The 57,671-nt window shown below is 53.3% G+C and carries 52 protein-coding genes (2 of these 52 cut by a window edge); 20 read left to right on the top strand and 32 right to left on the bottom strand.

Features of this window, described 5'->3' with window-relative positions:
* The 6 genes from Pr1d_RS23495 to Pr1d_RS23470 form a co-directional block, all read right to left on the bottom strand.
* On the bottom strand, window positions 1–714 hold the 5' portion of the coding sequence (locus tag Pr1d_RS23495) for a sigma-70 family RNA polymerase sigma factor (RefSeq protein WP_148075806.1). Its footprint begins 240 nt before the window's first position; only the first 714 of its 954 coding nucleotides appear in the window; its start codon is at window positions 712–714; its stop codon lies off the left edge, out of view.
* 596 nt (window positions 715–1,310) lie between these two features.
* Window positions 1,311–2,102: an Fpg/Nei family DNA glycosylase gene (locus Pr1d_RS23490; protein WP_148075805.1), complete on the bottom strand. Its 792-nt coding sequence runs from the start codon at window positions 2,100–2,102 to the stop codon at window positions 1,311–1,313.
* A 15-nt stretch (window positions 2,103–2,117) separates the two neighbouring features.
* Complete coding sequence (locus Pr1d_RS23485) at window positions 2,118–2,981, bottom strand: PP2C family protein-serine/threonine phosphatase (protein WP_148075804.1); 864 nt, start codon at window positions 2,979–2,981, stop codon at window positions 2,118–2,120.
* 39 nt (window positions 2,982–3,020) lie between these two features.
* Window positions 3,021–3,500 (bottom strand): 6-pyruvoyl trahydropterin synthase family protein, encoded by a 480-nt coding sequence (locus tag Pr1d_RS23480; RefSeq protein WP_148075803.1) that lies wholly within the window; start codon window positions 3,498–3,500, stop codon window positions 3,021–3,023.
* A gap of 26 nt (window positions 3,501–3,526) precedes the next feature.
* A complete protein-coding gene (gene folE / locus Pr1d_RS23475) occupies window positions 3,527–4,219 on the bottom strand; it encodes a GTP cyclohydrolase I FolE (protein WP_148075802.1) in 693 nt (230 codons plus the stop codon).
* Between the two features lie 193 nt (window positions 4,220–4,412).
* Window positions 4,413–4,607, bottom strand: coding sequence for a hypothetical protein (locus Pr1d_RS23470; RefSeq protein ID WP_168205452.1), 195 nt, complete (start codon window positions 4,605–4,607; stop codon window positions 4,413–4,415).
* Window positions 4,608–4,677: 70 nt separating this feature from the next.
* On the opposite strand from Pr1d_RS23470, the gene Pr1d_RS23465 reads away from it, so the two are divergent.
* Window positions 4,678–5,142: a DUF1499 domain-containing protein gene (locus Pr1d_RS23465; RefSeq protein WP_210417815.1), complete on the top strand. Its 465-nt coding sequence runs from the start codon at window positions 4,678–4,680 to the stop codon at window positions 5,140–5,142.
* A 137-nt stretch (window positions 5,143–5,279) separates the two neighbouring features.
* On the opposite strand, the gene Pr1d_RS23460 is transcribed toward Pr1d_RS23465, so the two are convergent.
* Together Pr1d_RS23460 and Pr1d_RS23455 are read right to left on the bottom strand one after the other, a co-directional pair.
* Entirely contained in the window at window positions 5,280–6,128 is an 849-nt protein-coding gene (locus tag Pr1d_RS23460) for a PP2C family protein-serine/threonine phosphatase (protein WP_168205451.1), read from the bottom strand.
* Window positions 6,129–6,927: 799 nt separating this feature from the next.
* The gene (locus tag Pr1d_RS23455; RefSeq protein WP_148075799.1) at window positions 6,928–7,149 is read right to left on the bottom strand and encodes a carbon storage regulator; all 222 of its coding nucleotides are present in this window, start codon (window positions 7,147–7,149) and stop codon (window positions 6,928–6,930) included.
* Window positions 7,150–7,601: 452 nt separating this feature from the next.
* Here Pr1d_RS23455 and Pr1d_RS23450 point away from each other — a divergent pair, with 452 nt between their 5' ends.
* Together Pr1d_RS23450 and Pr1d_RS23445 are read left to right on the top strand one after the other, a co-directional pair.
* On the top strand, window positions 7,602–8,021 hold the full coding sequence (locus Pr1d_RS23450; RefSeq protein WP_148075798.1) for a ferritin-like domain-containing protein: 420 nt from the start codon (window positions 7,602–7,604) through the stop codon (window positions 8,019–8,021).
* Between the two features lie 9 nt (window positions 8,022–8,030).
* Window positions 8,031–9,047, top strand: coding sequence for an NAD(P)/FAD-dependent oxidoreductase (locus Pr1d_RS23445; RefSeq protein ID WP_148075797.1), 1,017 nt, complete (start codon window positions 8,031–8,033; stop codon window positions 9,045–9,047).
* Window positions 9,048–9,366: 319 nt separating this feature from the next.
* Here the strand turns inward: Pr1d_RS23445 and Pr1d_RS26800 are convergent, their stop codons facing one another.
* From Pr1d_RS26800 to Pr1d_RS23420, 5 genes are all read right to left on the bottom strand, one after another.
* The gene (locus Pr1d_RS26800; RefSeq protein ID WP_210417813.1) at window positions 9,367–9,549 is read right to left on the bottom strand and encodes a Lacal_2735 family protein; all 183 of its coding nucleotides are present in this window, start codon (window positions 9,547–9,549) and stop codon (window positions 9,367–9,369) included.
* 42 nt (window positions 9,550–9,591) lie between these two features.
* Complete coding sequence (locus Pr1d_RS23435; protein WP_148075796.1) at window positions 9,592–9,963, bottom strand: hypothetical protein; 372 nt, start codon at window positions 9,961–9,963, stop codon at window positions 9,592–9,594.
* A 257-nt stretch (window positions 9,964–10,220) separates the two neighbouring features.
* Window positions 10,221–10,577: a hypothetical protein gene (locus tag Pr1d_RS23430; protein ID WP_148075795.1), complete on the bottom strand. Its 357-nt coding sequence runs from the start codon at window positions 10,575–10,577 to the stop codon at window positions 10,221–10,223.
* A 75-nt stretch (window positions 10,578–10,652) separates the two neighbouring features.
* Window positions 10,653–11,417 carry an SDR family NAD(P)-dependent oxidoreductase gene (locus Pr1d_RS23425; RefSeq protein WP_148075794.1) on the bottom strand — a complete coding sequence of 255 codons (765 nt, stop codon included), beginning with the start codon at window positions 11,415–11,417 and terminating at the stop codon, window positions 10,653–10,655.
* Window positions 11,418–11,487: 70 nt separating this feature from the next.
* A complete protein-coding gene (locus Pr1d_RS23420; RefSeq protein ID WP_148075793.1) occupies window positions 11,488–11,958 on the bottom strand; it encodes a Dps family protein in 471 nt (156 codons plus the stop codon).
* A gap of 377 nt (window positions 11,959–12,335) precedes the next feature.
* Between Pr1d_RS23420 and Pr1d_RS23415 the strand changes: the two genes are divergently transcribed.
* From Pr1d_RS23415 to Pr1d_RS26425, 3 genes are all read left to right on the top strand, one after another.
* Complete coding sequence (locus tag Pr1d_RS23415) at window positions 12,336–12,611, top strand: hypothetical protein (protein ID WP_148075792.1); 276 nt, start codon at window positions 12,336–12,338, stop codon at window positions 12,609–12,611.
* A gap of 901 nt (window positions 12,612–13,512) precedes the next feature.
* A complete protein-coding gene (locus Pr1d_RS23410) occupies window positions 13,513–14,109 on the top strand; it encodes a CIA30 family protein (protein WP_238476579.1) in 597 nt (198 codons plus the stop codon).
* 111 nt (window positions 14,110–14,220) lie between these two features.
* Window positions 14,221–15,159 (top strand): SRPBCC family protein, encoded by a 939-nt coding sequence (locus tag Pr1d_RS26425; protein ID WP_210417812.1) that lies wholly within the window; start codon window positions 14,221–14,223, stop codon window positions 15,157–15,159.
* Here the strand turns inward: Pr1d_RS26425 and Pr1d_RS26150 are convergent.
* Complete coding sequence (locus Pr1d_RS26150; protein ID WP_315853092.1) at window positions 15,069–15,260, bottom strand: hypothetical protein; 192 nt, start codon at window positions 15,258–15,260, stop codon at window positions 15,069–15,071. The genes Pr1d_RS26425 and Pr1d_RS26150 overlap by 91 nt on opposite strands.
* A gap of 1,315 nt (window positions 15,261–16,575) precedes the next feature.
* On the opposite strand from Pr1d_RS26150, the gene nrfH reads away from it, so the two are divergent.
* Window positions 16,576–17,100: a cytochrome c nitrite reductase small subunit gene (gene nrfH / locus Pr1d_RS23390; RefSeq protein ID WP_148075791.1), complete on the top strand. Its 525-nt coding sequence runs from the start codon at window positions 16,576–16,578 to the stop codon at window positions 17,098–17,100.
* A 57-nt stretch (window positions 17,101–17,157) separates the two neighbouring features.
* Window positions 17,158–18,765: an ammonia-forming cytochrome c nitrite reductase subunit c552 gene (locus Pr1d_RS23385; protein WP_148075790.1), complete on the top strand. Its 1,608-nt coding sequence runs from the start codon at window positions 17,158–17,160 to the stop codon at window positions 18,763–18,765.
* 36 nt (window positions 18,766–18,801) lie between these two features.
* Here the strand turns inward: Pr1d_RS23385 and Pr1d_RS23380 are convergent, their stop codons facing one another.
* Window positions 18,802–19,182: a CoA-binding protein gene (locus Pr1d_RS23380; protein WP_148075789.1), complete on the bottom strand. Its 381-nt coding sequence runs from the start codon at window positions 19,180–19,182 to the stop codon at window positions 18,802–18,804.
* A 261-nt stretch (window positions 19,183–19,443) separates the two neighbouring features.
* Here Pr1d_RS23380 and Pr1d_RS23375 point away from each other — a divergent pair, with 261 nt between their 5' ends.
* The 5 genes from Pr1d_RS23375 to Pr1d_RS23355 all read left to right on the top strand — a co-directional run bounded on the left by Pr1d_RS23375 (window position 19,444) and on the right by Pr1d_RS23355 (window position 23,946).
* Window positions 19,444–20,436, top strand: a complete 993-nt coding sequence (locus Pr1d_RS23375) for a hypothetical protein (protein WP_148075788.1) — start codon at window positions 19,444–19,446, stop codon at window positions 20,434–20,436.
* Between the two features lie 90 nt (window positions 20,437–20,526).
* On the top strand, window positions 20,527–20,775 hold the full coding sequence (gene rpmA / locus Pr1d_RS23370; protein ID WP_148075787.1) for a 50S ribosomal protein L27: 249 nt from the start codon (window positions 20,527–20,529) through the stop codon (window positions 20,773–20,775).
* Window positions 20,776–20,843: 68 nt separating this feature from the next.
* On the top strand, window positions 20,844–21,893 hold the full coding sequence (gene obgE / locus Pr1d_RS23365; RefSeq protein ID WP_238476578.1) for a GTPase ObgE: 1,050 nt from the start codon (window positions 20,844–20,846) through the stop codon (window positions 21,891–21,893).
* Window positions 21,890–22,738 carry a type III pantothenate kinase gene (locus tag Pr1d_RS23360; RefSeq protein ID WP_148075786.1) on the top strand — a complete coding sequence of 283 codons (849 nt, stop codon included), beginning with the start codon at window positions 21,890–21,892 and terminating at the stop codon, window positions 22,736–22,738. Before obgE ends, Pr1d_RS23360 begins: the two co-directional genes overlap by 4 nt.
* Window positions 22,735–23,946, top strand: coding sequence for a GTPase (locus Pr1d_RS23355; protein WP_148075785.1), 1,212 nt, complete (start codon window positions 22,735–22,737; stop codon window positions 23,944–23,946). Before Pr1d_RS23360 ends, Pr1d_RS23355 begins: the two co-directional genes overlap by 4 nt.
* Here the strand turns inward: Pr1d_RS23355 and Pr1d_RS23350 are convergent.
* The 9 genes from Pr1d_RS23350 to Pr1d_RS23310 all read right to left on the bottom strand — a co-directional run bounded on the left by Pr1d_RS23350 (window position 23,943) and on the right by Pr1d_RS23310 (window position 36,831).
* Window positions 23,943–24,644, bottom strand: coding sequence for a PEP-CTERM sorting domain-containing protein (locus Pr1d_RS23350; protein ID WP_168205449.1), 702 nt, complete (start codon window positions 24,642–24,644; stop codon window positions 23,943–23,945). The genes Pr1d_RS23355 and Pr1d_RS23350 overlap by 4 nt on opposite strands.
* Before the next feature lie 242 nt (window positions 24,645–24,886).
* Window positions 24,887–25,486, bottom strand: a complete 600-nt coding sequence (locus tag Pr1d_RS23345; RefSeq protein ID WP_148075783.1) for a hypothetical protein — start codon at window positions 25,484–25,486, stop codon at window positions 24,887–24,889.
* Window positions 25,487–25,638: 152 nt separating this feature from the next.
* Window positions 25,639–26,712 carry a flotillin-like protein FloA gene (gene floA / locus Pr1d_RS23340; protein ID WP_148075782.1) on the bottom strand — a complete coding sequence of 358 codons (1,074 nt, stop codon included), beginning with the start codon at window positions 26,710–26,712 and terminating at the stop codon, window positions 25,639–25,641.
* A 140-nt stretch (window positions 26,713–26,852) separates the two neighbouring features.
* Window positions 26,853–27,434: an NfeD family protein gene (locus tag Pr1d_RS23335; RefSeq protein ID WP_148075781.1), complete on the bottom strand. Its 582-nt coding sequence runs from the start codon at window positions 27,432–27,434 to the stop codon at window positions 26,853–26,855.
* Window positions 27,435–27,606: 172 nt separating this feature from the next.
* Window positions 27,607–29,868 carry an NfeD family protein gene (locus tag Pr1d_RS23330; RefSeq protein WP_148075780.1) on the bottom strand — a complete coding sequence of 754 codons (2,262 nt, stop codon included), beginning with the start codon at window positions 29,866–29,868 and terminating at the stop codon, window positions 27,607–27,609.
* Between the two features lie 113 nt (window positions 29,869–29,981).
* On the bottom strand, window positions 29,982–31,289 hold the full coding sequence (locus Pr1d_RS23325) for a UDP-glucose dehydrogenase family protein (RefSeq protein ID WP_148075779.1): 1,308 nt from the start codon (window positions 31,287–31,289) through the stop codon (window positions 29,982–29,984).
* 140 nt (window positions 31,290–31,429) lie between these two features.
* On the bottom strand, window positions 31,430–32,302 hold the full coding sequence (locus tag Pr1d_RS23320) for a radical SAM protein (RefSeq protein WP_148075778.1): 873 nt from the start codon (window positions 32,300–32,302) through the stop codon (window positions 31,430–31,432).
* A gap of 104 nt (window positions 32,303–32,406) precedes the next feature.
* Window positions 32,407–35,577 carry an efflux RND transporter permease subunit gene (locus tag Pr1d_RS23315; protein WP_148075777.1) on the bottom strand — a complete coding sequence of 1,057 codons (3,171 nt, stop codon included), beginning with the start codon at window positions 35,575–35,577 and terminating at the stop codon, window positions 32,407–32,409.
* Between the two features lie 9 nt (window positions 35,578–35,586).
* Complete coding sequence (locus tag Pr1d_RS23310) at window positions 35,587–36,831, bottom strand: efflux RND transporter periplasmic adaptor subunit (RefSeq protein WP_238476577.1); 1,245 nt, start codon at window positions 36,829–36,831, stop codon at window positions 35,587–35,589.
* 452 nt (window positions 36,832–37,283) lie between these two features.
* Here Pr1d_RS23310 and Pr1d_RS23305 point away from each other — a divergent pair, with 452 nt between their 5' ends.
* The 4 genes from Pr1d_RS23305 (at window position 37,284) to Pr1d_RS23290 (ending at window position 43,854) form a co-directional block, all read left to right on the top strand.
* Window positions 37,284–38,891, top strand: coding sequence for an efflux transporter outer membrane subunit (locus Pr1d_RS23305; RefSeq protein ID WP_148075776.1), 1,608 nt, complete (start codon window positions 37,284–37,286; stop codon window positions 38,889–38,891).
* Between the two features lie 160 nt (window positions 38,892–39,051).
* Entirely contained in the window at window positions 39,052–39,546 is a 495-nt protein-coding gene (locus tag Pr1d_RS23300) for a VOC family protein (protein ID WP_148075775.1), read from the top strand.
* Between the two features lie 339 nt (window positions 39,547–39,885).
* Window positions 39,886–42,003, top strand: coding sequence for a GH25 family lysozyme (locus Pr1d_RS23295; protein WP_210417811.1), 2,118 nt, complete (start codon window positions 39,886–39,888; stop codon window positions 42,001–42,003).
* 60 nt (window positions 42,004–42,063) lie between these two features.
* The gene (locus Pr1d_RS23290; RefSeq protein ID WP_148076504.1) at window positions 42,064–43,854 is read left to right on the top strand and encodes a family 10 glycosylhydrolase; all 1,791 of its coding nucleotides are present in this window, start codon (window positions 42,064–42,066) and stop codon (window positions 43,852–43,854) included.
* 143 nt (window positions 43,855–43,997) lie between these two features.
* Here the strand turns inward: Pr1d_RS23290 and Pr1d_RS23285 are convergent, their stop codons facing one another.
* Entirely contained in the window at window positions 43,998–44,198 is a 201-nt protein-coding gene (locus Pr1d_RS23285) for a hypothetical protein (protein ID WP_148075773.1), read from the bottom strand.
* Between the two features lie 158 nt (window positions 44,199–44,356).
* Here Pr1d_RS23285 and tnpA point away from each other — a divergent pair, with 158 nt between their 5' ends.
* Window positions 44,357–44,809 carry an IS200/IS605 family transposase gene (gene tnpA / locus Pr1d_RS23280; RefSeq protein WP_148075772.1) on the top strand — a complete coding sequence of 151 codons (453 nt, stop codon included), beginning with the start codon at window positions 44,357–44,359 and terminating at the stop codon, window positions 44,807–44,809.
* 360 nt (window positions 44,810–45,169) lie between these two features.
* On the opposite strand, the gene Pr1d_RS23275 is transcribed toward tnpA, so the two are convergent.
* The 6 genes from Pr1d_RS23275 to Pr1d_RS23250 all read right to left on the bottom strand — a co-directional run bounded on the left by Pr1d_RS23275 (window position 45,170) and on the right by Pr1d_RS23250 (window position 53,097).
* A complete protein-coding gene (locus Pr1d_RS23275; protein WP_148075771.1) occupies window positions 45,170–46,030 on the bottom strand; it encodes a PEP-CTERM sorting domain-containing protein in 861 nt (286 codons plus the stop codon).
* A gap of 205 nt (window positions 46,031–46,235) precedes the next feature.
* Window positions 46,236–47,348, bottom strand: coding sequence for a DUF1559 domain-containing protein (locus tag Pr1d_RS23270; protein ID WP_148075770.1), 1,113 nt, complete (start codon window positions 47,346–47,348; stop codon window positions 46,236–46,238).
* A gap of 36 nt (window positions 47,349–47,384) precedes the next feature.
* Complete coding sequence (locus Pr1d_RS23265) at window positions 47,385–47,780, bottom strand: hypothetical protein (protein WP_168205447.1); 396 nt, start codon at window positions 47,778–47,780, stop codon at window positions 47,385–47,387.
* A gap of 31 nt (window positions 47,781–47,811) precedes the next feature.
* The gene (locus tag Pr1d_RS23260) at window positions 47,812–48,879 is read right to left on the bottom strand and encodes a DUF1559 domain-containing protein (RefSeq protein WP_148076503.1); all 1,068 of its coding nucleotides are present in this window, start codon (window positions 48,877–48,879) and stop codon (window positions 47,812–47,814) included.
* 319 nt (window positions 48,880–49,198) lie between these two features.
* Window positions 49,199–50,410: a PEP-CTERM sorting domain-containing protein gene (locus tag Pr1d_RS23255; protein WP_148075768.1), complete on the bottom strand. Its 1,212-nt coding sequence runs from the start codon at window positions 50,408–50,410 to the stop codon at window positions 49,199–49,201.
* A gap of 698 nt (window positions 50,411–51,108) precedes the next feature.
* On the bottom strand, window positions 51,109–53,097 hold the full coding sequence (locus Pr1d_RS23250) for an ABC transporter ATP-binding protein (protein WP_148075767.1): 1,989 nt from the start codon (window positions 53,095–53,097) through the stop codon (window positions 51,109–51,111).
* A 171-nt stretch (window positions 53,098–53,268) separates the two neighbouring features.
* Between Pr1d_RS23250 and Pr1d_RS23245 the strand changes: the two genes are divergently transcribed.
* Entirely contained in the window at window positions 53,269–54,012 is a 744-nt protein-coding gene (locus tag Pr1d_RS23245) for a hypothetical protein (protein ID WP_148075766.1), read from the top strand.
* A 188-nt stretch (window positions 54,013–54,200) separates the two neighbouring features.
* Here the strand turns inward: Pr1d_RS23245 and Pr1d_RS23240 are convergent, their stop codons facing one another.
* Window positions 54,201–56,777, bottom strand: coding sequence for a glycoside hydrolase family 9 protein (locus Pr1d_RS23240; protein WP_168205446.1), 2,577 nt, complete (start codon window positions 56,775–56,777; stop codon window positions 54,201–54,203).
* Window positions 56,778–57,070: 293 nt separating this feature from the next.
* Between Pr1d_RS23240 and Pr1d_RS23235 the strand changes: the two genes are divergently transcribed.
* Window positions 57,071–57,671, top strand: the 5' portion of a protein-coding gene (locus tag Pr1d_RS23235) for a lipoprotein N-acyltransferase Lnb domain-containing protein (protein WP_148075765.1). Its footprint extends 443 nt past the window's final position; only the first 601 of its 1,044 coding nucleotides appear in the window; its start codon is at window positions 57,071–57,073; the stop codon falls past the right edge of the window.

Raw genomic sequence — 57,671 nt, 5'->3', positions numbered from 1 at the left:
GCTCCAGACTTGCTCACTCATAGAAGAGCCTGATTGTGTCTTGCCAGCTTCGAAAGCCCACTCTTCAGCACCCCTCGTGAAGGTAGCTTCTTCCACTTGTGCGAGACTCACTGTGCGATAGACGTGTCGCATGATGGATCGATACGCGTAGGTACTGAAGCGAAATCCACGGTCGAAGTCAAACTTCTCCACGGCCTTCATCAGTGTGAGAACACCCTCGCTCAGCAAATCGTCGAATGAATGTTGTGGGGTCACGAATTTCTTCACAATTGACATCACCAGACGCATGTTTGCCTTGATGAGGTGATCGCGAATCTGCTGAGACTGAGCTAAGAGCGACTCGAGCGTATCCAGAACGGTCGCTTCGATTTGGTCCAGATCGATGCGGGTGCGCATCAAGTTGGCCCGATATTTCAAGAGATTCATCTCACGAAACAGGGCTCGCTCTTGATCAGGAGTGAGCAAATCGCAGTTACACATTCGCTTCAGGTGGGCTGGTAAGTCGACACCTACTTGACTGGGGCCACTATCAGTATCCAGCGTAGATGTCACTAGTTCATCACAAAACGTATCCTCAGCACGAAATTCACGGTTGGGAATAAAATCGATTTCTAACCGCAAAAGATTCATCGCGCGAAGCCGATCAGATTCGCGATGGTCCTGCTGCCTAGGAATGGGTGACTTATGGTTGGTGATGACGGTCAGAGCGGCCATGAATCAACTCCTAAAATAAATTCGTTCAAAACGTTCTCTCAAGTTATATCGATTCCCTTCTGCGGAGGCAATGTATAAATTGTTCGCAAACTGGATATTCGTCGCAAACTCTTTTAGAACAGTAAGTTACGCAATATACCTGTTCAAAGTGGACGTATTTAACAGATTTATTTTACTAAAGATCAAAGCCACCTCTAGATAAACAATTCATCCTTAACGTTCATTTTGCCCAGTTAATGGGAGAACCACTTACACCAAAAAAGGATGAAAACGCCTGCCGGTTCACCCCGGTTTACTGGGATTTTTTGTCGCGGCACAAGAAACGACTGCAAGGCAACAACCGCATGTCGATGCAACTCAAGAATCTTGAGCGAAAGCCAAGGGCTGAGCTAAAAGTGATCCGTAAAAGGGCTCAGTCGCTTCGGAACACTTTCGGCGCAGATCTCAAGTGAGATTTCAAAACCACTGATCGGAGAAACAATCGGTAATTCTCTTCAAGCAGTGCTGTGCGCAATCCAAGCCGCTGCTTTTTAGCTGAACAGAGTCGACGGTTCCGCAGGTTAAATCGTTGATCCAACCTGCACCCTCAATTCCGTCTAGCGCAGTTGGCATTTGGGACAAGAAAACACTTTTCGGGCACCCAGCAACCAGCTCTCGATTTCGGCATCACAGCGACTGCAAGCTGCTCGTTTGTAAACCAGTAGTCTTTCCTGGCGATTCATCCGGCTGCGCGGTTTGCCGATATCTTTCGGCTCGGCGATGATGATGCGATTGTACTTTACGCCGATTCTCAGTAGTGTTGTCAGCTTGGACCAGAGCGATTCGACTTGCTTACGAGACAACTCCAGGCCAGGTGTTTCTGGATGAATGCCGAGCAAGTGCAAGACTTCGCTGCGGTAAATGTTCCCGACTCCCGCGATGACCGACTGATTTAGTAACAAGCTACCAATGGCCGCGCGGCTGTGACTAATTCTCACCCAAACTTGCTCTAGGTCACCTTCCGCTCGCAAGGGATCTGGCCCTAAGCGATCCTGAATTGCCATCCATTCCTGTCTAGTAATAGTCTGGCAGGTGAAAGGGCCATTGAGGTCAAATGCTCTTTCTTTCCCGATCACACGCAGACGCACTTGCCCGCGAGGTTCCGGGGTTGGCAAGCTGTGGAGACGGAACTTTCCATAGAGACCCAAGTGGACGTGCAATAGTGTTCCGCCGGACCAGTGATAACAAAGATGCTTGCCGTGCGCTTCGACCGATTTGAGCGTTTTGCCGTCGAGAAGTTGGGCACCTTCCTCAAAGCGACCTTGCGGAGAAGATACCTTCAATCGCTGCCCTGCAAACAGTTTCGAGTGGTCGAGTGCAAGTCGATGCACAGTATGGCCTTCTGGCATCCTTGCGGCCTTTCTCTATTCGATGTTGGTGTTGTCATTCGCACCTTGAAAATAACGAAGAGGTGCTAACAAGTTGTCTCGCCAGGGAACGGAAGTTTTTGTTACCTGCCAGAGTAAGACCGTCGCGTCGTCAATGGAGAGATTGTCCCGATGTTCTTGCTTGAGTTCTTCCGTTAACGCGGCAACCAGCTCTCCTGGTCGCCTTGGATCGAGATGCCGAACACGTTCCTCCAAACCATGCATGCCGATGATTCTTCCGTCTTTGCTACGACATTCGGTTAGTGCATTACCAATGCTGAGAAGCATATCTCCAAAATCGAGTTGTGTTTCAAAGTATTGGTATTCCTCAAAGTCGCTGACCATAAACGACTTGTGGATTGCGGTCGTGTTCTGCGGAACTTGCTTCAAGACTGACCACTCTTGATGCGCGGCGCGGTACAAAAGTGGCGGGGGATTGCCGGTATTGCATAAAACAAGTTTGCGAGTTGGCGCAAAATAAGTGCCGATCAGCGCTGTTGCGATACAACCGTGCCTGGAACTCTCTACTAATCGCCGACTGATTTCACGCACGACTCGCGTCTGCCGAATGGTGTTGATGTTTCGCTTCATCAACTCCCGGATTTCCTCCGCTAATTCAGCGAAATGGGAGCCCTGGCTACAGACGTCCGCCACCATCATTCGCGTGATACGCCCTGAAGAGCATGAAGACAGCAGATAGAGATCACTACCGCCAGCAGCGGATGAACTGACAGCCTGGCTATGAATCCAAACATCCAAACCAGGTCGAACGAAATGGTTCTTTCGGCTGCCATTGCCGCCCCAAACCTCCATGCACTTTAGGCTTGATTCGTTTTCGTTAGTTAAGGTCACAGAAGTCATATCAGATCTCTATTTCAAAGTAGAATTAAGAAAGAACTGTTACTCAGACAGCGACTCAGTATCGGCAGTTTTGGAATTGGCAAAATAACGACTATCGGTCACCCAATCTTCTCGCGTATAGCTTACAACAGAGGTATCGGTTTCGCGTACTTCTAAACAACTTAAGCGAAATCCCATGTCGGTAATTTCGGTGAAAAGTTGATGGGCCAAATTCTCGACCGTCGTCGGTTGAGAAAACCGCTTCAGTTTGAGTTTCTCGCCCGTTCGCAGCACGTGATTCATGAGCGTCTCATAAAGCGTATCCTTGATATTGACCATCATGCCGTGGTCATATTCTGATTTAAGAAACGGCTCGATCTTGCGATCGAAGTCACCGAAAAGGGTTGACAACGAACCTGTACGTTCTACTTCGAAAAAACAGGTGATTCCATAGCGATGTCCGTGGAGGTTGCGGCACTTATCTTCGAGTTCTTCGTTGCGATGAGCGGCGTAAAACTTGTACTGCTTTTGAATAATCATGGTTGACTGCTTTTGGTAGTGGGAAATTAACCGCGGGATCGCGTATCAATCATTGACAAAAATTCATTGCGGCTTGAGAGGCTCGTTTTGAGCGTTCCTCGAAATGCGCTCGTGATGGTTGAGCTGCCGTGCTTTTTAATGCCGCGAATGGACATACATGAGTGTTCCGCTTGCATAACGACACCCACGCCGGTAGTTTGCAGCTCGGCTTCGATCAACTCGGTAATCTTGTGGGTCATCCGTTCCTGCACTTGCGGACGGCGAGCCATTTCTTCGACCACGCGGGCCAGCTTGCTCAATCCGGTGACGTGACCTTGAGGGATGTAACCGACGTGGGCTACTCCCGTAAATGGCAACAGGTGATGCTCACACATGCTAGTGAATGGGATATCACGAACCAATACGAGTTCGTCATATTCCTCTGCGAACAAAACTTGCAGATGGCGAGCCGGGTCAAGGTGCAAGCCCTCAAACATTTCCGCATACATCTTGGCAACGCGACGAGGGGTTTCCTTCAAACCGTCACGATCCGGATCTTCGCCAACTGCCTTTAAGATAGTCCGCACGGCAGCTTGAATTGACTCCAGATCGACTTCGCCCGGTTGGGCACTTGGGGATTGCTGATTTACCTTGTCTTCTTCGGATTGCAGAACGGGCAAACTGGCATGTCTTTGTGGATGCCACGGAGAGGAAGCAGACAGTTCCAAAACAGTATGCATGGTGATTTGACTCGCTAGCAGTGAGAGATTGGTAGCAGATATGGAGACTGTAGGCGGTATGTCGTTGATGACAACTAAGAATTCTGAATTTCTAGCGAAAAGGCTCTCCAACTTGACATCTGCTGAGTAGATTCTCGTGGAAGAAGCTTCGAAGACGGGTACCGGGCATGGAATGCTGAGTATGGCGAGCTCGTCATGTTGAGCCCCAGCGATCATCAACGGTCACTGTTTCTCCCGCGGAAGTTCCAGCGTTTGTCATGATTGCCTCGCAATTCTGGAGGCCAAAGGTCTCGACGTCGACTCCGGGAGAGTAGTGAGCGAACGTGGGAAGCCGGCCGCAATCCGTGAACCCAGCCGCCAACAACAGTCCGTCATCAAGGCTTGCCAAGCCTCTAATGTGATAGGATAAAGGCAAGTGATAAGTTCGGTCACGTCTATGGAAAGCAAGCAAAGTGTCGATGGCGAAGAAAACTATGGTTTTGTGGCTGGCGGCATCGCTATTTGTAATCTTGGTCGGCATGCGATGGGCAAACTCCTATACGCATCCATTGCATACGCTCGGGATGATCAACGGTCGCCTTGCAGAGTGCCCCAACTACCCGAACTGTGTTTCCTCCCAGGACAAGGATTCCGAACATTCTATCGATTCAATACCTTACACTCTTTCGGCCAAGGAGACCCAACGCCAGCTGGAATCAATCATTCAAGCGATGCCGCGGAGCCGAATAGTCTCTTCTCAAACCGGTTACGTCCACGCCGAATTCAGCAGCCTGCTGCTTGGATTCGTAGATGACGTCGAACTGGCAATTGACGCAAAGGAAAACCTTATTCACTTTCGCTCGGCTGCACGATTGGGGCGTTCTGATTTTGGGGTCAATCGAAGGCGGATGGAACAAATCCGACAGCAATTTCAGCAGCATTAGTTGAATCTAAGATTTTTCTTGATGGTGGGACTTAGCGTATTTTCGATGCAGCGCGTCGTAGTTCTTCAAGTTTGCGAGGATTGAGTGTGAGGTCGGCAAGGGTCAATGTGATCTAGCAAATAAAATATGTGGAGAATTTAGGCTATTCTGGTGTGATCAGCAATCCGGCGCAGGAAGCGAAGCGGGGCTAACAGGTTGTTCTTCATCGACGGTCCACCGCCCGTTGCTTGACCTAGGAGAAATGTCGCATCATCTTGGCGGAGGTTGCTGTCTCGCAATCCTCTGATTCGCTCGACTAGTGCGGGAACGATTTCCTCGGAGTCCTGCGTTCCCAGTTCACGTACTAGTCGCAGGACACCTGCTTCTCCTAGTTGCCGACCGTCTCCGTCTTCCGACTCCGTAACGGCATCGCTGAAACTGAGCACCATATCACCGGCTTCAAGTCTCACATCGAGTTGGCCGTAAGACGCTTCATCAACGACTCCCAGTGGTGTGTCAGATATTGGCCTCGAACAGCTAGCTTCATTCTTGAGCTCTGACCATTGGGACGTTCCGCGACGAAAAACAAGCGGAACAGGGTGCCCAGCGTTGCATAGAGAGTAGGTCATCGTTGTCGCAAAAAAAGTACTTACTAGGGCTGTGGCAAACCCTCCTTGCTCACCGAGATCAGCAAACTGCCGATTCATCGCTCGCACGAAGCGAGTTTGCTTGACGTAATTGACGTTGCGTCGCATCAAGTCACGCAATCCAACCGCCGTCTGCGATACTAACTCTCCATGTCCACTGACATCCGCCAACAACATTCGTGTAATGCGTCCAGACGCACAGGAGGAGAGGTAATAGACGTCTCCGCCTCCAGGTGCCTGACCGTAAGGCTGACTATCGATATAGATCTTTAGCCCCGGAGTTATAAAAGTGCGCTGCACAGCTTGATTGCCACCCCACACCTCCATGCATTCCATGCGCTCTGGGTCAGTTTTTTCCATTGGTTGATACCGTCTCCGCAAAGAATCGTATGCAAGTAAATAGCAAAATCGCAACTCAGTGAGTGTCATTCCTCAGGGTAATCCGTTGCAATTAAAGCACAGAAAGCAGCAGCAATGGTAGCTCCGAATACCGCTAAGCCAAACACAAATATGCCAATGTTATGCATGAGATTTTCCGCTCAACATGAGGGCTCCAAAGCTGAGGATTGAAGGAACCCATATTCCGACGAACAGGCCCTCTTCTCTACTCCCTGTAAACCAGAGGTAGACAGAAAAGAGGAACGACGCAGCGGCGGCTACAACAAAACCGATTTTTGCCATATTAATTCTTCTCATCGTTTTCCCTATCATTTTAAAATTTGGTTACTGGTGTCTCGGTCCAGGTCGTATCCAGGACCCTATCAAACTCTGGCTGTTGGGAAGTGGATTTGTGACTCATGGTTCATCTGGCATCGTGATGTTGTCGGCCGAACACTTTGAAACAGGAAATGGGCCACAAACCACTCGTTCCCACTCCGATAGCGAAACAGTTCTGCGCAGGGCAGGAAAAACATTCTTCAAAGTTGCAAATGTTTCTTTGCCTCATGCGTGTCAAGATCGTTGCCGATACGCCTCAGTATCCCCTCGCGGTTTTGATAGAGATTCTTAAACCAGGCTTCGCAAGTACGCTAATAATGCAGACCGTTCACTTTCCATTTGCAACTACGCTCAGCATCGAGTATTAGACATTGAAATAATAGTCCGGGGCCGATATGCAAACGAACCAAAGGTACACGATCTTGCAGATTTGAGCCGTCTGTTACTTGCAGATGGCAAGTGCCATGGCCTGTGGCTGAGAACCCAAGTCGGATTCAGCTTCCCACGCTCGAGCAGTGGGTGCCAACTCGTCGCGTAGTATCAACACCTGCTCAGGTGCTTCTATGCCAACACTGACGGAGTTTCCCTTGATCCGCAAGATCGTAACGCGGATTTCGTTACCAATCTGGATGGTCTGCTCTTCTTTCCTGCCGAGAACTAACATCGCTCATCCTTTCAAGAACGCATTGCAAAGTGTCAACCTTTTCTGACTATGGAACACTAGTTGGACGATCAGACTTGCCAAGCAGCAATACAGTATTTTTTTAAATGTTTGCCCGTTGAATGCAGGCACCGCCAGCAATTTCCTCCGTGAGAAGCTGCTAGGGCCTTTGAAATACTGCTTGGGTAGGGTAGCGATTCTTGTCCATACGCTGAAAAGCACCCGCTCAGAGTACGCCTGAGTCCCATTAGTGACTGTTTTCGATCGCTTTTACGCCAAAAAAATGATTCTCAATAGTGCATCACGGATAAAATTGAAGAAAACAGATCTCATTGCGTTGTCATTTCGTTCGACGCTCCTAAAGTCTTAGAGAGGTTGTTAATCTAGAAAATTAGGAATCTCAGCGTGGCCGAAAACAAAGAACAGGTGATTTCACTGCTCTCTCAGCCTATAGTATGGAGATCGAAACGGTGCTTAACTATCTTGCCAACAGCGTCAATCTCGACGGTGTGCGGGCAGAAGAGATTAAGAAATCGTTAGCGGCTGACATCACGGAAGAAATCATGCATGCGCAGCAACTGGGACGGCGAATCAAGCAACTCGGTGGCCTTGTCCACGGTGCTGCGGCCCTCACGCTCAGCAATCAGATCCAGCCCATCGATGGAACAACCGATGTGGTCGGTGCGATTAAAGCGGTCATTGATGCCGAGGAGCAAGCTTGCGCACACTGCAACAAAGTCATCAGAGCGACCGACGGAGAGGAATATGTTAGCCAAGACCTGTGCACCCGATTGCTCGCAGACGAAGAGGAGCACCTTATTCTTTTCCGCGGATTCTTGAAAGAGTACGAGTCTGCTTCATCACAATTCGCTTGATTGCTCTATATGACGAAACTGCCAATCAGACTGCCTCGTGAATCGATGCCATCATTGGCGGTGATTGGCGCTGGGATTTCTGGTCTGATCTGTGCCCGGACTTTGCAAGATCACGGTTTGTCGGTCAAAGTGTTCGAAAAAAGCCGTGGAGTTGGCGGTCGCATGTCGACGCGGCGGACGGACGACGCGCTGCACTTTGACCACGGCGCTCAATATTTCACCGCTCGTGACGCTCTATTTCGCGGCTACGTGAAAGCTTTGCAACATGAAGGTGTTGTAGCTGCTTGGCTCGGGAGGATTATTGTCCTTCAAAAGGGTGTTACGATAGATCAAAATGAGAGTACTGTTCGCTTTGTCGCTGTCCCGGGGATGAATTCCATCTGTCAGCACATGGCGACCGACTTATCAATCGAATATCAAACTAAAGTAGCGCCGCCACGTCGTCTACTTGGCCGGTGGTGGCTTGCCAGCGAGGATGGGACCGAGTTGGGCGCCTACGACATGGTAATCATCTCTGCCCCAGCCCCTCAGACGGCGCAGCTGCTCAGGGATGTTCCCGAGCTGGCCGAACAAGCGGATCGCGTGGAGATGAGTGGTTGCTGGGCGGTGATGCTCGCTTTGGAAGAATCCTTGGCTCTTCCGTTCGATGCCGCATTTATACACCAGTCGCCTCTTTCCTGGATTGCCCGGAACAACAGCAAACCGAATCGCTCTCCCGAACCAGAGACATGGATATTGCACGCTAGTCCCGAGTGGTCAGAGACCAACTTGGAACGATCAGCCGAACAGGTGGCGGCTGATCTGTTGGAAGAATTCTGGCGATCCATTGGTACCCAGCCTCGGGCAATCAAGTATATCACAGCACATCGTTGGCGATTCGCTCTACCGACCTCGCCACTGGAGTCGCGATGTTTGTTTGATACCGGTCTACAAGTCGGAGCTTGCGGCGACTGGTGTGGCGGACCTAGAGTAGAAGGTGCCTTTTTGAGTGGTGCAGCCGTGGCTGACCGCTTGCTGGGTTTGTAACGTCGGACACGGGTAGATACTAGTCGAGCAACTTACCATCAGAGTTAACTAATTGAGTGCCCACACCTCGACTGACATTGAAGATCGGCACTACGACACGGAAGAAACTGATGCAATTCAGTACGGACGCAATCAACTCGGCGTAATGAGTACACGAAGCTGGGCTTGCCTAGTTGCCGCGTAAGAGCCACTACGTCTACGACGAACCGGGAATCCACGTTTAGCCACAATCGCTGCAGGTGTGAAGGTCTCCGATGGTCGTTATTGATCTATTCGACATCGAAATCGGCACGGTTGGAAAACTGCTGCAGGTCGGGGCCTACGGCTCGGCAGATTCCTTCTCAATCGCCTTGATTTGCGTCAAAACCTCTTCCGCCTCAGCCCTTTTAAGATCGCTTGCCTTACGATTAGTGTGACTGAGACGATGCGACTCCTCAAGAAGCTGGGCATATTTCTTTTCGAGATTCTTTTTTCTTGTTAGCGAATAGTCCGAACATCTCATTTTACTCCCAGGTCCATCGTAGGTCGAGTCGATCAAGGCACATCACTTTATCCCACGCAGCCATAAAGTCATGCACAAACGACTGCTGCGAGTCGTCACAGGCATGACTTCCGCAATGGTTCGGAGCTGTGAGTTTGAACCTAAGACGAGGTCGACAGCGTTCGCAGTCCACTTAACTTCTTCACTGGTGCGATTGCTACCCTCGAAAAAGTGTTCGCATTGGGCCGACTTCTGCCACTTCGTGATATTATTGCGCAAGTTCACAAACAAGTCATTCGTCAACGTCTCGCTCCTGTTGGTGAAAATGCCTAGTCCGGGCTGCCCGACGTTGTTATTCAATCGCCGCATGCCGCCAACAATCGCTGTCGCTGTCATCTCCGGAGCTGTCAATGTCAGCAAGAGGGCGCGATTCAACAGCGACTCCTCCGCCGGCCGGTTGTGTTCGGGTCGAAAGTAGTTGCGGAAACCGTCGGAGTGCGGTTCAAGCACTGCGAAGGAATCGACGTCATTGTATTCTTGATCAGCGGCAATAGAGCTACCAGGATGAGCGGTGACCAGCGAGGATTCCTGCTAATGGTTCTTAATACTCGATACAACGACACCTAGGGCGTGAGCGATGTCGATTCTTGTTTGAGATTGCTCGAGAGATTCGCGTTGTCAAACCATCGGCCTTATTGAAGGACCTCAGTAATCCATTCACCAAAATGCGTGGTAAGTCGCGCCCCTTCGTTCTTCAGCAGGGCATGGACCCTGTTACGACTTTCGCCATCTTCGATCGGCACAGAGATAACGGTGTTTCCAACCTCCAATTCGCGGCGGTACCGTTTTATATCAACGTCGGTGTCGGCGAACCATTTCTTCGAAGTGTCGACTTTCGCTGCATCCTCGGGACCGTGAAAGACCCTCAGCTGCTCCTTACTAAAGCCGTCTTCCAACAGCAATTTCACCGCTGCTTCGGCTTGCATCGGTTCGTCGAAAACAGACACGACACGATTAATGGGATCTTCTAATGGTTTTTCTTTGCTCATAGCATAACTATCTGGGATGCATGGAATTGGTTGGCGTCTGTGCTGTAGACGGCGTATTTCCTACTAATCTACCCACTAGACCTCCCCTGGACTATACATGTGTCGGCCGCCGTCCACAGGCAGACACACGCCCGTGAGAAATTTATTGTTCACTAAAGCTTCGACCGCCTGGGCAACCATCTCCGGACAATCGGCCGATTTAACAATCGTCGCTTCGATGAGCCTCGCTTTTCTTTCCTCTGACGCATCACCGGGGAACATGACAGGACCTGGGTGGATACAGTTGACACGTACCTTCGGGTTGCGCTCGCCAAGTTCTCTCGCGAGCAATCGCGTTAGCGTTGGCAGCGCGCCTTTCGAGATAAAATACGCGACATGGTCTAAGTAAGGACGATCGATCGACCAGTCGCCAACAGTGACGATCGCACCGCCTTCTGGTTGCTCGATCATAATTCGACCCGCAGCTCTTGCCGCAAAAAACGTCCCTAACGTGTTCACGTCGAAATTCAAGTGAAGTTGCTCTTTGGTAACGTCGTCGAAAGTAGTTTCACCCCAAATGGAGGAAGTTGTCACAAGTACGTCCAAGCGACCAAATTTCCGCTTCACTCCGGCGGCCATCTCATCAACTTCAGATTCGGAAGCGACGTCAGCTTGAAACGCCTCACATTCACAGCCTATAACGCGAATCTCATCACGCGACTTTATCGCATCTTCCTCCGAAGAATTGTAGTGCAAGGCTATGCTATAACCACGATCTGCAAGGTGCCGCGCGATGACATTACCAACCCTCGGGCGACCACTGCCAGTGATTAGTGCCACTGGATTTTGCGGATTGCTCATCTCTTTGCCTTTGCAGGGAATAAGTTCCGCCACTGCGGCGGAACGACAGGTTTGAAGCTGCTCGAACAGCTCATGCTTCCTGTGCTTGGACCATCCATAGATGTTTCTCTAGCCCGCTGGTAATAGCGATGAGCATGTCTTCGCTAATGGGATCGAGCTCCCCCAATTTGCCAATTGAGTCTCGCAGCCCTTGGATAGTCTTATCCATGCGGTCAGCGACCGTCGTCACGGTGTTAGACACGCTCTCAAACTCACGCGAGAGATCAGTCAGTTGCGAGCCATTCGCTACAGTGTTTGCGCGTCCATCGGGGGCCACGCCGATTGTCGAAAGGCGTTCGGCGACCTCGTCGCTAGCGTCTCTTACTGCGAGAATGATTTCATCTAGCTGCAAATGGACGGCGCGGAAATTGTTTCCGACAACGCACCAATGAGCTTGCTTGAGCTGCAATGCAAGATCGATGAGTTCAATAAGTCGCTGTTGCAGGCAGCCTACGACTTTATCAGTCGTCTCTGCATTAAGCATATGCCGCTTAAATTTCATAAATTGGCTCCTTGTCTTGTAATGTTTTACAAAAAATGAGTATCGCGAAGGCACAGAGTGTTGCTAAACTGCCTAAAAACGCTGCGGTGTGTCTGTCTGGCCTAGCTACCCAGGACCTCTTGTCGGCCGAGCAAATGTTTTTTGCTTCGGCCGCTATCCCTGTAGAGCCGGCAGCTCAAACTTCTAGCATGAGCACTCTAGGCGCGTGACGACGTTTGACAAGTCTGTCAACGAAAAAAGTTCAACCAGGAAATGCAGGATTTCGGCAAGCCCACAAAGCTCAGCGATGCAGGCGGTGCTTACCAAGACCTTCGGCTTTCCGGACAGTTGCAGGGCAAATCCTCGACGCTCAGAGAGTCCGAGCCGAGAACAGATTCTTGTCGACTGACGGTATGGGAGATACAGAAAGTGACTCGGGCGGCAAGTTAAACTTGACGGCCGACTTGACCGTGGCCACGCTCAGCCAGCAGGACGGCACTGTGACCTACCTGCTCGGCGGCGAACTGACGATCGACACGATTCTGGGGGTGTCGGCGGGCGGCGAGTTTCGCGCCCTGGGCGGGACGCTCAGCGACTACAATAGCGATGGCTTGCAGCTCAGCGGTGAGTCTGCATTCGAATACGCAATAAAGATCAACTCTGCCAACAGCTGAGACTTAAGTAGTCTCTCCCGGAGCTAAGGTTTTCACCAATCGACATTTCGCAGACGGCTGGCATGTTTTACGAGCGATACTTGCATGGGTCAGCACGACCGCCCGCAAACTTCGCTTAGTCGAAACTGCTGAAGTTGGACCATTCTCGGTCCAGAGCAGCACTCTGGAACTGACGTCGGTGAAAATCACCGTTGTAGTTATGTCAGCGCTAAGCCCTCGGAGAAGAAACCCACTTGTGCCGCTTGGAGGAACCAATAGGGGTCCATTGGTCGACGCCACCGCTGAGATCGTAGAGTCTCAAGGACTCATCAACACCGAACAACACCACCATCAACCCACCGTTTTGGCATGAGCGGCTTTAGCGTTAGATCTGCCGCAAGGAATTGCTCTGTCTAATTGGACGATTCCCCATTGGAACCAAGCAGGACACTCCAAGTGCGTCAGCTCCTCCCGGAGATGTGGACTACGTGTATAATGCCTGAAACATTGAGTGTTCGCCGTGAATTGCAAGCCTCGTTAGCGGGTTCCCCGTTCCTTTTCCTGGTGACCTTCTGCCAAGTCGGCCCGACTTACGAAAAGTGGTTATGATGCCTGATGATTTCTGCAAGTTTCTGGGAAGAATCGAAGCCGTCTTCATCGTACCCAAGTAGCTAAATCGATTTTTAGGACAATGCGCCAGACGCCTGCTACTGCGAGTCGACAGCACGACTATATATTTGCCTCGAAGAATATGTCCGACCTAATGCGAGTGAGAGTCCTCAACGAACCAGATCAATGGGGCCGAGTGACCACTGCTGCGTGGAGATTGAAATCAATTAATTGCCAACAGCTGGTAATGCGACATACGATTGAGTAAGACCTATTGATAGTTCGATACACCATTGTTGAGGGAAAAATTATCATGAAATACAAGAGACTCATTTTAATGGTATTCATGATGATAAATTCATTGGTGAAAGCGGAAGAACAGTCCCGAATTCTGTTCACATTTGACAAGCCCGACGCCCCTAAGACATGGCAGACAGTCAACGATGGCGTGATGGGAGGCCGCTCTGATGGCCGCTTCAAGATCAATGCAGACGGAAACATGGAGTTCTATGGAACGCTGTCGCTAGAAAACAATGGAGGCTTTGCTTCAGTTCGTTCTATTGGAACCAAGCTTGATCTTATGAAGGGTGATGTACTCCTGGCACGGATCCGAGGTGACGGTCGGGAGTACAGCTTAAACCTCTATACGCCTAGACGAAGGACGGCATTCTCTTACCGATCCCCCTTTACGACCAAGAAAGATCAATGGACGGAAGTGGAATTGCCATTGGATAAGTTCGTGGCAACCTCCTTTGGTCGAATTGTGCCAAACCAGACGCTCGATCCTTCGGAAGTAAACGGAATAGGTGTCCTGCTGGGTGACGACAAGGCAGGTCCCTTTAAGCTCGAAATCGAGTGGATCAAGGTGAAGAGAGGCTCGAAGCTTGCCGAGAAGGATTCTGAAGAGTAAGTATCATTGACTAGCTCGGGAAGACTCTATTGTCCCGGAGAATGAGTCACGTATCGAAATTCGCAAACTAAGCGTTTCGCCTACTGATTTGCCTGATCCTTGGAAAACTTCATGCCAACTTGCATAAACGAAGATGGTGCCCCCGTGTGGGCAAGCTACTGGCTCTGTGCTGCGGGAATTTATAATCTCGTGTGGGGCGCGCTCACGATTGCTTTTCCGCACTTGCTGTTTGATCTTACCGGCGTCGAGCGGGTCAATTACCCTGAGATTTGGCAGTGCGTGGGGATGATCGTTGGGGTCTACGGAATCGGCTATTTGATTGCCGCGGGGAACCCACGACGTCACTGGCCAATAGTGCTCGTCGGGCTGCTAGGCAAAATCTTTGGTCCAATCGGATTCCTGGGGGCCTTATGGCGTGGAACATTTCCCCCGCTCTTTGGGCTGACCATCCTGACCAACGATCTCGTGTGGTGGATTCCGTTTGGCCTGATTCTTTTGGACGCAGCCCGAGCTCACAAGAGCGAGCGGCGACCCAATGCAGCGAGCTTGAGTCACTTTCGCTGGGAGTCTCGGATCAATGCTTCCTCAGAGCAAGTGTTTCGCTTTCACGAAAGCGCCGAAGCATTGCGGAGTTTGATCCCGCCATGGGAAAAGATGCAGGTGAGCGAGAGCGCTGGTTCTCTGCTTCCTGGCAGTCGGGTGGTGTTGCGAGGGAACGTCGGACCAATTCCCGTTAGTTGGGTAGCAATCCACACCGAGTACGAACCACCGCACCTGTTTGCCGATCGGCAAGAGTCGGGCCCGTTCGCTTGGTGGTATCATCGGCATCACATCCTCGACGATGGAGAGGGAACCTTGCTGCGGGATGAGGTGGAATATCAGGTCCCATTGTGGCCACTGGGCGACTGGTTAGGGGGATGGTTCGTTCGCCGCAAGCTGGAACGAATGTTCGACTATCGTCACAAAACAACCCGCAGCCTAGTAGAATCGGGGGTATGGGAATCCAGTTCACCTACGACCGGAGAACGCTTGTTGTCAGGAGAGGGATGAACATGAAAAAGCTGATTGTCGCTGCGGGGCTGGCGGTATTTGAGAAAGACGAGCCCCAGCACGACGTGACTATACTCGGCCGCATCCATGTTGTTCCGCATCTTATCGGCCGCCGCCCAGAGAGTTTGCTCAAACCCAGGTTGGCCCCGTTGGCGGATTGCTTCTTCGCAGATTTTTGCTTGGCCATACGTCGGGGCTTCTTCACAACTGGGCTTCGTGAGGAGCAGTCGAGTCCGTCCAATTTTCCCGAACCATCGACAGCGGCCCTGGCGATCTTCGGTTTAGTAGGAACAGTCTGCATCAGGCGTGCAATACGGCCTTGAATGGTCGCCGGTAGGCTAAAAGTCTATTTGGCCTGATGACGTGAACACGTTCCAAGCAGGAATCCGACCTTACGATTCTGTCGTTGCCAGGCCGGAATCGAATACTCCCTCAAATGCTGGAGGTGAACAGACCGACTGCAATTCGTCCCGTCGCTAACTGAGCGAGGATGGACCAACCGACGCCAAATAGCATTTCGCGCAATTGCAGGCGGTGAGGGAGACCTCTGAAGTAGCGTCTTCACATTGATCGTTGAAAAAAGCCAACGACTGTTGAAGGTTGGCAATTCGTGACTCATTGTTCCTCTGCGCACCCCGCGCCTCCGCGGTTATATTAATCCTTCCGACTCGCACCTGATGCGACGCGACAGATGCATTTGAAGAGAGGCGGAGCCTCACGTGCAGTGCGTTCCGAGGCAGAGCCTCGGAACGAGTTGGCAAGCGAAACTCAACTTGTCTGATGATCGATACTCAAGAATCGTCACTAACCTCTTTGCCTGTCCCCCAGCCCCCCCGTCGTACCTCCGCGCCTCTGCGTTTAAATATCTTACTTTCAATCCTACTGACTAGCGCCCAGTAACCAGTGCCTAGCTCCTCTTCCCGTCACTTGCGTTTACGGCTAGCCAATCGTTGCTGCGCGACCATATTCGATTGGCACAAAAATCGAACCTAACCTCCGCCTCTTATTTCCTTATAATGGCGAAAGCACGGCAGCACGAAAAGAGTCGCTGTCCTGTGGCTTTGTGCTGCGCTGATCGTTGATAAGATTTTCGGTAGTTTGTTTGCCCGAGAGAGTAATTCGACTCGAGCGAAGCGGCTAGAGATCCGTCTCTACGGGGCCAAGGTTGTTCGCCTTTTGTATTTCGAAGGAGGGTTTTGTTTGCAAAACTATTTCAAAATCTTTACCAAACCGCTGGAAAACAACAAATTGTCGCCGAGTTTTGTATTTTGTTTTTCGCATGCTGCTCCTGCGACAAAAGTTTGTGCTAGGGGCGGGTGAAGTGGATTACTTGCTCATTGCCAGAAAATCTTGATACTCTATCATCCATAGAAGTACTAATCTCATCTGGCAGTCTGATTTAGGAAGAAAGTCGCCATGGCAAGTCACCTTGCCGATACATCGAGCGAGCGGAAGTGGGCGACTGGCTGGATCCTGCCATTGTTGGCGGCCTTGTCTCTCGGCATCTTTGGCGGTTTGGGTGTCTTCACTTTCGGATACGGCGAGGGGTACGCGTACCTTGGCAACGACCCGCAGAGCTGTGCCAACTGCCACGTAATGCAGGAGTCGTATGACTCCTGGCTGAAGTCCAGTCATCATGCGGTCGCTGGTTGCAATGACTGTCACACGCCGCACGACAATCTGTTAGCCAAATACTGGACGAAAGCCGACAACGGTTTCTTTCATTCCCTGGCATTCACGACAGGGGAGTTTAAGGACCCGATTCAAATCAAAGAACGCAACAGCAACGTTGTTCAAGCGGCCTGCCTGCACTGTCACACGGATCTTGTGAATCACATGCTGCCAGTCGAAAAAGGTGGCGACATGCTCAGTTGCGTTCATTGTCACCAAAGTGTGGGTCACGCCCAATCCGTCGCTCCCAGGCGCTACGAAGGATATTGAAGAATGTATGTCGATCTATTCCGTAAATTGTATTCTCCACGGCAAGGTGGAGTTCGAATGCTTCTGCTCACGTTTCTTGCCGCCGCAATCGGAACCGCGCTCGTTGCATGGGTCTTAATTACAATGCTTGCCCGCAAGCAAGAAGCTCGCGATCCCTACGTGCGGGTCGTCGATCTCAATGAGATCTCGGTCGATCCCGAGCCTTGGGGACGCAACTGGCCTCATCAATTCGATGGCTGGAAGTCCACCGCCGGCGATAAGTTCTACGGCGGGTCGAGCGCGATGCCACAGTCGAAGTTGGAGAAGCAGCCCTGGCTCAAGCGGCTCTATGCCGGATACGCCTTCAGCATAGATTACCGCGAAGCCCGCGGCCACGCCTATATGCTCTACGACCAAGGTGTCACCGAGCGTGTCACAAAGAAGCCACAAGCGGGCGCATGTTTACATTGCCACGGATCGACGTCGGTTCTTTACCGCAAAGTGGGGCTCGAAGCACTGGACAAGGACAGCAGCGACGAAGCCTTGTCAGCTGGCTTCAATATGGAGGCGGTGCAGAAAGGCTTCGAGCAGCTCAGCACGAAATCCTACGAAGAGGTGCTCGCGATGCTCAAACAGACGCCGGACGGTACCCCGGAAGAAAACAAACCGGTCTTTCCGCAAGCGCCTGTAGGTGGGTTTGAAGGTGAGTTCGCCGGTAAGCCGGTTCCCGAAGACCACCCGGAGATTGGTGAGGCGCACCCGGTTACCTGTATCGATTGCCACGATCCCAAAACGATGGAGATCCGTGTAACCCGCCCCGGGTTCATCAACGGCATTCGTGACCTTGCCGAGGGAGACGCTCCGGCGCCTCACCTGCCAAGTATCGACAAGTGGCGCAACGGCAACCGCGATGTGCCCTACGATCCGAATGTGCACGCCAGCCGCCAGGAAATGCGGTCCTTCGTCTGCGGACAGTGCCACGTGGAATACTACTGTGCCAATAAGATGACGCTCACCTTCCCCTGGAAGAACGGTCTGCGAATGGAAGACGAAGAACGCACCTGGGAGGAAACCACGTTTCCCGATGGCAGTGAGTTCTTCGACTATGTGCATGGCGAGACCGGTGCGAAGACCTACAAGGTGCAGCATCCCGAGTTTGAGTTGTGGAGCCAGGGCATTCATGCCCGCAGCGGTGTTAGCTGCGCGGACTGCCATATGCCTTACCAGCGCGTGGGAGCAGCCAAGCTGAGCAGTCACAACGTGCGTTCCCCGCTGCTCAATATCAATGCTTCCTGTCAGAACTGCCACCACCAAAGCGAAGCCGAGTTGGCAGGACGCATCGAAACCATCCAGGAGCGGAATCAGGCTCTGCTAGAGCGAGCTGGCGCTGCCATGACCGAAATGGTCGACGCGATCAAGGAGGCCAAAGCGGCAGGTGCGGATGAGGAGTCGCTGAAGGATGTCTACGTCTTGCAGCGCAAGGCGATGTGGCGCCTTGACTACATTAGCAGCGAAAATTCGCGAGGGTTCCACGCCGACCAGGAAGCGGCACGGATCCTTGGTGAGTCAATTGATTACAGTCGCCAGGCACAAGCGGCTGCTCTGAGGCTGCGTGCACCTGAGGCACCGAGTACTGAAGATTTGCCCGTGGAAGAAGTGCAAGGAGTCACCAAGCCGAAGAGCTGACTCAGGGGAAATGAAAAGCAATCAATCGACACTCACTTACCCCAACTCCCCAGGACTGACCCCCAGATCAACAATGCTACACGCCACGATCGGTTCGAGCCCCATCTCCTTGGCGGCAGCGACCAGTTCGTCGCTCTCGCTTCCCGGATTGAGCCACAACTCGTCGCAGCCTTTGGTGGCGATCTCCGCGAGAAGGTTGATCCCGACCGCGGGGGGCACATAGAGACTCACCCGAGTAAGCCGCTCGGCGGGGACCTCGGCCAGCGACGTGTAAACGGTCAGCCCTTCGATTTCGCCCCCCTTGGGGTTGATCGGAAACACTTCATACCCTTGGGCCTGATGGGCACGAACCGATTTGTTGCCGAACTTACTGCGGTCGGCACTGGCACCGATAATAGCGACGGTAGGGCGAGACATGGGGCGACCCTCATGAAAGGATAGTTTTCGAGTTTGGCAAACAGTATAGATCGAATCGGAGCGATGGAGTAGGGAACCGCTTCGTAGATCGACATTGGCTGGTATTTCCGCGCAAACCGTCAGCAACCGGATATCCGCCGATTCCCGCTAAAATAACGCAAATATTTGCTGTCCCGTAGCGGGCCAATTATACTTAAAGGGAGCCCCTTTCGGCATCTTAACGCCTGCCGGCAAATCCAGTCTTCGACGAACAGAGAAACTATGTTTAGCGCGAATTTGACATCACGATGGTTGACCGGTTCGCGCTTGGTGGCCCTCGCTCTCGTGGTTACTTTCTCATGGAGCAATTTGCTCATTGCTCAAGAAGCAGACGAGGCGGCCTCCGCGGGACCCCGTTTCGCGCCGGGAGTGCTCACTACGATTGAGCCCAACTTGGAGCCGGCCGACACCGTCAATGTACACGACATGGTAGAGATCCGTGCTGACAAAGGTCTTCAGCGCACACCCAATCTACTCTCCGAAAGCCGCACGCTTTTTGAGATTGCCGAGGACGCCGAGTTCCGTCAGAGCATCTGGTGCCTGGAGTTCTCCTTCAAGCCACTGCGAATGATGTACGTCGATATTCCCCAGCCCAATATGAAAATGCAGCGCAAGCTGATTTGGTACATGGTCTACCGCGTCCGCAATACAGGGGCGGGACTTGTGCCAGAACGCGAGGAGAATGGCACGTTCACCACGGTCAAGCAATCGCTGGGACCACAGCGATTCATTCCTCAATTCTTTCTGAACAGTTTAGATCGCAACGCCGAAGGCGATCCGGTCCGAAAGTCTTACCTGGACCGGATTCTACCGTCGGCTGTTACAGCGATCGCCCGTCGCGAGCTCCCCGGTGGACAACTCCTGAACAATGTGGAAATCTCTGAACAACTCTTAGAGCCGGAAGAGGGCAGGGCAGTCGGCGGCCTCTGGGGAGTGGCCACTTGGGAAGATGTAGACCCCGAGATTGATTTTCTGGCTATCTACGTGCGGGGCCTCACCAACGCCTACCAATGGGAGGATGCGGCTGATTTCGAGGTTGGATCTGCCCCTGGCACGGGGAGAAAGTTCCAGCGGAAGGTCCTGCAGCTGAATTTCTGGCGTCCCGGCGACTCCTACGCCGAGCATGAGAACGAAATCCGCTTCGGATCAGCCCCCGGATATGCCGGGTATTATGGCACTCCCGAAGGCGTTGCCTATCAGTGGATTTACCGGTAGAATCGACGGGCTACCGGTCGCCGGAGAAGCAAACTGTGTTGCTCCGCGTGCGACTTCCACCAGACAACCCCTCGAACCCCCACTAGTGCCATGGCTCATAAAAAAGGACAAGGCTCCAGCCGCAACGGTCGTGATTCCAACGGACAACGCCGCGGTGTGAAGCGCTACGGCGGCGAAAACGTCATTCCCGGCAACATTCTCGTTCGTCAACTCGGCAACAAGTTCCACCCCGGCAAGGGCGTGGGCCAAGGAAAAGATTTTACCTTGTTTGCCTTGATTGAAGGTCAAGTCATGTTCGACCGCGAAGGTCGACGGATCAACGTGATACCCGTTGCCTAGGCATTTCTGTCTTTCCCACAGGGTGGGAATGACATGAAGCATTGAAATTCAGCAAGGGATGCGCAGCAGTGTGCATCCCTTTTTCATTTCCCCTCGTACTTACTCACTTCCCCGCCATGTTTGTCGATCGTGTTACCGTTGAAGTTGAGGCTGGCAAAGGAGGTGACGGCTGCGTCAGCTTTCGACGTGAAAAATACGTCCCTCGTGGCGGACCCGATGGGGGGGATGGGGGGCACGGTGGCAGTGTGATCGTAGTTGCCGAAGCAGGGGTCGATAGTCTCCAGATGCTTGTGCATCGCAAGCATTGGCATGCCCGCAGTGGCACGCCTGGAGGCAGTAAGAATTGCCACGGTGCCAACGCCGACGATCTCACGATTCTTGTCCCGCCGGGGACGGTCGTGATCGACGCCGACCACGATTTTGTGCTCAAGGATCTGGAAGCTGCGGGGGAACAGGTGATTGCTGCCCGCGGTGGAAAGGGTGGCAAGGGGAACACACGATTCAAGTCCTCCACCAACCAAGTTCCCCGAGAGCACACCCGCGGTGGCCCTGGCGAAGGCCGCCGGATTACCTTCGAACTAAAAGTGATTGCCGACGTGGGGCTGCTGGGAAAGCCCAATGCCGGCAAAAGCACTCTGCTCAGCCGTGTCTCGCGTGCCCGACCTGAGATCGCCGACTATCCGTTCACGACCAAGATTCCGAACCTGGGAATCGTGCAAGTCGACATCGACCATGCCCTGGTGATGGCCGACATTCCCGGACTGATCGAGGGGGCCCACTCTGGTGCCGGCTTGGGCCACGAATTTCTCCGCCATGTGGAACGTACCCGAGTGTTGGTCCATCTTATCGAGCCGATGCCCATGGACGGGACCGACCCTATCGAAAACTACCATGCCATCCGCTCGGAAGTAGAGAAGTATGATATTGACCTGGCCAATCGCCCTGAGATCGTTGCTATCAGCAAGGCGGAACTACCGGGGGCTGAAGAAGTTCGCAGTGATTTAGAGCAGACGATCGGCAAGCCAGTGATGCTATTCTCCTCAGTCACTGGTCAAGGCTTGAGCGAATTGGTTCGCAAGGCGTATACCATTCTGGGGGAAACACGGCAAACCACATGAGCGAAACGGCGGATCTGTTGGCGGTGGACGTCGGCACTAGCCGCGTGAAATTCGGCTGGTTTCCTGCTGAGATTGCCTGTTTGAATGACCCTGTAACGAGTACCTTACCAATTGCTAGTCCCCAGCTGCCTCTGCCCGACGAGACGTTTGCTTGCCGACATCGAGACGTGCCCCCGGACGAACTGGCTGAGCAAATTGCCGAGTGGCTTACGCAGCTGGAAGTTCAGCAGACTCAGGTTGCCCTCTCCTCAGTAAGCCCCGAAGCAACAAAGTCGGTCGCGGAGATACTAGCCCAGCACGGTTTTTCTTCTGTGAAGGTGCTGACCTCTGGTGATTTGTCACTGGAGGTTCAAGTAATAGAACCCAATCGTGTTGGCATCGATCGATTGCTCAGCGCAGTAGCCGTGAATCGAGTTCGCAATGCTGACCGGTCGGCCATCGTGATGGATCTGGGAACCGCAGTCACGGTCGATCTCATAAGTCATCACGGAGTCTTTCTCGGTGGAGCAATCCTACCTGGCTGGTCCCTCGCCGCTGCCGCCCTGCATGGGGGTACCAGTTCACTACCACTCCTTTCCTCGGATAACATCCAACTTCCTGAGCACGACTTGGGCAAATGCACCACCGAAGCCATCGCAGCGGGACTCACTTGGGGCCTGATTGGTGCTCTGGAGAAATTGATCGAGAAGTACACCGAACTTTCGGAAGGCACCCCTCAACTCTTTCTAACCGGCGGCGATGCGCCGATGGTCCTGGACGCACTCAGCGAAAGCACGGGACCCGTACGTCATATCTCACATCTCATTCTCGCAGGGATCGCTATCGTGAGTGAGGCGAAACGGTGACTCGCCCAGTTGGTGACAACCAAACGTGCGTCAGTGTGCTGACCCCCACCGGCCGCGGAGCCGTGGCCGTGGTAGCCGTGAAAGGTCCCGACGCTGTGACAGTCGTCAACAGTTGTTTCCTGGCAAAGAATGGTCGAACTTTAGATCAGCAACCTTTAAATCGCATTGTCTATGGTCACTGGGGCAGCATCGATGGAGAGGACTTGGTGGTCTGCCGCCGGAAAGAAGACGTGATCGAAGTGCATTGCCATGGTGGTACCCAATCCGTGTTGGCCGTAGTAGATCGGCTTGTTGATATGGGTTGCCATGAAATTGAATGGAAAGTATGGGTTACTCGTCAACAACATTGTCCACTCGTCGCCGAAGCACAGATCGCCATGGCCGGAGCAACCTCGATTCGCACCGCTCTGATTCTGCTGGATCAGTTTCACGGAGCCCTGCGCCGTGAAACTAAGGAAATCCATGCCGCAATCCAGACTGGAGAGTCTTCCGATGCCGCTATCCGCATCGAAAGACTCCTTGCCCGCGTACCTTGTGGATTACATTTGACCGAACCCTGGCAAGTCGTCATCGCCGGGAGGCCGAATGTCGGCAAGAGCAGCCTCATTAATGCGTTGGTCGGATACCGCCGCGCGATAGTCTTCGACCAGCCTGGAACCACCCGTGATGTAGTCAGTACGACCACCGTCATTGACGGTTGGCCCGTGCAACTGAGCGACACCGCCGGGCTACATTCTACGACCGATACCCTTGAAGCCGCCGGTATTGAGCAAGCCCGCAGTCAATTGGTACGTGCCGACATGGTTATTTGGGTTGAGGACGCTTCGACTATTGATTTCCAATCACTGCCGACCAGAACCGAGATCCTGAGCCAACGAGCGGTGGAACTAAGCCTCGTTCTTCCCAGCCGGCAACTCTTGGTACTCAATAAGTCGGATCTCGCAGGACACGATGTACCACCCAAGCTACTCGCTACCAGCACGCTAACGGGTCAGGGGATCGATCAGCTCCTATCGGCAATCGTTAAGCAGTTAGTTCCCGAGCCTCCCGCACCTGGGGCAGCGGTTCCGTTTACCACTAGGCAAGCAGGTTTCTTGCGAGCGGCGGCAACAGCTTGCGAGCAAGGAGACGCAGCAGATGCCTTAGCCCCGCTTAACGAGTTGCTTCATCCCGGATTGTACTCAGAATTAGATACAAAGCCGATCTAAATCTGACGCCGCCGAAAGCCGACCGCGCCGAGCAACGCCAATCCGCCGAGTAGCAACGAGCTTGGTTCGGGAATCGAAGGCCGCTCGTTGACCTTAATGAGGTAATCGTTTTCCCCGTTTGGCCCCGGCGTGATCGGGCCACTACCATTAAACATCAAGTTCTTGGTGATTTTGAACACGGCGCCCGGAGGAAGTGGAGGGAATTCAAACCAGATCGATAGGCCATCGGTACTGGTCATTCCTGGGAACGCACCAACCGGAGTTTCAATCACACCACCAGCCCACTTAAAAAGACCGCCATCGCCCACAGTTGGGTCGATGTCTTCGTGCCAGTCAACGATTGTTACGGGATGCGATGAAGTAGGGGGGCCAAGGGTGATGAACTCCATGACACTGACCATCGATCCGGGGCCACTTGTAGACCAGCCTTGACCATCGCGGTTGATGATAAACTGTTTCATCCAGGGGTTGTCCGTCTCCGGATCCGGTGTGATGGGGATCGGATTTGATGGATCACCGACCATGATCATATCTTCGTTTTCGTTGTCGCCAACGAAGGGACCCATGGGAGGAGGTGGATCCTGGGACACCCCAATCACGGTGCCAGCCGAAGCAGTCGCCGTCAAACAAAGCAGCAACGAGCCAACAAGTGCGAGGGAGAGCCCACCAGAAAAAAAGCTCTGCATGATCTTACGCATTAGTTCTCCTCCAAAAAAAGATTCCAAAGACAAGGGCACCTTCTTGCACATTCTAAATTGATCGCACTCCGAATGCCAGAGAATTCCAACAAGATCATTTACCCTAGTCCTAATGGGGGGCAAGCGAATAACGGAATTGGTTTCGTTAGGGATAGACTAGGGCGTTTACATAAATGCTTTGTCTATCATTGATTACGTCGTTTGCGTGCACGCGAACAAAGTAAATTGGAAAGGCAAAAAACTCAGATCTCAGGCCGGCGCAGAATCTCACTCGCAATAATCGCCTGCCGCATCCCTGCGGGACTGCGTAACATCTGAGCGATATCTTGGGCTCGCGAGTCCTTCAAAATCTCTTCCACGGGCTGAACTCTTCGTTCTAACGATCCCACCTTGTGGTCAAACCGTTCGTGCAGATGCTGCTCCAATCGTTCATCAGCATACTCTACATCATCACCTAGCTTGGCCACTTGTTGTGCGATGTCGGCAGTGTTGAGGTGCTTCGAAACGTGATCCCGAACACTCTCTTGCCGCATGTCCGTGACTTTTTCTGCGACAACCGGTTGCTCCACTTTGAGGACGACTGGCTTGGGTTTCGGTGACTTCTTTTTGGGAGGTTTGCCTTGCATCTCGCGCAGGAAATCTTCCACTTCCCCACGGAGTTTATCAGCGACCTCCTGACCCTTGTTGGGAACCCCCTCCTTCTGCGGTCGCGGTGGTCGCGGTCGCTTAGGCTTGTTCTTGGCAGAGAGCAGTTGCCCGAGCGCCGAGATCATGAAGAAGATGAGCACGACGATCAGTTCTCCCCAACCCTGAGCAGCGAGTAACAGTGAGAGATGATTCATGGTATGGACAGTTTAGCTTCTCTCGCTGAGACAGCAGGGAAGAAAAAATCTTTTTCTCTGCGACTCTGTGTCTCTGCGAGAAATATCTTAGAGTTGTTACCACCAGCTAAGCTGGATTTTATTATTTAAGATTTGCTCCAGCTTGAGCCAAATCATTCCCGACGCGAGGACCCAACCCCGGCGATCGATTCCCGCATGTCGGTATCCGCTTGCACATTCTTCAGTTTGTAGTAGTCCAGTATACCGAGTCGGCCATTGCGGAAAGCCTCGGCCATTGCCTTAGGAACTGCCGCTTCTGACTCGACCAAATGGGCCCGATTTTCTTCGATCATGGCGATGTTTTCCTGCTCTTGCGAAACCGCCATCGCTCGGCGACCCTCTGCCGCAGCACGAGCCACACGCGTATCGGCCTCGGCCTGGTCCGCTTGTAAACGGGCTCCAATGTTATCACCCACATCGATATCTGCGATATCAATAGACACGATTTCGAAAGCCGTTTGTGAATCCAACTTGCGGGCGAGCACCGCCTTGGAAATGCGGTCCGGATTTTCGAGTACATGGGCGTGGGTATCGGCCGAGCCGATAGCGCTAACAATACCCTCGCCAACTCGCGCAACGATAGTCTCTTCGCCAGCGCCACCAATCAATTGATTGAGATTTGCCCGCACAGTGACACGTGCCTTAACCTTGAGTTGAATCCCGTTCTTGGCGATGGCGTCGAGCGTAGGGCGCTTCGATTGTCGACCTGGGCAATCAATCACGCGGGGATAGACACTAGTCTGCACCGCTTCGAGAATATTGCGGCCTGCCAGGTCAATGGCCGTGGCTTTCTTGAAATCGAGGTCAACAATTTTCGCCTTGCGAGCCGCGATCATCGCGCGAATCACCAGCGGCACGTTGCCACCCGACAGGTAGTGCGACTCAAGGGCTTTGGTCGTCACGCCATCTTCCTCAGTGATTCCCGCCTGGGTGGCCATGATCTTGCTGCGCAAAATGACAGTAGGATTCACTTTGCGAAAAGTCATTCGCAATAAGTCGAAGATACCCACTCGAGCGCCGGTGCTGATCGACTGAATCCACAACCGCGCATAGCGAGCGAAGATTGCAAACAACACCAGGAACACCACAAGCCCAATAAAGCCGATGATCAGCCAAACTGTCGGAGACAGGGCAAACAATATCTGGGCCAGCGGAGCAGGCAGAAGGTGGGGTAAATGCCAAGTCATGGAAAAGTTCCTGGATTGTTCGAAGTTTGGCAGAGTTTCTCTGCTCGCTTTGTACCGCGTGAGAGAGGTCAGTGCAAGTCAGCGCAGTGGAGGAAATGCTCAATGATCAATACTCAGTAGGCAATCCTAGTGGCAATTGGTCAGTGTTCAGGATCATCAATTTCCTCCAATCCAAATTCATCCAACGAACGCGATAATACATCCCGTTGATCCTGGGGAACCTGCGAAGCTTCATCCGGATCGGCACGACGAACCACGACGCGGTTCCCTCGTACCTCGGCCACCACGATTGACTCGCCTGCTTCAATGGCATCTCCCTGCGAAATGGCATCAAGCCTTTTCCCATCCACCAAGACCACCCCAGAGGGAAGCATCAGCGATTTTGCAATTCCCATACGACCAACCAATTCTTTACGTTGGTCAACTGGTTTGACTTCCTCCTCACTGGGAAGCTCCCCCAAAAAGGCTCGTCCCATTGGTGTGTAGGGCCACACCTTAAATGCCAGCCCCAGCATCGCGGGTACAGCTATCAATGCACAAAGAATAAACAGCAGCCCCGAAGTCGTGTCACTCCGAAACGCAAACACAATGCTTGCCAAGACCGCAAACCCAGAAAGCAGCCCCAAGATCCCTCCGGAGGGAATAAACACTTCCAGCACGACCAGCGCGCACCCCAGCAACAAGAGAATGACGGCCCAGGTAAGCGGATCCAATCCAGTCATGCGAGTTGAGTCTCCGTAGTCGTCGAGAAAACACTCGCCATATTCTATCCGAAAAAGCGGCCGGGGTGCAAAACCCGATTTTTTTCGGAATTGGGTTATTCCATTCTAGCAGTTGCAGCGAAAAACTCGCTTTTGGGCATTACTGCTCGAAGTGCTCTAATGCCACGAGCGGTCAGCTCTGCTCAGCAGCCTGCACTACCACTCGCGATCCCCGGGCTTCGACAACAACAATGGGTGTCCCATTATCCAGTGGTTCTCCTTCGGCGATCACGTCGATCAGCTCGTGGTTGATTCGCGCCTTGCCAGAAGGTCGCAGGTCGGTCGCGGCGGTGCCTTGCATCCCTATCAGGTTTGCGTAGTCGGCCAACGATTCGCGCATGCCCAGTTCGTCCAATTCCTCGTCATGTGGAGGCTCTAGAACGATCTGCCGAAACAAGGGTGCCTGCGGCAGGTACCGCCGCGTCACCAGCACAATGGCCATCATCCCCAGCCCCGCCAAGGCGACCGTTCCGACCGAACGAGAAAGTTCTTCCACTTCGGGTTCACTATGCGGCCGAACAAAAGTAAGACTTGCCAGCACTAACGAGGCCAGCATCATTGCTCCACCGCCCAAGCCGAAGACGCCGAAGCCAGGGATCACAAAGAATTCCAGCATGACGAAGCAAAAGCCGCCGGCGAACAGCAGAACTTCAAGCCAGCCGGCGGTGCCGTTGAGATATTTACTCCAAAAGAAGAGCAAGAGCGCCACCGCACCGATGAAAGCCCCAATGCCAACACCGGGTGTGCGCAGCTCGATATAGATCCCAGCAAAGCCCACCATCAGCAAGATCATTGCCAACTCGGGCGTTGCCAACGCCTCGATAAACTCCAGGGCGAGATTGGGTTGAGGATTGGAGATTTCTCCTTGCAAGCCAAAAGGCTGCTTTAGTTCGTCAAACGTATCTACGGTTCGCCAGGCGACGCCACGCTCGAGTGCTTGCTGTCCATCAAAGCTCAATCTTCCCTTCTCCAGTTCGATGTCATCGCGGTGTTGCCAAGCGGCCGCGTCGTCCATCTCTTGAAGTTCGGCTGGGGATAAGAACCGTGTATCACCAGTTTCCTTGTTTTGATATTCGGCAAGCTCAATCGTGGGGTCAATCATCGCCGAGAGCAACGACCATGGATGGTCGGTGCGCTGCGAGAGCGATTGCCGAATAGATTGAACGGCTGCTGCATTTTCCCGCGCCGCTGCATCTCCCGGCTTCTTTGCTTTCGCAGTGACCGACGAGAGCCTTGCCGTGGGGGCCATCGCCAATTGGTCGCAGGCGAGAGCCACCAACGCCGCGGCACCCGTGGCCTCGGCGGGCACATAGGCCACGGTCCGCACAGAGTTTGCATCCAGTCGGGCCAGCGCGGAAGCAATTCGCAGTCCCGCTTCGATATCGCCGCCAGAGCTGTCGATCCGCATACAGATCCAGTTGGCATTTTGCTGTTCTATGGAAACCCCCAAGAGGGTCTCGACTCGACTCGCAGTTTGTGCTGTCAATTCGCCCGTCACGTCAATCACCACGGGTCGCCAATCCTCAGCCAGGCTTTCGTCCTCGGCAAGCGAATCAAGGGAAACATCCAGCGCCGTCGCCAAACCTTTCCGCGAGGAGGCCAGGTATTTCACAAAACCAAATTGACGCCCCTCTCGTCCATCGAACTCAGCGAGTGTTCCTTCCGGGACCAGCACTTTCTCATTGATGATTTCGTGATTCGCGGTGAACTCGTCGAACTCTTCCTGGAGCAAGAAGTGTGTGCCATCCTCTGCTTCGACTTGCAAAACTTCCACTTGGGGATCGATCATCCCCACGGCGAGTGCAACCGGAATCGTCCGTTGCGTTTCGGCGATTTCTCGGTAGGCAGAAACCAGGGTCTGCTGAATCGCACCGTCTGCTGCTTCATCGGCTCCGGCGGCACCGATCGTCGCGTCGCCGCTCATCACGATCTCTTCGCTCGCCAGGGCCAACAACACACCGTGCCCCTTCAAGTTGTGTGGAACGTACGCCACGGTTTTCACGCCAGCCATTTCTCGACTACAAAGAAAGCGCGCTAGCGAGAAGGCACGCTCAAACCGACTCTCGCCGGCGTCTTCACCCACCTGCTGGGTGTCGAGCTGAAGCACGAGTAGAGGTCGCCGGGAATCCTTCTGCTCCTTGGCTTGCACGAGCAATCGATCGCGCAGCCGCCGAATCGTGTTTTGCAATACCTGATCGGCACTTCCGGTCAGGGGCAGATAGACCCGCACAAGCCCAGCCAGTTGATCAGTTCTTTCTGGCGGTGGTGCGGTAGGATCCGAGGCTCCCCAGCTTGCTCCCGTCAGGAGGCAGAATGAATAGCTCCATACTCCAAACCAAAGTATCGGGCGGAAGTGCCGTCGCACGGGCGAGTCGGACAGTCGGTCGGGTGCCATGCTGTTGCTCGTTGGGAAGAATTGGGGCCTATCTCAAATTCGCACCCAATTATACGTTTCTATCGGACTGAGGAAAAGAATTCGGTCCGAATGGCTCTGGTAACGAGAAATAACTACACCTTGGGGCGACCGACGCTGTAATACGTGAATCCCCGCGACTGCATGCGTTCTGGTTCGTAGAGATTCCGGCCATCGAAAACTACCGGCGAACGCAGCAAACTAGCCATCTCATCCCAATTGGGCCGTTTGTAGTCATTCCACTCGGTCATGATGCAGAGTGCATCGGCCTGGGCGAGTGCCTGCATCTCCAAGTCACAAAAGGTCACTTTGTCGCAGTACACTTTCTTCACATTCTCCATCGCCTCAGGGTCATGCACCTGTACCTTGGCACCTGACTCGAGAAGATGATCGATCAACACAAGTGCCGGTGCTTCGCGAATGTCATCGGTTCGCGGCTTGAAGGCGAGTCCCCAGATGGCTATCGTCTTGCCTGCGAGTTTCCCGCCGAAGTGTTGATCGACTTTCTCAATCATGACCTGCTTCTGAGAGGTGTTAACAGCATCGACGGCGCGAAGAATCCGCGGTTCCACTCCCAAGTCCTCAGCCATCGCGGAGAGCGCTCGCACGTCCTTGGGAAAGCAACTTCCGCCGTAGCCAACACCTGGAAAGAGAAACGCAAACCCAATGCGGCTATCGTGACCGATGCCGCGTCGGACGTCATTAATATCTCCCCCCATCCGTTCACACAGATTGGCCATCTCGTTGATGAAGCTAATCTTGGTAGCCAGCAGGGCGTTGGCCACATATTTGGTCATCTCTGCACTCTCGGGAGTCATCACCAAAAAGGGATTCTCGGTTCGCAAGAATGGTTCGTACAATTGCCGCAATATGTCGGCTGCCCGTTCGCTTCGCACCCCAACCACCACGCGATCCGGTTTCACAAAGTCGTCAATCGCCGCACCCTCTTTGAGAAACTCCGGATTGCTGGCGACTTCGCACTCTCGCCTCGTAAGTTCTTTGAGCATGCTATAGATACGCGCATTGGTTCCCACAGGAACGGTGCTCTTAGTCACCAGCACAGCATCCTCGCGAAGATGTGGAGCAATTTCCGTCACCACTTTCCACAAGGCCGACAGATCTGCTGCACCATCGTCACCCTGGGGAGTGCCCACCGCCAGATACACAACCTCCGCGGGCTTAATTGCTGCGATCAGATCGGTCGTGAACTGCAACCTCCGAACCAACAGGTTGTGTTTGACCATCTCCTCCAGTCCAGGCTCGTAGATAGGAACTTCTCCCCGACTGAGGGCTTCCACCTTGGCAGCATCAATATCGACGCACGTCACGTGATTTCCACTGTCAGCAAAGCAAGCCCCTGAAACGAGACCGACATAGCCCGTGCCTACAACCGCAATTTCCATGAATTTCTCGACGACTCTAATTAAGTTTGTGTTCTTGAGACTGCCACTGCATGAAGCAGGGAACCACCCAGCATAATTGCCCAGGCGAGATAAGAAAACCTACCCCATAAGATGGAGCCGGGGCGCCTCCGCCCCCGATTTTAGACAGTTTCCACCGTCCCATAGAACGCATCCGCCGGTAACCCCACCCGCTCACGTACCATCTGAGCAATCGCATCCACTTCCGCATCGGAGAGCGCCCCCACGAAATCCTCCGCCGGTCGGCGGGCCACCGTGTAGACCTGTACCAAGCTAATCTCCCCGCCCGCCGCGACAATTTCCCCCAACCGGTCGCAAAATGCCTCGACTTCGGATTGTGACGGCCCTTCTCCAGCCACCCTCATGAACAGCGCCTGAATCACCAGGGGCCTCACACGAGCTGCGGCAGTGATATTCTCCAGAATCCGCTCAAACGGAATCGAGGTCCGTTCGATCTTGTGATAATACTCTGCGGTTCCCGCATCGAGCTTGGCCCAAATCTCTCCTTGGTTGGCGTCGAGAATCGCGAGTCCGCGCTGCACATGTGGCCGATGGAACATGCTTGCGTTAGTGATCAACACCATCTTCACGGCATCGAGCCCCAACTCGCGCTTGAGTTCGGCACAAGTCGAGATAATAGTGTCAAAGTTGCGATAGGTGGTCGGCTCGCCATCACCGGAGAACGCCATGTCGTTCAATCGCCGAAGCTCAGCCGGTGTGTCGCGAAACTTGCTCGACTCGTAGATCTCACCGGACTTGACCAGCTCCAACACTTCTCGTATCTCGCCCACGAGGGCATCGAGTTCCACAAATTTGGTTTCGCTCTGCGAGGTTCGATCTACCTGGCAATAGATGCAATCAAAATTGCAAACCTTGTCCGGGTTCAGATTCACCCCCACCGAGATCCCTCGCGACCGGCGACTCAGTACGGGGTAGACGAACCGGTAGTGCTCAAAAGACCGATCGTGCAGTGTGTGAAGTTGGTGGGTCGGCATAATTCCCATAATACGCAATTTGCAGTTGCTTGACTAATGCACGTCTCTCAAGTCACTTTCTGAATAGCCGCCGTGCAACGCACGGCTGGACTTTTCAGTCACCGCTACCCATCAGTAGCAGGCTGACTCGAGTTCTTTCGCAGCGGTCGGAGGTACCAGTCTTTAAACTCAACCAACACAAGCCTCCAGTCATCTGCAATGAGCAGAGCGCAGGGAATGAGAAACAACGTCACAGTCGTGGCAAACATGACGCCGAACGCCAGGGACACTGCCATAGGAATCAAGAATTGGGCTTGCAGCGATTTGTCCATCAGCAGTGGCATCAGCCCCACAAAGGTTGTTATCGAAGTGAGCATGATCGGACGAAATCGCCGTGCCCCCGCCTCTAGCGCCGCTTCGAAGAGTGTGGAGCCTTTACCGCGGCGCTGATTCACATAGTCGACCATCACCAAGGTATCGTTCACTGAGACACCAGCCAGGGCCAGCATACCGAAGATCGACAAATAGGAGGGAGTAATGCCCAAAATTAGGTGTCCCAGCAGCGCACCAATAATTGCAAATGGAACAGCCAGCATGACAAAAAACGGTTGTCCCAGTGACTTCAGCGCGATGGCCAGTAGGCCGTAAAGGGTAAAGGCAAGTAGCAGCGAGCCGAGAATGGTTTGCTTCCGAGTGTCCTCCGCCTCAGCCACATAGCCCACAAATTGGAACGAGAGATTGTGCGGACGGCACAATGCCTCGATCTGAGGAGTGATCTCCTTGGCGATCCCTAACACGTCGACTGTGTCGTCGATCGGCTGGGCTCCACAGCGAAGTATCTCCGCACCATCCTTGCGCTGAACCCAGGAGGGAGCTTTGGTAAAAGCGATATCAGCCACAGTGGAGAGCGGCACATTGGCGCCACGAGGTGTGCGAATCCTCATGCGATCAAGTGTATCGAGCGACTCACGTTGCTCGCGCGGCAAGCGGACCATCACGCGAATGTCATCGACGCCACGCTGCACGCGCTGTGCTTCTTCTCCAAAGAAGGCTTGTCGTATCTGTTGCGCCAAGAGTTGCTGCGTCAGGCCCAACTCAGCAGCCAAGGGCTTCATCGTGAGTTCTAACTCATCCTGCCCATAATTGACGTTCGCCCAGGTGGAGCTGAATCCCTCATATTCATCGAGTATGTCTCGGATCCCCCGAGCAACATCCGCCTTCTCCTCAGACATGGGGCCGCGCAGCTCAATATTAAGGTTTTCGTTGTCAAATCCGCGATCATTGCCCATCCCAGAATCGGCACGAACCCGGAATTCCGACGCCTCCGTAATTGGACCAACAAGTTCTGTCAGCCGGGTGACCAATTCGCTGTTCTTTGGCCCAGGCTCACTTCGAACCGAAGGTGCCATCACCTCAAACGCAATCGCGCCACGCGATTTGTCGAAATCTCGATGGATTCTTTCTGCACCAACGATCATGGAGATGTCTTCCACCAGTGATTCTCCACTACCTGGGTCAGTATATTCGACCTGAAGTTGAAGCACTGCTTTTTCGATCTTATCCATATACCTAGCAGTAACTGCCAGCGGGGTATCGTCCGGCATGTCGAGTTGAGCAGTGATCCGCTGCCGATCCACCGATGGAAAAGCGATGAATTTCATCCGTCCGCTCACACAATAGCCCGCCATCAACAAGCCGGCTGCGATGAAACCTGCCATTACTGAAGCGCGATGCCGGACGGCAAATTCAAGCGTCGGCTGATAGAATCGTTCAATAAAGTATTCCAGACCATTGGCGATGGAGGTTTGGAAGCGAGTGAAAACATTCTGTCGTGGCACGGCTCGCAAATGCTTCAAATGTGCAGGCAAGATCAACTTCGATTCGATCAGTGAGAAAAACAGCACCGGCGCGACGATCGGTGGTACCTGCCGAGCAAAATCCCCCCAGGTCCCCTCAAAAAACATCAGGGGAAGAAATGCCACCATCGTCGTCAGGGCACCAAACGTCACAGGCGTGGCGACTTCATGGGTACCTTCGATGGCCGCTTCAAGCGGCGGGACACCGTTTTTTAATTTCAGGAAGACGTTCTCTCCAGTAACAATTGCATCGTCAACCACAATGCCCACCACGATGATGAATCCAAACAGGCTCATCACGTTTGCCGTGATGCCAAACCATGGCATCAGCATCACTCCTCCGGCGAAACCAACCGGGATGCCCACAACGATCCAGAAAGCCAACGCCGGACGCAGGAAGAGTCCCAAGAGCAGCATCACAAGCACACTTCCCTGAAGCAGCGATTGGACCAATGTACTCAACCGGCCTCGGATCGCTATCGACTCGTCGTCCCACACAAACAAATCGATCCCTTCGGGAAATCTCGTGCGAGACGTGCGGACATACTCGCGTACTTTGTTGGAGATATCAATCGCACTTTCTTTCCCAGTACGCATCACCTCGACAAACAATGCGGGCTTCCCGTTGAATTCAACGGTTTTTTCCCCTTCTTCAAATCCGTCAGTTATCGTAGCGATCTCGCCCAGCAGCACGTCCGCTCCGTTGGCAGCGCGAATCGGAACTTCCTTGAATTCTCGTTCGGAATACGCCTGGCCTCGCGTGCGAATAATAAAAGTTCCACTTGCACTGTCGATTGCGCCGGCGGGGAGATCAATCGAAAACTGACGGATGGCATCGGCTAGGTCTTGAAAACTCAATCCATAGGAAAGCAATTGACTGGAATCTACCTCGACGGAGATTTCGTAGCGACGATCTCCTTGGACTTGGGCACGACTGACCCCGGGTAGCGCCAAGACATCTTCCTGAACCCGCCGCGCGACTTCACGCAACTCATGGGGACTAAGTTGGCCCGTTACAGCGATACTCAATACTTCCCACCAGTTCGAAGAGTCGGGGATCGATATGCGAGGTCGCTCAGTCTCGTCAGGGAATGTGGTGATGGTATCGATCCGAGCTGTCACGTCGTCCATCAAGACACGCAAGTCGGTTCCTGGCTCCGCCTCTAGGAAAAACCGTGCTTCACCACGCCCCGCTTGGCTGTTGAGTGTTTCGATTCCCTGAACCCCTTCAAGTGCCTCTTCGATGGGGATCAATATCGCTTGCTCGACATCTTTGGCAGTGGCCCCGCGATAGGTCATTTCGACCATGATCATCTCGAAGCTGCGCTCAGGCGAAACTTCCAGCGGAATGCGAAACATGGCCGTATAAATGCCAGCGATGAGTATCGCGAGCATTAAGAAATTCGCAGCAATGCCATTGATTGTGAACCAGCGAATCATGATGCAACACTAATTAGCGGCGCTTTCCGAATCGTTCGCCGAAGTACATTTGGCAAGCGACTCGGGCGGAGAGGCGTCCGGAATGATGTCGACCTTCGCACCCTCGGGTGTGAAGACCATGGCAGTCGTTGCCAACCATTTTCCTGTGGGTATCTCAGAACTAGAGACGATCACATGTTCTGCATCCGACCAAATCGAATCGATGGAGAGCGGTAACAGTGTTTTCTCGGAGCTATCCACCAGGACGATCTTGTCCAACTGGCGAACCGCCGCCCGCGGCAAGGCAATCACGTCTCTCAAGACGACACCTTCGATCGAAGCGACAACGGGTTGCCCAATACGCAATGGCGGATTGTCTGAATTCCTTCCGAAGGGATCATCGATACGAGCAATAGCAAACAGCTCACGCGAGTTTTCGTCGAGAACTCCCTCAGTGCGGACGATCCTTGCTCGCCAGGAAGCGTCTGAATCTTCGTTAATGGCATCCTGCAACACCACTTCGACTGGCGCATCGTCGGCAAACTCGGGTAGTTCAAGATACTCTCGCTGCCGAGCAGAAATAGGCAGCCGAACTTCGGCAAAGTCTACCGCAAAGATTTCACCCAAAGGTGAGTTGGGGCTCGTCATTTGTCCCAAACCGATGGACTTCGTTTGCACACGACCGTCAAACGGTGCCAACACCTTGGTTCGCTTGAGATCGAGCTTCGCTCGTTCAACTTCTGTTGCAGCCAGATCGGCATCTGCCTCGGCTTGTTCTCGCGTAGCCGACGCGACCTCAACTTCCGCTTGAGAGACGGCATTCGATTTGATGAGTCGAAGTTTGCGCTCTTCATTCAAGTTGGCTAACTTCAACGCCGACTTGGCAGCCAACAGACGCGACTCGGCAATAGCAAGCGCGGTCTTGTAGTTTTGTTCGTCAATTTCAAGCAGGACTTCTCCTTTGGAGAAATAAGCTCCCGCCTCGAACGACGGGCTCACCTTCGTCACTGCACCAGCGATTTCTGCAGCTAAGGTGACCCGATTGTGCGCCTGCACGACGCCGTGGGTCTTGATGACGACCGGATAGTCGATCACCTCGAGTTTCTCTACTTTGGTACGGAGAGTTCGCTCCTCTGCTGCTGGGGTTGGTTTTTCTTCGACTTGCTCAGCGAGTTTCGAGTATCCAATCCAGCCAGCAAGAAGAATTGTGCAAGGCAATACCGCGCGCACGAGCAGACCGCCAGATTGCCGCATTGTTCCGCTGGATGTCGCCATAAGAAAATTATGAATGAATCGATCGAGCCAGGAGGGGATGCTCAGGTAAGCCAGCCGCGGTCAAAAGACCGCGGACCTTCGATTATAGCCACTTTTGCTCTACTCCGCTGCCCATGTCGGAGACTATTTGTGAGACAAAGGTGGCAAATTGACCGGTAAATCGTTACTCAACGCGGGTGACATGGACCATTTTTCCCATAGAACGGCCACCTCCTGGCCGTTTGCCCGAGTGCCCGCCCTACGCTCGGCATGCCAATACGATGCTATCTTACTGGCGAATCTGGGTGACTTTAACAATTATGTCGGCATTTAGACTGCCGATTTCCCTTCGGCGTTAAGCTTTTCCGCCCCCGTCAATCAATCTGTTCCGGCAATGCAGAAACTAACGAAGAATCTGGTGATGCGGAGTATTCTGATTTTAAAGGGCAGCGTGCGTCGGCGCGCATGAGCAAATGCAAAACGACAAAGTCAATTTAACGTCAAAAAGCAACTCCCCTGGACGTCCCGGCATCAATTGGTCGGTTGCGTGTATAGTGTTGTTGCTCGCTGGCTGCACCAGCACCCGAGACTGGATTGCCAACGGCTTCAAGGTGGGACCAGAATATTGCACCCCGAACGCGAATATTTCCCGAGATTGGATCGACGCCGACGACAAACGCGTCTTACATGATCCTGTAGATCACGCGGCGTGGTGGGCCACGTTTAACGATCCCGTCTTGAATCAATTGGTGGCTGAAGCCTATCGGCAAAATCTGACTCTCAGGGAAGCGGGAGCACGGATCATGGAGGCACGTGCCCTGCGAGCCATTGCCATCGGGACCGTCTTTCCACAACAACAGGACGTTTCGGGGCGCTATTCTCACAATCTGTCAAACGGCACCGGCTTCGACCGCCACTTCAGTGTTTGGAATGGACAATTCAATCTGGCCTGGGAAATTGATTTCTGGGGCCGATTCCGTCGCGCTGTCGAAGCGGCTGACGCGAATCTCGAAGCGAGCGTCTTTGATTATGGCGACGTCGTCGTAACATTGGTCGCCGACGTCGCTGCTACCTATGTTGAAATTCGCACCCTGCAAGCCCGTTTGGAACTTACGAAACGAAACGTCGAAATCCAGCGCGATACCTACGAACTCACCGAGACCCGTTTCCGAGAAGGTGCGACCAGTGAGATCGACGTGCAGCAGGTCAAGTCAAGCTTGGCCCAAACCGAAGGTTTCGTGCCCCAGCTAGAAGTCGCCATTCGGCAGGCCCAGAACCAGCTTTGTGTCTTGCTAGGCATGCCACCAGAAGATATCGCAGAACGGCTTGGTGAAGGGAAGATACCCGAAGTAGAAAAAGACATTGCACTCGGCATTCCCGCCGAGTTATTGATCCGCAGGCCAGACGTCCGCCGTGCCGAACGAGAGTTAGCGGCCCAAAGTGCGCTCATTGGCATCGCCGAGTCGGACCTCTATCCCCACATCAATATCACTGGCAACGTGGGCGTAACCGCAAACCAATTCAATGAACTGTTTGAAAACGGTTCGTCGTTCGGCTCCGTTGGACCTTCCTTCCGCTGGAACGTCCTCAACTATGGTCGCATCTTAGGAAACGTCCGCGTCCAAGAGGCCCGCTTCCGCCAGTTGCTCTCCCGCTATAGGCAATCGGTGCTGGTGGCAAATCTCGAAGCTGAAAACGCCATCATCGATTTTCTCAAATCACAAGAGCAGCTCAAGTGGCAACTCGAAGCCGCCGAGGCCGCCGACAAGACGAACGACTTGATCACCCTTCAGCTTGATGAAGGCGAGGCAGACTTCAACCGAGTTTTTAATGTTCAGAATTTCAAAACGCAGCAGGAAAGCGCTGCTGCCGTGGCCAAGGGCGATGTCGCCCAAAGCATGATCGCCATCTACCGTGCCCTCGGCGGCGGTTGGCCTTCACCCTTCCTGGGCGAGGCAATTCTCGAGTTCCAACCAGACATCGAGCCAGACGACATGGTTGAACCCGAACCTCTACTGGAATTGCTGCCACCCCCCGACGACCTACCAGAACTTCCCCAAGCACTCGCGCCTCAGCAGTGAGCAAAGTCGAAATTTATTCTCACACAATTCCCAATAGCCGCCATACAACACATGGCCGAGCCTTTCCTGCGAGCGTCTTCTCCCTACAGTGCAAAAAGTGCGAGAAGCCTTATAATAGGTCTCTCTCATCCACTATGCACCAACTCTTGGAGGACCTGTCATGCTGCCACAACTATCGATGAAACTCGTCGACGATTTCGAAAAAGGCCAACTCTCGCGTCGTGAACTCGCGGCCCAGTTGATCGGACTAGGGGCTGCCATGGCGGTGGTAGATAACGCGGCTGCGCAGACCGCTTCAAGCGCCGAGACCGAATCAGCAACCATCCAAGCCAAAGGCCTGGACCATATTGCGCTCAACGTGACTGACGTACCTCGGTCTCGCGATTTCTATGCCCAGCATCTGGGCCTCGAAGCACGCAGGCAAGGTGAAAACAATTGCTTCATGGCTCCCGCTGACAGCGATTTCATTCTGGCACTCTTTCAGTCGGAGCAACCAGGCATGAATCATTATTGTTATGGGATCGACGATTACGATGCCGAAGAGGTCGTCGAAAAGCTCATAGCCGCCCGCCTTGCCCTCCGCCGCGGAGGCAACCGCGTCTATTTCCCCGACCCCGACGGAATCACTGTCCAGCTCGCGGCGCGCGAGAACTGACTCAGTGCACCCGCTACGGAACAATCCTTTTGCGGTACTTCAGGGACTTCATTGCCTGATGAATCAAATCTTGAGCTGCTCCAGGCGAAGCGGTTCACCCTCTTCCAGAACTTCATCTGCGCAATTCAATTCGTTTTGCGCACAGGCACCTCGATTTTGCGAAAAACCCACAGAAACACCCCGCATTTCACTTCGTCGAAGTGGTCCAAAAGCAAACCTCATCTATAATAAACACAGGAATAAATCTCCGGAGTTGAACACTCCATTCCGTTTGCAGGATTCATTGCAAACAGGAATTCTTCATAGAAACCTTCGTGAGGCTTGGTTTAAGTGTTTCAGTTGATTCGCCTTCGTATTTACAACTTCATCGACACTGCTTGCTTAGCAATCGTATTGGTCCAGCTATCGCTATCGAGCTCACTGGTGAGCGCACAGCAGCGCTCGCTGGGCCTGGATATTTCTGCCTGGCAGGGGAACATTTCTTCGACGACTTGGAGCAACTTCTTGAACGTGGAGAACCGAGAGTTCGTCTTCCTGCGTTCCAGTCGGGGAGGGACCACGGGATTCTACAACCAGAGTAATCCCAGCAACACAAATCCTCCCGGCCAGAACACACTTTCCCAGCGTTACGACGATCCCTACTTTGTACAGAACATCACGCGCGCCACGAATGCAGGTTTGCTTGCAGGTGCCTATCATTTTGGGCGGTTGGATATCGTGGCAAGCACGCCGTACGCTGGCGGAATAGCCAACACGGGCACCGACGAGGCCAATCATTTCCTCCAGATGGCAGGTGCCTGGATGCGGCCAGGCTATTTGTTGCCCGTCTTTGACCTGGAGTCTGGAGAAACGCAACGGTCCGATGCGGAACTCACCCAGTTTTCAATCGATTTCTCCGATCGCATTTACGATGTGATGGGTATCCGTCCCGCCATCTATACCAATGGAAATTATGCTAGCCAAGTGCAGTCCTCGATTGTGAATGCTTATCCCGACCTCTGGATTGCCCGGTGGCCAAATCAGGGCAGTCCGAATTCTATCCCGGTACAGACCGCCAACCCTAATGATTCTCTGTCTTGGCTCTACGGTCCTTGGGATAACTTTGGCGATCCGCAACCTTGGAAATTCTGGCAGTATGCCAGCACCGGTCGGCTCAACAGCTTCAACAATGGTGGGAGCAATCTTGACTTCAATGTGGCTCAGGGGGGGACCGAATTTCTGAAAGACCAGCTCGTCCCCGCCCTCTGGACAAACGACTCCGATGGCCAATGGACAACGCTCGCCAACTGGAATAGTGGCCAGACTCCTGTCGCTCCGGAACAGGGTCCAGGGCAAGTCTCCCGGGTTGGGCCCTTGACGCTTCCCGCAGTCCGTTTACCAGGGGTCGACGACACGGTTGTCCTCGATCGTCCCGGTGCCAACATCAATGTCACTTTGAGTGCTGGAATTCAAAACATTCGCAAGCTGTATGTTCGGGAACAACTGAGTGTGACAGGAGGTGTTCTGAATGTCATCTATGTTCCGACATCTGATTCCACTCCAATCTCTGCCCAGTTTTCTGCCCCGGTATCACTGACTGGTTCCGCCAGACTCCGTGTCCACACGCTCCAGGTCGACGCATTTCAAAGCCTCACCATTGATGGGGCCACACTTACGTTCGACACGATCAATCTTATGCCGCATAGCTCCGAATCGGCGAAAATCCTGATGGCAGGGGATCTCAATTTCACACTCCTTGGCAGCGGCACTGCCACCATTGCCAATGGCACAGGAACCGGCAACTCGGGCCACGTCGACCTCGGGGGAGCGAATCGAGTCTTCAATATCGCGGATGGAGCTGCCAGCATCGACTTGGCAATTGATGTTCCGGTAATCAATGGTTCGCTGACAAAATCAGGCCCTGGAACGCTCGCCCTCTATGGCAATAATAGTTTTACCGGCGATGCTGTGGTCGAAGACGGCGTGTTGAGCCTAAGCCAAGCGATGCTTCCCGACGATTCCGATGTCTCCCTCGCAACGGGTGGAATTCTTGATCTCGATTTCTCTGGAACCCCGGATGTGATCGGCAAATTCTCGATCGACGGTTCTTCGCTGGCCGTTGGCATCTGGGGAGCCGTCGGCTCAGGAGCCCAATTCACCACCCCCTCCATCACCGGTGCCGGAATGCTGCAAGTGACGAGTACCAACATTCCTGGCGACTTCGATGGCGACAATGACGTTGATGGCGATGATCTTACGACTTGGCAGACTGCCTACGGAAACGGAGCGGGAGCCGACGCAGACCAAGATGGCGACAGCGATGGCCAGGACTTTCTCGTCTGGCAACGCAACTACACGGGATCCAATCCACTAACCACTGCCACGGCAGTCCCGGAGCCAGGATCCATCACCTTACTCCTAGTTGCTTTGATAACTGTTGTGATGGCGAGGGGAACCGGCACTTTGGCTTGCATCTGAGTAGCATGTTTATCGTCATGGGACCAATCAAGTCGCACTCTTCAACTTACGAGGCAGAATATGATTCGTTGTGTTGCTTTTCTAGTATTCTCGATGAGCCTTGTTGTCACTACGCGTCAGGCCGTTGCCGAGTTTGGCGATTACCGGGCTTTGTTCGTCAACCGTTTTGAATACAGCTACAGCTCCGCCAGCATTAATTCCATATTTCAAAATGCGGCAGACTTGGGAATCACGGACGTGATGTTCCAGGTGCGGGGCCGCGCCGATGCGTTCTATGACAGCAATTTTGAACCGCGCGCAAATGGGTTATCGTCTTTGTTTGATCCGTTGCAAACGGCTATCGACGCCGCTCACTCAAGAGGCATCAAACTCCACGCTTGGCTCAATGCCACCCCCATGTGGAACACCACGGCAATCGATCCTCCTACATCTCCGATAGCGCATGTATTCCACAACACCAACCCTAGTTTTCGTCTCACCGATATCAATGGCAATGTCGAACCGCAGGAGGGCTGGAGTAACTATTCCAGTGTGAATCCCGTGCTGCCTGAGGTGCATACCCACATTAACAACGTGGTCAATGACATCTCCACGAATTACGCCGTGGACGGGATCCACCTCGACTATATTCGCTACATCCCAGGGCCTAGCTTTTCGAGACTGCCCCATGATGCCTTGTCACACCAATTATTCTTTGATGAGACAGGCTTGGATGGCTCGAATGTGGGCAATGCTGCGGCCTATCGCAGCTTCGTCAAGAATCGTATTACGGATCTCGTCGCTTCAGTCAAACAGACCGTAGATGCTTCGGAAGTAACTACGGGACGCAACGTTGAATTGACCGCCTCGGTGTGGCGTGATCCCGACGTGGGCTCAAACGACTACATGCAAGACTACCGAACCTGGCTAGAACAGGACTTGCTCGACGTAGCAATGCCCATGATCTATCTTAGTGACTCAAATGACGGCGCCCTATTCAATCCTAATCTACTCAACACTTTGCAAGTCCCCACGAATAGCCGTGTTGCACCCACCCTGGGCGTCTACTTGCATAGCTCCAGTGGAGGAGGAGTCGAATTGACCAAGAGCCAACTCGACCGTGCCCACCTTGCCGGCACGGATGGAATCAGCTTCTACGGCTACACAGCCATGTTCAATGAAGGACTTTCTACGCAGCGCAGAGCGGCGGTGCTCGACTATTTTGAGCAGATCGCCAATGCTACACAGGGGAATCTGATTGACGACTTCGAAGTCGACGAAGGTCATTTTTCTTGGCCGTATAACCATTCGCCAACTTCACAGACTTTTGGGCTCTCCCCCGCGACAACCATTGAGCAAGTAACCACGGTGTCGCAAGCCGGCACTGGATCGCAGGAATTGAGCCTAGTCGACAGCGGGGCAGGAACGTGGCAGCTACGCCACAATTCAGGCATCGGTACAGCCGCAGACGCCGGCAGCAATGTTTCCCTACCAGCAACAGGTTATGTCGGGTTCTGGCTCAAGACGACAGATCCCGGCATGACGGTGCAAATCTCGATCGACGATCCCGGTACGGGGGAACTCGGTTTCTTGCAGGAGATCAGGGCCGACGACCAGTGGCATCTCTATCAATGGAATCTCGAAGACGAACGCCAATGGGATGGTTGGGCGGGGGGTGATGGTGACATTGACGGCCCCAACGTGACTATCGACTCTATTCTCTTTCAGGGCGATGGCGATGCCACGATTTATCTCGACTCGGTCACCCACAACCCCGATGGACTGATCAGCAATCTGGCCGTGCCCGAGCCAGGTACGGTATGTTTGATCGGGTTTGCATTGGCGCTTGTTGGTGTCGTGCGACGGGTTTAGCGCGCCCTTTCAGGGCTAATGGATGTGTTGCCTTTGGCCCCAGGGCTGCGCCCTGGGCTTTCACAGCGCGGTCGTTCCGACCTGAAGAGTGCCGAAGGCACCATGCGGGGATGTCGCCCCTGGGGCACCGATCACCCCCGATCCTAGCTCCGCAGGAGCGCGCTGTGATAGCTCAGCGCGGTCGTTCCGGCCTGAAGAGTGCCGAAGGCACGATGCGGAGATGCTGCCCCCGGGACACCGATCCCCTCGATCTTAGCTCCGTAGGAGCGCGCTGTGGTAGCCCAGGGCAAGTTCCCCCCGAGCAACAGCGAGATGGGAACGCCGCCCTGGGTTGCCAGACGCATGTACCACGATCTTAGCCCTGAAAGGGCGCGCTTGGTTAAAGAGTGCCAACGATTCGGCATTCCGCAAGCTCGATGTTACAATGTTTGCCATCGGTCATGCGTCTTTTCAAAATTGTCGGCGCGACGCCTGAACTCATCTAAACTCCAGGGGAACCCATATGGCCCAGTCCCTCTCAAACATCCTCTTGCACCTTGTCTTTAGCACAAAGCATCGCAAACCCTGGATCAATACAGAAATCGAATCCGAACTCGCACCTTATCTCGCAACTACATGCCAGACCTTGAAGTGCCCTTCTCATGCCATCGGCTGCTTCGACGACCATATTCACATTGCATGTTCGCTTGCACGGACAATTTCCGTTAGCGACCTAATCCAAGAGCTGAAACAAGACTCTTCTAAATGGATCAAAGCAAAAGGAGCCCAATATCGCGAGTTCAGTTGGCAGAATGGCTACGGAGCGTTCTCTATCGGCCAATCACAACTCCCAGACTTGCGCAATTATGTGAACAACCAGCGCGAACATCATCGTCGCCAGACGTTTCAAGAGGAGTTTCGATGTATTTGCGAAAAATATTTAGTGCCAATCGATGAACGGTATGTTTGGGATTGAAGTTCAGCGCGCCCTTTCAGGGCTACTGTGTCTATGGTCTCTTGGACCCAGGACTTTGTCCTGGGCTATCGCAGCGCGGCCGTACCGGCCTGAAGAGTTCCGACGGCAAGAGCCGCCCCTGGGACTCCGATCACCCCCGATCCTAGCTCCGTAGGAGCGCGCTGTGATAGCCCAGGGCAAGTTCCCCCCGAGCGACAGCGAGATGGGAACGCCGCCCTGGGGTGCCAGGCGCGCATCATGATCCTAGCTCTGAAAGAGCGCGCTTGTATCGATGCCGGCCCAAAAATTGTGAGCAAAAAAACCGCTCCGAACCTGTTGGCTCGGAGCGGTTGCTGTAATCAAAGAAAGTTCAAACAAACGTTAGCTACGATTTCGCACGAAACCAAGGCCAATCACTGAAATACCCATCAGCAATACGCTGGCGGGTTCGGGGATGACGGTTGCTTTGGCATAAAAGCTGATCGTAGGATTCGGAGCACCAGGTTCCCGAAAGATCACCGTGGGATTAGGCAGATTTGCCGCATTGAAAGTAGTGAGACGCAACCAGCCTGCTGGATTGTTGGAATTAAATTGCGTGGCTACTTCCAAAGACTGTGAACCAGAAAAAGCCATTGCATCGGTAACAGCAGTCGTGCCACCAGCCACTAGATTTCCGGCGGTTGAACCAGAGAAATCAGGCTCGTTAAACATCACTTCACTTGCAAGTGCGGCTGAGTCGAAATTCTCCACCACAGGGCCGCTGGCCACCGTATTAGTCACATCATCTATCCAAACGCGAAAGGGTGCCGTGATGCCTTCGTCGTTCAGCAAGCGAATGTGCTCGATCGTACCCGTATCGGTGGAAAGTAAACTATCGGCGGTACCACCGGCGAAAGCCGACAAAGCTCCAGCAGCATTCGGTGTGAAAGTAAATAGCTGCCAAGTACCGTCCGCTGTAAGAGTCTGAGCATCTTTGTCGACCCATTCGATGCCACCACTGGAGCCACCGTTGCCAAAGATCGGCATTGTGCTGCCAGTCTCGCGAATACCAAGCGAGATCTTGAAGCCCGCAGCTTCCACTGAGTTGGCACACATCAGGCTGCAGGCCACGAGAAAGATAAACAACTTCGTTTTCTTCATTACACTACTCCCCTCGTCGATCTCGGCGACGAAAAAAAACAGAAAACTAGGACCATGAAAAGTGGTTACGTAAACCATGCCGGGGGAACGGATCCCGGCCAAAATTCTATCCTCAGAGTAATCAAAATCACCCAAAACAACAAGGTTTTCTGCGCAATACTCTATCGCATTTGCGCATAAAACCAGAGGGAAGGTCGTTGTTTCAGCTCAAAATCGACCATCTGAGGCTCCTCTTGGGGGCCGCGTCGGTGAGGAGTCCTGAAAAGATGTAGCGCGAGCTTTAACCTGGGACTCGCTCCCGATCCATTCATTCGCTGACCACTTCGCCGCCGTTGCGTGAACCCAATGCCAAGAGGACCATCGGATCCATGGATTCCTGTTGGAAGCTTACACTAGCATCCCCTCGTGCAAAGTTAACTCCTCCCGGATGGCGACTTCCGAAGGGGAGGTCGTTCACCGAGATAACTCGCGGAGTACTGTCAGGCACTTTTGGACGGTCTCCCAAGTCGTTGTTGTGGGCTTGATAACAACCATTGTACGGATCGTGGTTCAGAGCGAAGCTCGCCGTGATATTCTTACTCGCAAAATGGGCGGTCTGGGCTTGGGGACCCTCCGGCCGGGTCTTCCTGGATCCGCCACGGACGGGGGGTTCGTAAGGAATCGCAGAACCAGTCCAGTAGGCCCCAATCATCCAAGCCCGAATCTGGTAGGTCCGCTCTCCCATCAGCAAGGTGTTGCTCAACCCGTCTGTGACTTCTCGCAATTCAACAGGCCATCCTTGGATCAAAAGGCCGTCGAAATTGTTCGGACCGAATAAACCCGATACGCTGCCACTAATGCAAAAATCTTGTCCATCACGATCGCTCGGGCAGTTTCCTGTTCTACTGAAGTAGGAACCGGCCACTCCGGCATAACTCATTGCCTTGCGAAATCTTCCAGCACCTGTCGATGTATCATAAAATTTTTCCTCTTGTTCCCTTAATTCAGGATCGCTGGGACACAAATACATTGGCAGAAGTAACTCATTCAAGTCATCGAAGTGCCTATCGTAGGCGTTATCCGATTTGTCGTCGCTAGGATCGGTATACCTGGCAATGGCGTTCTGGCTCACAGCGGCTTGTTCCACGTAGGGTAGGATTAGAACCGGCCAGCCGAGGCCGCTGGCTTGTTGCTGTTTGGAATTCAATGAGGAGGGAGGCAAAGCACCTTGGGAAGACTCGTAGTTCAGGCACGACAATCCAATATTCTTGAGATTGTTCGTACAAGTTGAGCGTCGGGCAGATTCACGTGCGGATTGTATTGCCGGCAGAAGTAACGCGACCAAGACTCCAATGATCGCGATCACCACCAAGAGTTCCACGAGGGTGAAACCAGCCTTACGGCCAGAAGCCATTTTTTGAGAAGAGCGGTCTGGATGCACGGCTGAATCCTCCCGAAGATTGTGCCGACGTATCGGCTATTTGAGTTCGAAATCTAATGTCTGCGGTCCTTCTTGCATTTGAACGGTAGCAGTGAGCCCGGAACTCTGCTGACGACTGTACTTCACAGGCAAAGCATTGGGATCAGGCGGTGGTAGTGGGTCCCCCTCTTTGAAGTCATCAGGCAGCTTGGGGGGGGCATTTACAATCACCTGATAATCACCCGGCAAAAGCTGAACTTGGTATGTACCGGAAGTCGAAATGGATGCGTTGACCGGTCGGGCGCCATCAGGAAAGAAGCTGAGCAGGCCGTGTTCTAGTAGCTTTCCCTGGTAGGTTACTTTGCCCTCCACTTGCCGAGTTGGATCCGCCTCAGCGCACCCAACCGCCAATAGTAACACAGTTAAGCCTAGAAAGAGATGGTGCCTCAGCATTCTGGCAGACCGCAAGTGAGGTTCTCTGCCATTAGGGTTGACCGACAACTTCACCTCCGTTGCGTGAGCCCATGGCAAGCCAGGTGAGTGGGTCAATATCGTCGGAGATGAAATGCACACTGCCATCGACGTATGCGAAGTTGACTCCTCCGCTATGGAAGCTACCCCAGTATAAGTCGTTAAGCCCCACAACCGCCTGGCCACCGGGGGGGATTTTCTCTTCGCTATAGTTGTCGTGGAGTACATAATAGCCAGGTCCAAATTCGGAGTTAGGTAAATAGCGGCTATCGATGTTCTTCACAGAGTACATCAAATGACTGGGTGCAACATTGTTGCTCGGATTCCCTGAGCTAGCTTCACGTCCACCAATCAGCCATGAGCGAACTTGATACCAACGTTCCCCAATCATGAATGTATTGCTTGTGCCGTCCGTGATTTCACTGAACTTGACTTCGCTGTCGTAGAACAAGGGGCCATCGAAATTGGTTGACCCTTCAAGGCTACCGGTTCTGAAATCGAGGGGATCGATCCCTCCCAATTGTGGGTTTTGAACGGAGCGAGAATAAGCCGAACCAGCTACTCCATAATAGTTAGTGCTTTCCAAGTAGCGTCCCCAAGTAATTCTTGCCAAGTCGTCATAACGGAGGGAATCGCTGGGGCAACGATAGACATCGATTTTTATTTCGTCGACATCTTCCAACTGATACGGCTCCGGTAGATCCTCAATAGTCCCGGCACGCGTGGTTCTGGTAACCGTCTTGGCTTCAATCTGCTGCTGAATCTGGTTGTTCAGCGAACTAAACTCGGCAAAGGGAAGAATCTCTACGTGCCAAGAAAAGCCATTCTTATTGCTGGTTCCCGCAGTCGATCCTGGGGGAAGCTTCTTGTTGCTTGACTCGTAATTCAGATTGGCCAGACCCATTTGCTTGAGATGATTTGTGCATGTCATCCGCCGGGCAGATTCGCGCGCCGCTTGAATCGCTGGCAACAGCAGTGCCACTAGGACTCCGATGATTGCAATCACCACCAGGAGTTCTACCAGGGTAAAGCCGCGTCTTGCTCGAAAGCAAACTTTTTCTGAAGAGGTGCCAAAAGACATAATCAAATCCTCAGTTTGAGGTAATAGGCCCAACGAGTTCCATATCGTGCTTTCACGTTGAAAACCTTGCTGGAACTTCTCACATTTTACTCCTTGCCGGAGAAAATCAGAAGTTGATAAAGCGCAATAATTTCTTGCCGTTGCGCATGAGCTAAGCGATATTCATGCGATAGGGCGCTCTCCAGTGCGTGGGACTGGACACTTCGACGGGATATTCCCAACCTCAGGTGCTGTGCTTGACTTGTATCCAGACGAAAACCGCGTCATGGGCTGCCCCAGCACCATGACGCGGGTTATTAATGGATAAACGTCATTCGTCTTAGCGGCGGTTTCTGCCCAACAAACCTGCCATCGTCAGGAGCATTAGCACTGCTGAGGCGGGTTCCGGCACGGCAGTCGCTGATACTAGCGGCGACGTGTTTCCATATTGACCCTGCCAGATGCCTAGGTCGATTCCATCGACATTCTGGTCATTGTTGGCATCGCCATCCGCCAGGGTCGCGCCACCTATCAGGCCAGAGTTACGTTGCCAGGTGAGGAAGTCTTTGCCGTCCACATTCCCATCGCCATCGAAGTCTGCGTCCCCCGTGGGAGCTACAATGTCGACTAAGCGGAGAGAGATGTTGTCAAATCCAGCGAAAGCAGCGTCGATGTTGTCACCACCCGAGGACTTTAGATTCGAGGGAAGCCCAAAACGAAGATTGGTAAATCCTAATGCAGAAGTCGTGACAGCCACAGTGTCCATTGCGTCCACGCCAGGAGTACCAACGCCAGGTGTGTTGCTCGTATTGGTCAGGCCATCACCGTAGAGATCGAGTGAAAAAACAATCTGATCGACACTGATCACGGCCTTGTAAGTGTGGAATCCTGCGCCTACTTCAGATTGGGAATTGAGTGTATCCAGCAAAGGCACATCGATATTAGTGGTGTCTGCAAAGCTGACCCAGTTCGGATTTGAGCCAGCTGGTCCAGGAAATAGTACTGCTCGATAAACAAAACCATTGGCGGCGACATCATTATATAAACCCATCTCAATGATGTTCTCAGTTGTTGCACCCGAGACACCACGAAGTCCAATTGTCATTCTCATATTGGCAGAGAGTGCATCATCGCCAAGATCGTAAGATAGCTCGACATTCTGTGTTGCTGAAGGAGCAATCGTGGGGAAAGTTCTTTCATTCACAGTACCAGAGTTAAACGCACCAGTTTCAGGTCCACCACCGTAGACTCCGGAAGAGCCAGCAAGATCACAATTAGCGATACCAGCAGCACTTCCCACCGAGCCACAGAACTGAGCAAAGTTCGTCAAATTGGTGCCGCCATAAAATGGGGCAGTATCTCCTGGCACCAACACCGTGCCATTGTCCGCTCTCGGTGGTTCGGTGGCCGCTACTTGGACGGGCCATGCTGCCAAAACATCAGCGGAGGTCGTGTAAGACTCGAAATCGTCTACGATGATGTCCGTGTCCGCAAGTGCCACGGTCGTCGTGGTGGCACACAGTACCGCGCTCAAAGCGATTCGTCGAAACATAAGAGAGTCCTCAGCATCAAAGGGTGATCATACCGTTCTTGAACGTTAATAAATCGAAGGGCACCTAGCTCCATGGGGCGTTGGTGGCTATCCAAGTACGAAAAGAGGTTCGGCCTTCCTTATCCCATCATAACGTAGGAGAACAAAAAACCATTATCCATTCTGCGTAATTATTTCTCTCAGATGCGCAATGCCCGGCGAATCCTCCCGGAGAATGCTACGCCTACCCGGTCATTCTGTCCACCACCAACCAGTCTTCGTAAGCCGCGCTGCACAGCGCCAGCGAAGCAGAGCGCGTTCAATCCAACGATTCTCTAGCCCGTGACTTTCCGCTCGCAATGCTCCACTCGAACCGATTCTTGGCCCCAAAATTCTAGGTGAACGCCCCCACGCAATTCCAGATAATGGAGCTTGCCACTCACTAGGCAAGTTCCTTGACAATTTGAATTGCCCGCGAAGCTCTCTGGCATCTAGAAGAGTAAACTCTTCCCATTGTGCGCCTACCGCTTGCGGCTTGGCGCTTGTTTTCCAGTGCTTTGCCGAGCATGGGACGAGCAAATTCATGTGAATTGTGCACCGTCAATAGGGGCCCCCGCTATGACGTGCAATATTGAATCGCTCGGGATCAAAAACTATCGAGGATTGTCGAGTGAGTTGCACTGATCGGACAGCAGTTCTGCGCCATCCTGTGCAGAGCCTCAAGCAGTTGCCCGCACGTTGAGATGGGCCAGGCGGCGGAAGAGGTCGCAGCGCTGGGCCAGTTCGTCGAATTTTCCAACATCAACAATCTTCCCGCTGTCCATGACCACGATTCGGTCGGCCAGGGTGAGCGTGTTGGGCCGATGAGTGATCATGAACGCAGTGCGACCTTGCACGAACCGCTCCAAAACTTCATGAATCAACTGTTCGCTCTCGACGTCGATTTGACTGGTAGCCTCGTCGAGAATGAGGATCTCCGGATCCCTCAGAATGGCTCGGGCTAACGCCAGTCGCTGTCGCTGTCCACCGGACAGCCGATTGCCACTCGGGCCGCAGAGCGTTTGGTAGCCTTCCGCGAGGATATTGGTAATAAATCGATGGGCATGGGCTTGTTCAGCCGCCGCGATCACTTGGTTCTCGGTTGCACCCGGCGAACCGTAGCGAATGTTGTTCGCCACGGTATCGTCGAACAGCAGGGTCTCCTGGGTGACGATGCCGATCCGCTCTCGCAGGTCGGCCACTCGCATGTCACGCAGATTGATGCCACCTATGGTCACACTACCCGACGTCGGATCATAGAACCGTGGCAGGAGGTTCATAAGCGTTGATTTCCCACAGCCGTTGGGTCCGACAATGGCGATTGTTTCCCCGGGTTTCACTTCCAGGCTGACGTTGTCGAGTACTAGTTCGCTGGGCTGATAGGAAAAAGCAACTTCGTTGAACTGAATCGGACCCAAGCGAGCGGGAAGGGTTTTCGGATTCGAAGTGATCTGGAGTTTGGTTTCTCGGTCCATGAATTCAAAGATGCGATCGCTAGCTGCAGAGCCTCGCTGGAGGTAGTTGAAGATGCCGGAGAGCCGCCTGGCAGGATCAATGATCCCCGCCAGCATGGCATAGAACATGGTCAGCGTTCCATTCGAGAGGGGATGCGAGCTAATGCGGATTCCAAACAGATGGGTCTCTTGATTGAGCACCATATAGCCTCCCGCCGCGACCACGCCCACGATTATCACCAGGCCAATCAGCTCCGTAGTGGGGCTCACCAGGGCATCGTAGAATGCGATCCTCATCGACCGGCGATAGTATTGCCGGGAGATCCGATGGAAGCGGCTCCGCTCGTGCGATTCCATCGTAAAGGCCTTGATCACTTTGATGCCATCGAAGGTTTCCTCCAAGTGTTCGTAAACGCTCGAGAGTTCCTTCATAGCGCGACGATTCGCTCGTTTTAACGACTTGGCCAGCCAGCGAATGGCGAAAATCGAAGGGGGAGCACAGACCGCGGTAATCAACAACAACTGCCAGCTAATCATCGCCGCGCCGATCAGACAGGCGATCATCTTCAGCGGTTCACGAATCGCCATGCCATACAATGCTTGCGTTCCCAGGCAAACCCATTCCATGTCGGTCGTGAAGCGGGTCATCAAATCGCCATTGGAAGTTTGGCGCAATGTACCCAGGTCAAGCCGCAAGGTCCGCCGATAAAACTGCCTGCGCAATTCCAGCAAAGTGAGGTGACTTAGCTTGGCAACCAACAGGCTATTGATGATCCGCAGCCAGCCCTTGATGAGCGTGCTGGCAACGATCAACAGGCAGATCGCCATGAGCGTCCCAAAGGGGGTGCTGGGAAGCCACTTCCGAGCGATTGGTAGTGCCCATTCACAAGTGGCTAACCACTTTTGGCTATTGGCTTGGTCACTGAGCAAGGTTGCTAGCTGGGCGCGGGTAGCCGGCGAATCTGCCGCCGCCAGATGTTCCCGGCAAGCTGCGATTTCCGTGTCGAGTGTTGCCAGCTGTGAATGGGTTTTCTCGATCCAATCTTCGATCATGCCAGGAACGGCTTTGCCGTGCATGACGCCATCGACCACCGGCATGAACGCCGAGAAATTGGCGGCCCACAAGAATGCGATGCCCACTGAGCAAACGACCGATGCAAGCACCGTCAATCGGTATCGCAGGGCAATTCGGGCCACGCGCGCAAAGTTGTTCATGAATCATCCTTGATTGCAGGGGAGCCGCGAGGCGCGGCAGGCAATTTTTACCAGATTCGCCAGTGGTGACCAATATCGCTCCGTGCTAGCACCCCCGCTTCAGGCAACTAATCCGAATTGTTGGATTCTGCCGATTCTACCGCCGATATCAATTTTACGAGATTGCTCTGCATGGCACGCCCGAAGCGCGCCACCCGCAGCGGTGCGAAGGATTGGATTCGCCCGCAATTAATCGAAATTCGAGCATCTTCGATCTTGAAATCAGGGGGGATTCTGATGAAAAATATCTTGGTCTGCGTTGCCATGCTCACTTTGGCAACCACCGGTTGTGCCGGAAATCGTATGCTCGGGGGAGGTTGTTGTGGTCAACCATGCAACGTCTCGACTTCGCAAAATGCTCCACGGCCTCAAGTCCGCAGCAATCTCTATGGTGCTCAGCAATGCTCATATGACGGGTGCTGTGATGCTGGTTGCGGATGCAGCGACGTTTGCTGTGATCCCGCGTGTGGTTGCGACGTCTGTTGCGATCCAGCATGCGGTTGCGATACCTGTTGTGAGCCTTCATGCAGCGGCTGTGATCCCTACGGCAACGGTTGCTGCAATGGTGGCGGCTGTCAGCTAGGAGGTGGTCGGTGTGGCATCGGCAACGGAGGTATGTGCAATGGCGGCATGTGCAACGGTGGGGCCGGTGGTCGCATGTGTGGTGCCTGTGGTGGACGAGGATGCGGAGCCTGTGGCGGCTGCGGAATTGTGGGCGCCATCGCCAGTGGATTCTGCCCTCATGCCGGAGGCTATCCCGAGCAGCCCAACTTCAACCCTGGACCTCCCGTGGGACAGACTGCCTATCCGTACTATACGGTTCGCGGTCCACGCGATTTCCTGCAAAACAACCCGCCCTCGATTGGGCCCTATTGAGATATCGTTGATCGAACAGAGCGTGGAGGGAAACACGCACTCTTAGCCAGTCGCCTGTGCAGGGATGCACAACCAAGGCGACTGGCTTTTTTCATGAATGGAGGTTTGCGGGCATGGACCTCAAGGTGTGTGTTGAAGGACTCAGCTCCAGTGAGTCAATTACCGCCTATTTGGAACTACTGAAACTACTATTCTTCTAGCAGCGTCGGGCTGAGCAGTTTGTCGATGCGGACGAATTCGTAGCCCCGTTGTTGGAGCCCTTCTATCAATTCATCTAGCTTGTCGTACATCTTGTCTTTGCGAGTCGTTCCCAGGTGGAGCAATAGCAGGTGGCCATTGAGACCGGTTGCTTCGGTGTTTTCGTAAGCGAGAATCTCTTGCAGGAGTTGGTCTGAAGTGCGGTAGGCCTGGTGGTCTTCGGGGGCAAAGTCGCGATGCGAACCACTACCAAGGGTAAAGTTGATCATCTGGCATCCCAATTCTTTGGCCCAAGTTGAGTGCTGCGAGTTGTGCCACTCGAAAGGGGGCACAAAGTAGATTGGCTCACTCTGGTCAGCCCCCAGTTCGCCAATTTCGGCCAAGTTTCGATACAAGTCAGCCTGAAATCGTTCTTTAGAAACGAGAGATTTCTGGCGATCCTTCCACGGGGCGTAGAGCAGATGCCCGTCGGAATGGGGTCCGACATAGTGGCCATCTTCCAGGGCACGCCGTGTCCAATCGCGCATCGACGGTGCATCGAGAGCTTTGCCGGTTAGAAAAAACGTGGCTGGGAGGTTGTATTCGGCTAAAGTATTGATAACCGATTCTGCTCCTTCGACATGTTTGTCGGCCGTAAATAAGAGAGCCAACTTCTTTTCCTTAGTAGAACCTCTTCGGATCGCGCCCGCATCGAGTTGAAGATCGGCTGCAGGGCTTGGTACTCGACTCGCGGCAGCCTGCCGTGCTGTGTCTGGAGCGACACCGAAATGTGCCATCATGAAGATGGCATCCGCAGTCCCATCCATTGTGGGTTCGTTGGTAGAGTAGTCGCCAATGTCATCATGATAAACGACATGCGAGTTCTGAAATTCGGCGAATTCATCCTCGTTTTCCAGGTGCAAACCCAAGAGGCTCTCGTAGACTTTGGCGTAAACGGGGCCATCGATTAGGCCGCCTGGCACGGCCCGGCGAGTCAATTTCCAGATCGCCGTGTGCACGTCATCGGGAAACTCGCCATCGTGTGGAATCCCGGTAAACATGGTAGTGCCCCACGGGTTGCGACCAAAGAGCCAGTCTCGGTGGGTCAGCATGTGGCTGTGGTATTGCAGGTCGCCGGTCATCCGCTCGTAGAGCAAGATCTGAGTGATGAGCGCCGAGGTCAGATTGTTGGAACACCAAATAAAAGGTACTCCCACGCCGAACGCATTATTATTGGCTCGGGCAAGCGTAGCTTCGATGCCTGAGCGATAATACTCAGCTAACTTAGTCTGCTGCTCGATGTCGACATGGGGGTACAACGCAAAGTGGCCAACGTTCAGGAAGGGATAGTATTGATAATGGCCTGCAGTTTCGTGCGGCATCCAAGTGGTGTCGGCGGCCAAGTGGGCATAGTAGATCGCTTCGTCTAGAAATGACTCATCACCTGTGGCGGTAAAGAGTTCGGTGGCGGCCCATTCCATGTCATCTGCCCAAGTCGTCTCGCTGTAGCGATAAGGGGCACCATAGGAATTGCCTTGTTGGACTCCCTCTTTTGCCTTTCCCATTGCATAGAATTCTCGTGCAGCTTGGAGGCAGCGGTCAGCGAATACTGAGTCATGCAAGTCCTCTTTCCAGATCTGGTGAGCCATTGCCATGGCAACTGCACAACGTCCCGCGATATTTGCCAAACCCGTTGATTCGCTTTTGAATTCGCGCAAACCTTGAGGCTTGCCATCTGCGCCGTAGACAACGCGGTAACTATTCGGACCCCAACCGTAATCTGACGAATCCTGATCAGGCATTTTCCATCCGTTGTGGTCTCGGTCGTCGGCGACTTGATGGTAGAGTTCGTCGGGGCTTGGATGCAGTTTGAATAGCCAATCCAATCCCCAGCGGGCTTCATCAAGTACGTCTGGTATACGGTTGGGTAGAGGATGCCCCGATCGATCTGTGCGGTCGTCGAATTTGGTAGGTTCAAGACGATAGGCCAGCAGCATTCGAGCAGTGGCATTGCTGCCCGTAAGTAGATATTTGAGTTGGTCACCCGCGTCGTGCCATCCTCCGCTGGTGTCGACAAACGTTCCTGTAGGGAGTGGACCGAAAGCGGTTCTGCCATCTCGCTGGTGGCAGACCACATCCAGCACTGGGTTGTAGCCACAGCGCTGTTGCCGCATAAACCTCAGTAGGGACTCGACGTGATCTCCATAGGCCTCTTCGCCGATGGTAAATGGGCGCGATACTTCGCCCGAGTTGTCAATCTTCAGCCGATAGCGACCCGGTGCAGAAAACTTACTGAAATCGAGTTGATAGTGATGGGCAAAAGTTCCCCAACCTGGTGCGGGTGTGGGAGCGAAGGTTTCGGTGAAGGCGACCTTGCCTGAAGGTACCTCAAGGAGAGAAAACTTTCCCTCGATGGGAATGTGGGAGAAAGCAATCGCGACTTTGGCATCCTCCGGATGATGGCCTATTTGGTTGACCCTTAGATGCACGGAGTCTTCAGCAGAGAGAGATCCGATGTTGCCTGCAAGTGAGAGCAGACCCATGAGGGAGATCGACACGAGGTATTGGAATGTGGAGTGGGGTTTCATCTCATTGGTTTTTCCAGGCAATAAATTGTTTATTCTGATATAGATTAGAGTCTATGCGTGTATGATTCACTTGCACAGTACTCAAAGCTAAGGGCTGATCGGGATGCACTCTCGCGTGCGCTTCCCTTCGGGTTGCGGCTAAGAGCCCGCAGGCCTGCCGGGTCGACAATGCCGACCGATTGACCCCTTTATATACTCAGAGGAAGGATCGATGCGTTCTTTCATTTCGACGAACATTTCGTAATCATTCGCCGAAACTAGCGATCAGAAAGCAATGGAGCATCGTACTTAGAATGGATGTCAATCTAGGTTGGTTGTTGATCACTTGCCTCATGTATTTGGTCGCATCCATTCTTGTGCTGTGGATAGCGGGAGCCATCTTCTTCGATGTTGGTCGAGCAACATGGTTCGGGGGAGTGCTTGCTGCAATTTGGGTTGTGTGTGCTATTGTTGCATTTCTTTCCTGGCAGCCTGCCTGGAAACCCTTTGTTTTGATACTTGTTCTGAGTGGTTTTTTCTTGCGTTGGTGGTTTTTTCAAAAACCATCGCAGCACAGGGAATGGGACCCAAATTTTTCGCAGTTGGCGCGGGTGAGTTTGCAGGGTGACGAGATCACTGTCGAAAACGTGCGCAATACGGAGTATCGTAGTGCCAGAGATTTTGATACACGTTTCGAGACACGCTCCTATCGTCTTTCTCAGTTAATCGGGGTTGATGCGATCCTATTGCAATGGGGGTCTACTCTGATGTGTCATCCAATGTTCGTCTTTGATTTTGGGTCTAGTGGTCGGTTATGTATCTCGATTGAAGTCCGCTATCGGGTGGGGCAAAAATACAGTTTGATTCGTAGCCTCTACCGCCAGCAAGAGCTCATGTATGTGGTCAGTGACGAGC

The organism is Bythopirellula goksoeyrii (assembly GCF_008065115.1).
GTDB classification, from domain to species: domain Bacteria; phylum Planctomycetota; class Planctomycetia; order Pirellulales; family Lacipirellulaceae; genus Bythopirellula; species Bythopirellula goksoeyrii.
Note: the sequence above shows the minus strand (reverse complement) of the source record. Positions and strands in the feature narration are given on the sequence as shown.

Bases quoted from the DNA above. Each gene is read 5' to 3' on its own strand.
- Pr1d_RS23490 (WP_148075805.1), bottom strand. From the start codon at position 2,102: ATGCCAGAAGGCCATACTGTGCATCGACTTGCACTCGACCACTCGAAA.
- Pr1d_RS23485 (WP_148075804.1), bottom strand. From the start codon at position 2,981: ATGACTTCTGTGACCTTAACTAACGAAAACGAATCAAGCCTAAAGTGC.
- Pr1d_RS23480 (WP_148075803.1), bottom strand. From the start codon at position 3,500: ATGATTATTCAAAAGCAGTACAAGTTTTACGCCGCTCATCGCAACGAA.
- folE (WP_148075802.1), bottom strand. From the start codon at position 4,219: ATGCATACTGTTTTGGAACTGTCTGCTTCCTCTCCGTGGCATCCACAA.
- Pr1d_RS23465 (WP_210417815.1), top strand. From the start codon at position 4,678: ATGGCGAAGAAAACTATGGTTTTGTGGCTGGCGGCATCGCTATTTGTA.
- Pr1d_RS23460 (WP_168205451.1), bottom strand. From the start codon at position 6,128: ATGGAAAAAACTGACCCAGAGCGCATGGAATGCATGGAGGTGTGGGGT.
- Pr1d_RS23455 (WP_148075799.1), bottom strand. From the start codon at position 7,149: ATGTTAGTTCTCGGCAGGAAAGAAGAGCAGACCATCCAGATTGGTAAC.
- Pr1d_RS23450 (WP_148075798.1), top strand. From the start codon at position 7,602: ATGGAGATCGAAACGGTGCTTAACTATCTTGCCAACAGCGTCAATCTC.
- Pr1d_RS23445 (WP_148075797.1), top strand. From the start codon at position 8,031: ATGACGAAACTGCCAATCAGACTGCCTCGTGAATCGATGCCATCATTG.
- Pr1d_RS26800 (WP_210417813.1), bottom strand. From the start codon at position 9,549: ATGAGATGTTCGGACTATTCGCTAACAAGAAAAAAGAATCTCGAAAAG.
- Pr1d_RS23430 (WP_148075795.1), bottom strand. From the start codon at position 10,577: ATGAGCAAAGAAAAACCATTAGAAGATCCCATTAATCGTGTCGTGTCT.
- Pr1d_RS23425 (WP_148075794.1), bottom strand. From the start codon at position 11,417: ATGAGCAATCCGCAAAATCCAGTGGCACTAATCACTGGCAGTGGTCGC.
- Pr1d_RS23420 (WP_148075793.1), bottom strand. From the start codon at position 11,958: ATGAAATTTAAGCGGCATATGCTTAATGCAGAGACGACTGATAAAGTC.
- Pr1d_RS23410 (WP_238476579.1), top strand. From the start codon at position 13,513: ATGAAATACAAGAGACTCATTTTAATGGTATTCATGATGATAAATTCA.
- Pr1d_RS26425 (WP_210417812.1), top strand. From the start codon at position 14,221: ATGCCAACTTGCATAAACGAAGATGGTGCCCCCGTGTGGGCAAGCTAC.
- Pr1d_RS26150 (WP_315853092.1), bottom strand. From the start codon at position 15,260: ATGCGGAACAACATGGATGCGGCCGAGTATAGTCACGTCGTGCTGGGG.
- nrfH (WP_148075791.1), top strand. From the start codon at position 16,576: ATGGCAAGTCACCTTGCCGATACATCGAGCGAGCGGAAGTGGGCGACT.
- Pr1d_RS23385 (WP_148075790.1), top strand. From the start codon at position 17,158: ATGCTTCTGCTCACGTTTCTTGCCGCCGCAATCGGAACCGCGCTCGTT.
- Pr1d_RS23380 (WP_148075789.1), bottom strand. From the start codon at position 19,182: ATGTCTCGCCCTACCGTCGCTATTATCGGTGCCAGTGCCGACCGCAGT.
- Pr1d_RS23375 (WP_148075788.1), top strand. From the start codon at position 19,444: ATGTTTAGCGCGAATTTGACATCACGATGGTTGACCGGTTCGCGCTTG.
- rpmA (WP_148075787.1), top strand. From the start codon at position 20,527: ATGGCTCATAAAAAAGGACAAGGCTCCAGCCGCAACGGTCGTGATTCC.
- Pr1d_RS23360 (WP_148075786.1), top strand. From the start codon at position 21,890: ATGAGCGAAACGGCGGATCTGTTGGCGGTGGACGTCGGCACTAGCCGC.
- Pr1d_RS23350 (WP_168205449.1), bottom strand. From the start codon at position 24,644: ATGCGTAAGATCATGCAGAGCTTTTTTTCTGGTGGGCTCTCCCTCGCA.
- Pr1d_RS23345 (WP_148075783.1), bottom strand. From the start codon at position 25,486: ATGAATCATCTCTCACTGTTACTCGCTGCTCAGGGTTGGGGAGAACTG.
- floA (WP_148075782.1), bottom strand. From the start codon at position 26,712: ATGACTTGGCATTTACCCCACCTTCTGCCTGCTCCGCTGGCCCAGATA.
- Pr1d_RS23335 (WP_148075781.1), bottom strand. From the start codon at position 27,434: ATGACTGGATTGGATCCGCTTACCTGGGCCGTCATTCTCTTGTTGCTG.
- Pr1d_RS23330 (WP_148075780.1), bottom strand. From the start codon at position 29,868: ATGGCACCCGACCGACTGTCCGACTCGCCCGTGCGACGGCACTTCCGC.
- Pr1d_RS23325 (WP_148075779.1), bottom strand. From the start codon at position 31,289: ATGGAAATTGCGGTTGTAGGCACGGGCTATGTCGGTCTCGTTTCAGGG.
- Pr1d_RS23320 (WP_148075778.1), bottom strand. From the start codon at position 32,302: ATGCCGACCCACCAACTTCACACACTGCACGATCGGTCTTTTGAGCAC.
- Pr1d_RS23315 (WP_148075777.1), bottom strand. From the start codon at position 35,577: ATGATTCGCTGGTTCACAATCAATGGCATTGCTGCGAATTTCTTAATG.
- Pr1d_RS23310 (WP_238476577.1), bottom strand. From the start codon at position 36,831: ATGGCGACATCCAGCGGAACAATGCGGCAATCTGGCGGTCTGCTCGTG.
- Pr1d_RS23305 (WP_148075776.1), top strand. From the start codon at position 37,284: ATGCAAAACGACAAAGTCAATTTAACGTCAAAAAGCAACTCCCCTGGA.
- Pr1d_RS23300 (WP_148075775.1), top strand. From the start codon at position 39,052: ATGCTGCCACAACTATCGATGAAACTCGTCGACGATTTCGAAAAAGGC.
- Pr1d_RS23290 (WP_148076504.1), top strand. From the start codon at position 42,064: ATGATTCGTTGTGTTGCTTTTCTAGTATTCTCGATGAGCCTTGTTGTC.
- Pr1d_RS23285 (WP_148075773.1), bottom strand. From the start codon at position 44,198: ATGCGTCTGGCAACCCAGGGCGGCGTTCCCATCTCGCTGTTGCTCGGG.
- tnpA (WP_148075772.1), top strand. From the start codon at position 44,357: ATGGCCCAGTCCCTCTCAAACATCCTCTTGCACCTTGTCTTTAGCACA.
- Pr1d_RS23265 (WP_168205447.1), bottom strand. From the start codon at position 47,780: ATGCTGAGGCACCATCTCTTTCTAGGCTTAACTGTGTTACTATTGGCG.
- Pr1d_RS23260 (WP_148076503.1), bottom strand. From the start codon at position 48,879: ATGTCTTTTGGCACCTCTTCAGAAAAAGTTTGCTTTCGAGCAAGACGC.
- Pr1d_RS23255 (WP_148075768.1), bottom strand. From the start codon at position 50,410: ATGTTTCGACGAATCGCTTTGAGCGCGGTACTGTGTGCCACCACGACG.
- Pr1d_RS23250 (WP_148075767.1), bottom strand. From the start codon at position 53,097: ATGAACAACTTTGCGCGCGTGGCCCGAATTGCCCTGCGATACCGATTG.
- Pr1d_RS23245 (WP_148075766.1), top strand. From the start codon at position 53,269: ATGGCACGCCCGAAGCGCGCCACCCGCAGCGGTGCGAAGGATTGGATT.
- Pr1d_RS23240 (WP_168205446.1), bottom strand. From the start codon at position 56,777: ATGAAACCCCACTCCACATTCCAATACCTCGTGTCGATCTCCCTCATG.